The 56310-nt window shown below is 68.5% G+C and carries 53 protein-coding genes and 2 pseudogenes (2 of these 55 cut by a window edge); 29 read left to right on the forward strand and 26 right to left on the reverse strand.

Translation table 11 applies throughout. From position 1 onward, the window contains the following. A protein-coding gene (locus AB0D27_RS01015; protein ID WP_362500812.1) for a DUF3516 domain-containing protein crosses the window boundary here: on the forward strand, positions 1–1523 show its 3' portion. 991 nt of this gene lie to the left of the window's left edge; only the last 1523 of its 2514 coding nucleotides appear in the window; the start codon falls outside the window, past its left edge; the stop codon is at positions 1521–1523. A 19-nt stretch (positions 1524–1542) separates the two neighbouring features. Next, positions 1543–2409, forward strand: a complete 867-nt coding sequence (locus AB0D27_RS01020; protein WP_362500813.1) for an acyl-CoA thioesterase II — start codon at positions 1543–1545, stop codon at positions 2407–2409. 17 nt (positions 2410–2426) lie between these two features. Here AB0D27_RS01020 and AB0D27_RS01025 read toward each other — a convergent pair whose 3' ends face one another. Beyond that, entirely contained in the window at positions 2427–3401 is a 975-nt protein-coding gene (locus tag AB0D27_RS01025) for a DUF6397 family protein (protein ID WP_362500814.1), read from the reverse strand. A 127-nt stretch (positions 3402–3528) separates the two neighbouring features. Beyond that, positions 3529–3942 (reverse strand): roadblock/LC7 domain-containing protein, encoded by a 414-nt coding sequence (locus AB0D27_RS01030; RefSeq protein ID WP_362500815.1) that lies wholly within the window; start codon positions 3940–3942, stop codon positions 3529–3531. Between the two features lie 95 nt (positions 3943–4037). On the opposite strand from AB0D27_RS01030, the gene AB0D27_RS01035 reads away from it, so the two are divergent. Next, a complete protein-coding gene (locus AB0D27_RS01035; protein WP_362500816.1) occupies positions 4038–4466 on the forward strand; it encodes a PPOX class F420-dependent oxidoreductase in 429 nt (142 codons plus the stop codon). A 47-nt stretch (positions 4467–4513) separates the two neighbouring features. On the opposite strand, the gene AB0D27_RS01040 is transcribed toward AB0D27_RS01035, so the two are convergent. The 5 genes from AB0D27_RS01040 to AB0D27_RS01060 form a co-directional block, all read right to left on the reverse strand. Beyond that, a complete protein-coding gene (locus tag AB0D27_RS01040) occupies positions 4514–5119 on the reverse strand; it encodes an ATP/GTP-binding protein (RefSeq protein ID WP_362500817.1) in 606 nt (201 codons plus the stop codon). A 100-nt stretch (positions 5120–5219) separates the two neighbouring features. After that, positions 5220–5633: a DUF742 domain-containing protein gene (locus AB0D27_RS01045; protein ID WP_362500818.1), complete on the reverse strand. Its 414-nt coding sequence runs from the start codon at positions 5631–5633 to the stop codon at positions 5220–5222. 19 nt (positions 5634–5652) lie between these two features. Next, on the reverse strand, positions 5653–6090 hold the full coding sequence (locus AB0D27_RS01050; RefSeq protein ID WP_327426871.1) for a roadblock/LC7 domain-containing protein: 438 nt from the start codon (positions 6088–6090) through the stop codon (positions 5653–5655). Continuing rightward, on the reverse strand, positions 6087–8621 hold the full coding sequence (locus AB0D27_RS01055; protein WP_362500819.1) for a sensor histidine kinase: 2535 nt from the start codon (positions 8619–8621) through the stop codon (positions 6087–6089). The genes AB0D27_RS01050 and AB0D27_RS01055 overlap by 4 nt, the downstream gene beginning before the upstream one ends. Before the next feature lie 63 nt (positions 8622–8684). After that, positions 8685–9458, reverse strand: coding sequence for an MHYT domain-containing protein (locus AB0D27_RS01060; protein ID WP_362500820.1), 774 nt, complete (start codon positions 9456–9458; stop codon positions 8685–8687). Positions 9459–9610: 152 nt separating this feature from the next. Here AB0D27_RS01060 and AB0D27_RS01065 point away from each other — a divergent pair, with 152 nt between their 5' ends. Continuing rightward, on the forward strand, positions 9611–10210 hold the full coding sequence (locus AB0D27_RS01065) for a class I SAM-dependent methyltransferase (protein WP_362500821.1): 600 nt from the start codon (positions 9611–9613) through the stop codon (positions 10208–10210). 4 nt (positions 10211–10214) lie between these two features. On the opposite strand, the gene AB0D27_RS01070 is transcribed toward AB0D27_RS01065, so the two are convergent. Further along, positions 10215–10973, reverse strand: coding sequence for an alpha/beta hydrolase (locus AB0D27_RS01070; RefSeq protein ID WP_362500822.1), 759 nt, complete (start codon positions 10971–10973; stop codon positions 10215–10217). Positions 10974–11081: 108 nt separating this feature from the next. On the opposite strand from AB0D27_RS01070, the gene AB0D27_RS01075 reads away from it, so the two are divergent. After that, positions 11082–11615, forward strand: a complete 534-nt coding sequence (locus AB0D27_RS01075; RefSeq protein WP_362500823.1) for a PadR family transcriptional regulator — start codon at positions 11082–11084, stop codon at positions 11613–11615. Here AB0D27_RS01075 and AB0D27_RS01080 read toward each other — a convergent pair. Continuing rightward, positions 11592–12482: an oxygenase MpaB family protein gene (locus AB0D27_RS01080; protein WP_362500924.1), complete on the reverse strand. Its 891-nt coding sequence runs from the start codon at positions 12480–12482 to the stop codon at positions 11592–11594. The genes AB0D27_RS01075 and AB0D27_RS01080 overlap by 24 nt on opposite strands. A 107-nt stretch (positions 12483–12589) precedes the next feature. Here AB0D27_RS01080 and AB0D27_RS01085 point away from each other — a divergent pair, with 107 nt between their 5' ends. Then, complete coding sequence (locus tag AB0D27_RS01085; protein ID WP_362500925.1) at positions 12590–12895, forward strand: hypothetical protein; 306 nt, start codon at positions 12590–12592, stop codon at positions 12893–12895. Positions 12896–13028: 133 nt separating this feature from the next. Then, entirely contained in the window at positions 13029–13868 is an 840-nt protein-coding gene (locus tag AB0D27_RS01090; protein ID WP_362500824.1) for a hypothetical protein, read from the forward strand. A gap of 51 nt (positions 13869–13919) precedes the next feature. On the opposite strand, the gene AB0D27_RS01095 is transcribed toward AB0D27_RS01090, so the two are convergent. The 3 genes and pseudogenes from AB0D27_RS01095 to AB0D27_RS01105 all read right to left on the reverse strand — a co-directional run. Continuing rightward, positions 13920–14108: a hypothetical protein gene (locus AB0D27_RS01095; RefSeq protein ID WP_362500825.1), complete on the reverse strand. Its 189-nt coding sequence runs from the start codon at positions 14106–14108 to the stop codon at positions 13920–13922. Positions 14109–14173: 65 nt separating this feature from the next. Continuing rightward, a complete protein-coding gene (locus AB0D27_RS01100) occupies positions 14174–14356 on the reverse strand; it encodes a hypothetical protein (RefSeq protein ID WP_362500826.1) in 183 nt (60 codons plus the stop codon). A gap of 103 nt (positions 14357–14459) precedes the next feature. Further along, a pseudogene (locus AB0D27_RS01105) lies at positions 14460–15140 on the reverse strand (acyl-CoA desaturase); the annotation flags it as partial. Between the two features lie 285 nt (positions 15141–15425). Between AB0D27_RS01105 and AB0D27_RS01110 the strand changes: the two are divergent. The 4 genes from AB0D27_RS01110 to AB0D27_RS01125 all read left to right on the forward strand — a co-directional run bounded on the left by AB0D27_RS01110 (position 15426) and on the right by AB0D27_RS01125 (position 19921). After that, positions 15426–16577 (forward strand): ABC-three component system protein, encoded by a 1152-nt coding sequence (locus AB0D27_RS01110; protein ID WP_362500827.1) that lies wholly within the window; start codon positions 15426–15428, stop codon positions 16575–16577. Continuing rightward, positions 16574–17095, forward strand: coding sequence for a three component ABC system middle component (locus AB0D27_RS01115; RefSeq protein WP_362500828.1), 522 nt, complete (start codon positions 16574–16576; stop codon positions 17093–17095). The genes AB0D27_RS01110 and AB0D27_RS01115 overlap by 4 nt, the downstream gene beginning before the upstream one ends. An 82-nt stretch (positions 17096–17177) precedes the next feature. Further along, a complete protein-coding gene (locus AB0D27_RS01120; RefSeq protein WP_362500829.1) occupies positions 17178–19037 on the forward strand; it encodes a DUF3732 domain-containing protein in 1860 nt (619 codons plus the stop codon). A gap of 71 nt (positions 19038–19108) precedes the next feature. After that, positions 19109–19921, forward strand: coding sequence for a restriction endonuclease (locus AB0D27_RS01125; RefSeq protein WP_362500830.1), 813 nt, complete (start codon positions 19109–19111; stop codon positions 19919–19921). Between the two features lie 139 nt (positions 19922–20060). On the opposite strand, the gene AB0D27_RS01130 is transcribed toward AB0D27_RS01125, so the two are convergent. Next, positions 20061–21242 carry a hypothetical protein gene (locus tag AB0D27_RS01130; RefSeq protein ID WP_362500831.1) on the reverse strand — a complete coding sequence of 394 codons (1182 nt, stop codon included), beginning with the start codon at positions 21240–21242 and terminating at the stop codon, positions 20061–20063. Positions 21243–21380: 138 nt separating this feature from the next. Then, entirely contained in the window at positions 21381–22115 is a 735-nt protein-coding gene (locus tag AB0D27_RS01135; protein WP_362500832.1) for a DUF5677 domain-containing protein, read from the reverse strand. Positions 22116–22624: 509 nt separating this feature from the next. Here AB0D27_RS01135 and AB0D27_RS01140 point away from each other — a divergent pair. Next, complete coding sequence (locus tag AB0D27_RS01140) at positions 22625–23539, forward strand: aminoglycoside phosphotransferase family protein (RefSeq protein ID WP_362500833.1); 915 nt, start codon at positions 22625–22627, stop codon at positions 23537–23539. Between the two features lie 3 nt (positions 23540–23542). Here the strand turns inward: AB0D27_RS01140 and AB0D27_RS01145 are convergent, their stop codons facing one another. Continuing rightward, a complete protein-coding gene (locus tag AB0D27_RS01145; RefSeq protein WP_362500834.1) occupies positions 23543–24919 on the reverse strand; it encodes a sporulation protein in 1377 nt (458 codons plus the stop codon). A 208-nt stretch (positions 24920–25127) separates the two neighbouring features. Here AB0D27_RS01145 and AB0D27_RS01150 point away from each other — a divergent pair, with 208 nt between their 5' ends. Beyond that, entirely contained in the window at positions 25128–25667 is a 540-nt protein-coding gene (locus AB0D27_RS01150; RefSeq protein ID WP_362500835.1) for an ATP-binding protein, read from the forward strand. A gap of 325 nt (positions 25668–25992) precedes the next feature. Further along, positions 25993–26292 (forward strand): hypothetical protein, encoded by a 300-nt coding sequence (locus AB0D27_RS01155; RefSeq protein WP_362500836.1) that lies wholly within the window; start codon positions 25993–25995, stop codon positions 26290–26292. A 395-nt stretch (positions 26293–26687) separates the two neighbouring features. On the opposite strand, the gene AB0D27_RS01160 is transcribed toward AB0D27_RS01155, so the two are convergent. Continuing rightward, positions 26688–26915 carry a hypothetical protein gene (locus tag AB0D27_RS01160; RefSeq protein ID WP_144315608.1) on the reverse strand — a complete coding sequence of 76 codons (228 nt, stop codon included), beginning with the start codon at positions 26913–26915 and terminating at the stop codon, positions 26688–26690. A gap of 33 nt (positions 26916–26948) precedes the next feature. After that, the gene (locus tag AB0D27_RS01165) at positions 26949–27728 is read right to left on the reverse strand and encodes a GntR family transcriptional regulator (protein WP_362500837.1); all 780 of its coding nucleotides are present in this window, start codon (positions 27726–27728) and stop codon (positions 26949–26951) included. 163 nt (positions 27729–27891) lie between these two features. Here AB0D27_RS01165 and AB0D27_RS01170 point away from each other — a divergent pair, with 163 nt between their 5' ends. From AB0D27_RS01170 to AB0D27_RS01190, 5 genes are read left to right on the forward strand one after another with little or no spacing between them, the layout of a single operon-like run. Beyond that, entirely contained in the window at positions 27892–28242 is a 351-nt protein-coding gene (locus AB0D27_RS01170) for a hypothetical protein (protein WP_358751976.1), read from the forward strand. Further along, complete coding sequence (locus AB0D27_RS01175) at positions 28242–29543, forward strand: FtsK/SpoIIIE domain-containing protein (RefSeq protein ID WP_362500838.1); 1302 nt, start codon at positions 28242–28244, stop codon at positions 29541–29543. The genes AB0D27_RS01170 and AB0D27_RS01175 overlap by 1 nt, the downstream gene beginning before the upstream one ends. After that, the gene (locus AB0D27_RS01180) at positions 29540–29737 is read left to right on the forward strand and encodes a hypothetical protein (RefSeq protein ID WP_153290618.1); all 198 of its coding nucleotides are present in this window, start codon (positions 29540–29542) and stop codon (positions 29735–29737) included. Before AB0D27_RS01175 ends, AB0D27_RS01180 begins: the two co-directional genes overlap by 4 nt. A gap of 45 nt (positions 29738–29782) precedes the next feature. Beyond that, on the forward strand, positions 29783–31414 hold the full coding sequence (locus AB0D27_RS01185) for a replication initiator (protein ID WP_362500839.1): 1632 nt from the start codon (positions 29783–29785) through the stop codon (positions 31412–31414). 19 nt (positions 31415–31433) lie between these two features. After that, the gene (locus tag AB0D27_RS01190) at positions 31434–31565 is read left to right on the forward strand and encodes a hypothetical protein (RefSeq protein ID WP_362500840.1); all 132 of its coding nucleotides are present in this window, start codon (positions 31434–31436) and stop codon (positions 31563–31565) included. Positions 31566–31590: 25 nt separating this feature from the next. Here AB0D27_RS01190 and AB0D27_RS01195 read toward each other — a convergent pair whose 3' ends face one another. Together AB0D27_RS01195 and AB0D27_RS01200 are read right to left on the reverse strand one after the other, a co-directional pair. Then, positions 31591–33219, reverse strand: a complete 1629-nt coding sequence (locus AB0D27_RS01195) for a recombinase family protein (RefSeq protein ID WP_362500841.1) — start codon at positions 33217–33219, stop codon at positions 31591–31593. A 27-nt stretch (positions 33220–33246) separates the two neighbouring features. Next, positions 33247–33627: pseudogene (locus AB0D27_RS01200) on the reverse strand (fatty acid desaturase); the annotation flags it as partial. Positions 33628–33868: 241 nt separating this feature from the next. Between AB0D27_RS01200 and AB0D27_RS01205 the strand changes: the two are divergent. The 3 genes from AB0D27_RS01205 to AB0D27_RS01215 all read left to right on the forward strand — a co-directional run bounded on the left by AB0D27_RS01205 (position 33869) and on the right by AB0D27_RS01215 (position 39445). Beyond that, a complete protein-coding gene (locus tag AB0D27_RS01205; protein WP_362500842.1) occupies positions 33869–36754 on the forward strand; it encodes a DEAD/DEAH box helicase in 2886 nt (961 codons plus the stop codon). After that, positions 36751–38013 carry an SWF or SNF family helicase gene (locus tag AB0D27_RS01210; protein ID WP_362500843.1) on the forward strand — a complete coding sequence of 421 codons (1263 nt, stop codon included), beginning with the start codon at positions 36751–36753 and terminating at the stop codon, positions 38011–38013. Before AB0D27_RS01205 ends, AB0D27_RS01210 begins: the two co-directional genes overlap by 4 nt. 88 nt (positions 38014–38101) lie before the next feature. Beyond that, positions 38102–39445 (forward strand): esterase-like activity of phytase family protein, encoded by a 1344-nt coding sequence (locus tag AB0D27_RS01215; protein ID WP_362500844.1) that lies wholly within the window; start codon positions 38102–38104, stop codon positions 39443–39445. A gap of 93 nt (positions 39446–39538) precedes the next feature. Here the strand turns inward: AB0D27_RS01215 and AB0D27_RS01220 are convergent, their stop codons facing one another. Further along, entirely contained in the window at positions 39539–40147 is a 609-nt protein-coding gene (locus AB0D27_RS01220) for a hypothetical protein (protein WP_362500845.1), read from the reverse strand. 473 nt (positions 40148–40620) lie between these two features. Beyond that, positions 40621–41787, reverse strand: coding sequence for a xylose isomerase (gene xylA / locus AB0D27_RS01225; protein WP_362500846.1), 1167 nt, complete (start codon positions 41785–41787; stop codon positions 40621–40623). Between the two features lie 163 nt (positions 41788–41950). On the opposite strand from xylA, the gene xylB reads away from it, so the two are divergent. The 7 genes from xylB (at position 41951) to AB0D27_RS01260 (ending at position 51466) form a co-directional block, all read left to right on the forward strand. Continuing rightward, a complete protein-coding gene (gene xylB / locus AB0D27_RS01230) occupies positions 41951–43396 on the forward strand; it encodes a xylulokinase (protein WP_362500847.1) in 1446 nt (481 codons plus the stop codon). Positions 43397–43474: 78 nt separating this feature from the next. Further along, entirely contained in the window at positions 43475–44683 is a 1209-nt protein-coding gene (locus tag AB0D27_RS01235) for an ROK family transcriptional regulator (protein WP_362500848.1), read from the forward strand. 572 nt (positions 44684–45255) lie between these two features. After that, positions 45256–46269, forward strand: coding sequence for an acetamidase/formamidase family protein (locus AB0D27_RS01240; RefSeq protein WP_362500849.1), 1014 nt, complete (start codon positions 45256–45258; stop codon positions 46267–46269). Between the two features lie 240 nt (positions 46270–46509). Further along, positions 46510–47109, forward strand: coding sequence for an N-acetylmuramoyl-L-alanine amidase (locus AB0D27_RS01245; RefSeq protein WP_362500850.1), 600 nt, complete (start codon positions 46510–46512; stop codon positions 47107–47109). Positions 47110–47180: 71 nt separating this feature from the next. Then, complete coding sequence (locus tag AB0D27_RS01250) at positions 47181–48491, forward strand: GAF domain-containing protein (protein ID WP_362500851.1); 1311 nt, start codon at positions 47181–47183, stop codon at positions 48489–48491. A 56-nt stretch (positions 48492–48547) separates the two neighbouring features. After that, on the forward strand, positions 48548–50071 hold the full coding sequence (locus AB0D27_RS01255) for an aldehyde dehydrogenase family protein (RefSeq protein WP_362500852.1): 1524 nt from the start codon (positions 48548–48550) through the stop codon (positions 50069–50071). Between the two features lie 699 nt (positions 50072–50770). After that, positions 50771–51466, forward strand: a complete 696-nt coding sequence (locus AB0D27_RS01260) for a phosphatase PAP2 family protein (RefSeq protein ID WP_362500853.1) — start codon at positions 50771–50773, stop codon at positions 51464–51466. A 17-nt stretch (positions 51467–51483) separates the two neighbouring features. Here the strand turns inward: AB0D27_RS01260 and AB0D27_RS01265 are convergent, their stop codons facing one another. The 5 genes from AB0D27_RS01265 to AB0D27_RS01285 form a co-directional block, all read right to left on the reverse strand. Beyond that, the gene (locus tag AB0D27_RS01265; RefSeq protein WP_362500926.1) at positions 51484–52788 is read right to left on the reverse strand and encodes a glutamate-1-semialdehyde 2,1-aminomutase; all 1305 of its coding nucleotides are present in this window, start codon (positions 52786–52788) and stop codon (positions 51484–51486) included. A 101-nt stretch (positions 52789–52889) separates the two neighbouring features. Further along, on the reverse strand, positions 52890–53441 hold the full coding sequence (gene rfbC / locus AB0D27_RS01270; RefSeq protein WP_362500854.1) for a dTDP-4-dehydrorhamnose 3,5-epimerase: 552 nt from the start codon (positions 53439–53441) through the stop codon (positions 52890–52892). Further along, entirely contained in the window at positions 53438–54676 is a 1239-nt protein-coding gene (locus AB0D27_RS01275; protein ID WP_362500855.1) for a polysaccharide pyruvyl transferase family protein, read from the reverse strand. Before AB0D27_RS01275 ends, rfbC begins: the two co-directional genes overlap by 4 nt. Further along, a complete protein-coding gene (locus AB0D27_RS01280; protein WP_362500856.1) occupies positions 54673–55620 on the reverse strand; it encodes a glycosyltransferase family 2 protein in 948 nt (315 codons plus the stop codon). Before AB0D27_RS01280 ends, AB0D27_RS01275 begins: the two co-directional genes overlap by 4 nt. Further along, positions 55617–56310 carry the 3' portion of a hypothetical protein gene (locus AB0D27_RS01285; protein ID WP_362500927.1) on the reverse strand. Its footprint extends 596 nt past the window's final position, so 694 of the gene's 1290 nt are visible here — the last part of the coding sequence; its start codon lies beyond the right edge, outside the window; it ends in the stop codon at positions 55617–55619. The genes AB0D27_RS01280 and AB0D27_RS01285 overlap by 4 nt, the downstream gene beginning before the upstream one ends.

Raw genomic sequence — 56310 nt, forward strand, 5'->3', positions numbered from 1 at the left:
TGCTGTTCACGGCGCTGGCGAAGTACGACGGCAACCGAGTGCGGACCTTGCGGGCCCGCGAGTTCCACCAGATCGCCGGCCGTGCCGGGCGGGCGGGCTTCGACACGGCGGGCTTCGTCGTGGCGCAGGCGCCCGAGCACGTCATCGAGAACGAGAAGGCACTCGCCAAGGCGGGCGACGATCCGAAGAAGCGCCGCAAGGTGGTGCGCAAGAAGGCTCCCGAGGGTTTCGTCGGCTGGACGGACAACACCTTCGAGAAGCTCATCACCTCCGATCCCGAGCCGCTGACCTCGCGCTTCCGCGTGACGCACACCATGCTGCTGTCGGTGATCGCCCGGCCCGGCAACGCCTTCGAGGCGATGCGGCACCTGCTGGAGGACAATCACGAGCCGCGCAAGCAGCAGCTGCGGCACATCCGGCGGGCGATCGCCATCTACCGCTCCCTCCTCGACGGCGGCATCGTCGAGAAGCTCGACGAGCCGGACCCGACCGGCCGCATCGTGCGCCTCACCGTCGATCTTCAGCAGGACTTCGCGCTGAACCAGCCGCTGTCGACCTTCGCGCTCGCCGCGTTCGAGCTCCTGGACCCCGAATCCCCCTCGTACGCGCTGGACATGGTGTCCGTCGTCGAGTCGACGCTGGACGATCCGCGACAGATCCTCGCGGCCCAGCAGAACAAGGCGCGTGGTGAGGCCGTGGCCGCGATGAAGGCGGACGGCATCGAGTACGAGGAGCGCATGGAGCGGCTCCAGGACGTTTCCTACCCCAAGCCGCTGGAGGAGCTCCTCTTCCACGCGTACAACACCTACCGCAAGAGCCATCCGTGGGTCGGCGACCATCCGCTGTCGCCGAAGTCCGTGATCCGCGACATGTACGAACGCGCGATGTCCTTCACCGAGTTCGTCTCCTTCTACGAGCTCGCGCGCACCGAGGGCATTGTCCTGCGCTACCTGGCGAGCGCCTACAAGGCTCTCGAGCACACCGTCCCGGACGACCGAAAGTCCGAGGATCTGGAGGATCTGATCGCCTGGCTGGGCGAGATGGTGCGCCAGGTCGACTCCAGCCTTCTCGACGAGTGGGAACAGCTCGCCAACCCCGAGGAGATGACGGCCGAGGAGGCGCAGGAGAAGGCCGACCAGGTCAGGCCGGTCACCGGCAACGCCCGCGCCTTCCGCGTCCTCGTCCGCAACGCCATGTTCCGCCGGGTCGAGCTCGCCGCTCTCGACAACGTCGACGAGCTGGGCGAGATGGACGCCGAATCCGGCTGGGACACCGATGCCTGGGGCGAGGCGATGGACAAGTACTGGGACGAGTACGAGGACCTCGGCACGGGTCCCGACGCCCGAGGTCCCAAGCTGTTGTCGATCGAGGAGCAGCCGCAGAACGGGCTGTGGCGCGTCCGTCAGACCTTCGCCGACCCGAACGGCGATCATGACTGGGGCATCAGCGCGGAGGTCGATCTCGTGGCCTCCGACGCGGAGGGCCGCGCCGTCGTCAAGGTCACCGACGTCGGACAGCTGTGAACTCAGGAGAATCCCAGACATGACGAACCCAGCCGAGAGGCTCGTCGACCTGCTCGACCTGGAGCAGATCGAGGTCAACATATTCCGTGGCCGCAGCCCGCAGGAGTCGCTGCAGCGGGTCTTCGGCGGCCAGGTGGCGGGACAGGCGCTGGTCGCCGCGGGACGCACCACCGAAGGCGACCGCCCGGTGCACTCGCTGCACGCGTACTTCCTGCGCCCGGGCCGACCGGGCGTACCGATCGTGTACCAGGTCGAACGGGTGCGGGACGGGCGGTCGTTCACCACGCGCCGCGTCACCGCGGTGCAGCAGGGACGCACGATCTTCAATCTGACCGCCTCCTTTCACAAGCCTGAGGAAGGGAGCTTCGAACACCAGCTGCCGCCGGCCCGCGCGGTTCCGGACCCGGAGTCGCTGCCGACGGTGGCGCAGGAGATCAAGGAACATCTGGGGGCGCTCCCCGATGCGTTGGAGCGCATGGCGCGGCGTCAGCCGTTCGACACCCGCTATGTGGGCGGGCTGCGGTGGACCCCCGAGGAGATCAAGGACGCCGAGCCGCGCAGCGCGGTGTGGATGCGTGCCGTCGGCCCCTTGGGCGACGATCCGCTCGTGCACACCTGCGCTCTCACGTACGCGAGCGACATGACCCTCCTGGACGCCGTCCGTATCCCGGTGGAGCCGCTGTGGGGTCCGCGCGGCTTCGACATGGCCTCGCTGGACCACGCCATGTGGTTCCACCGGCCGTTCCGCGCGGACGAGTGGTTCCTGTACGACCAGGAGTCCCCGATCGCGACGGGCGGACGCGGGTTGGCCCGCGGGCGCATCTACGACGTGGAGGGACGCCTGCTCGTCTCGGTCGTGCAGGAGGGGCTCTTCCGGGCTCTGTAGGACTGCGTCGGACGGTGTCACGGGTTTCTGCGGCGCAGCCAACCGAGCAGCCTCCGTGGCCGCTCGCACTCCTCCGTCGCGGGCCGATCTTCCCGATCGGCAGGACCCGGCCGCGAGAGCGGGGGTGGTACGTGCGGCGCGTCCGGTCCCGGCCGTGAAGCCTCCGGTGGTGCGGCCACGGATGGTGTGACGACGACCGACGAAGAGGCCTTCGGTGTCGGGCGGGGCGCGGAACGCAGCTCTCGTGCTTCGGCGAGCGCATGCCCCAAGTCGGCCCGGAGCCAGCTGATCTCGTCGGGATCCTCGGCCGTCATGATCCGCGCGACGAGGTGCGCGGCGGGCGAGTCCGGCATCCCGTGCGAGGGCCGCTCGGGCCGGAAACGGTTCAGATAGGCGCGCTCGTACGGATCCTTGACGATCTCCGCCACCTGAACGGGGTCCAGCAGGGATGCCACAACCGCGGCACGCGCCCAGGGGTCCGCGGTCTGCCGCAGCAGGAATCCCATGTGCCGACCCCGCCAGTTTCGGGGGCGAAGGTCCAGGCCGGCCTCCAACTGATCGCGAAGTCCCTCGGGGGTACGACCGCTCAGCAGCGGCACGTTCTGCTCGTCGGCGGCGAACTGCCGCAGTTCCTCGGCGAGATAGAGCCAGACCACAGCCCTGTAGCGGTTGAGATAAAATTTCACCGGCACCACCAGCCCCAGTCGCGCGAAGCGCGTGAACCTGGCGGTCGTCACCCCCATGAGGGCTGCGGCTTCCGTAGTACCGACGGACTTGACGCGCTCGCGCAGGGCCTCAGGAAAGCCGTCCTCGGAGCGCACCCGATCGATCTCCGTGCGCGCGACGCGGCGTCCGCCGCCGCCTTCGTCGGGAAGCGTACGGACGCACCCGAGGTGCAGGGCGAGGTCGAACTCGCCGCGCCTGAGCTCCAGTTCTCGCGCGGCGCGGCTGAGTGAGGACGTGGCGGACTGCGTGATCGTGTGGCCGGACATGGCGGTTCTCCCCCGTGGAGTCGTTGCTCGCGCTGGCGTGCGCTCGCTTCGAGAAAAACCGTATCCGGCCCGGCGGACATCGTGGCGAGGCTGTGGATAACTTTGACCGCATGGACGTCTGTGCAGGTCAGAGGTCTACGGTGGGGGTGCCTTCCGGCTGCCTCGCGTCCACGCGGAGGTGTTCGCCGACGCGGTTCACGAGCAGAGTCATCTCATAGGCGACCTGGCCGATGTCGGCCTCCGCGGCGCTGAGGACACACAGACAGCTGCCCGTGCCGGCCGCGGTGACGAAGAGCACCGCGTCGTCGAACTCCACCATGGTCTGGCGCACTTGACCCGCACCGAAATGACGACCGGAACCCTTGGCCAGGCTGTGCAGACCGGACGAGACCGCGGCGAGATGTTCGGCGTCCTCGCGCCGAAGTCCCGTACTCGCGCCCGTCACCAGGCCGTCGTTGGACAGCACCAACGCGTGCCGTATGTGTTCGACGCGCTCGGTGAGGTCGTCCAGCAGCCAGCCGAGTCCCGTGTTCTGCGGCATGATCCGGTCTCCCCGTGATGTCTCTTCCCCCTGGTCGGAGGTCTGACCAGCCAGCCTTCCCCACAGCCGTCGTCCGGGCAAGGAGGATGGACGGCATGGCACAGAAGATGACCGACGAGCAATGGCGGACGTTCGTCTCGCAGGGAACCCGCACGGGGAAGCTGGCCACCGTCCGGGCCGACGGAAGTCCGCATGTGACCCCGATCTGGTTTCTGCTGGACGGCGAGGACGTGGTCTTCAACACCGGAAAGGAGAGTGTCAAGGGAAAGAACCTGGCCCGGGACGGCCGGGTGGCACTGTGCGTGGACGAAGACAGGCCGCCCTTCGACTTCGTCGTGCTGGAGGGGCGGGCCGTCCTTTCGGAGGATCTCGACGAATTGCGGCACTGGGCCGCGCGGATCGGCGCCCGCTACATGGGCGAGGAACGCGCGGAGGAGTTCGGCAAACGCAACGGCGTGCCCGGTGAACTCCTGGTACGCGTAAGGATCGAGAAAGTTCTGGCCTACTCCGCTGTGGCCGACTGAGGGCATCGGTCCGCGCCCGATCGCCCCGGGAGCGTGCGCTCCCGACATCAGCCGACGGAGTCGAGCAGCCGGGCGGTGTGCACCCGCCCGGCGTACTCGACGAGTCGGATCAGCACCTCCTTCCCCGAGTCACGGTCACGGGCGTCGCAGAGCACCACCGGTGTACCCCGGTCGAGGTCGAGGGCGCGGGACACGTCCTGAGCGCCGTAGGTACGGGCGCCCACGAAGCAGTTGACGGCCACCACGAACGGGATGTGCCGGTGCTCGAAGTAGTCGACCGCCGGGAAGCAGTCCTCGAGTCGGCGGGTGTCCGCGAGGACGACGGCGCCGAGGGCGCCCTGCGAGAGCTCGTCCCACAGGAACCAGAAGCGGTCCTGGCCGGGTGTGCCGAACAGGTAGAGCGAGAGGCCGGACCTGATGGTGATGCGTCCGAAGTCCATGGCGACGGTGGTCGTGACCTTTTGGTCCACGCCGTCGGTGTCGTCCACCGACTGTCCCATCTCGCTCAGCAGTTCCTCGGTGCGCAGCGGCCTGATCTCACTGACCGCGCCCACCAAAGTGGTCTTGCCCACGCCGAATCCGCCGGCGACCAGTATCTTCAATGCCAGGGCGGTCATCTCGCCCTCCGAGGCATCGGAGTTCTCGGAGACCATCGATCACTTCTCTCGGGAGTGTCGACAACGGTCGACGTCGGTAGTACATCTGTGCGGAATGCGGTTCGGTATCTCTACAGAAGAGCCCGGGGTGGTTCATCTAGAGCGCCCTCAGTCCTTCGATCACCTCGCGGAGGATCCGCTCGTCGGGCAGTTGCGCGGGCGGCACCGGACGGCTGACCGTGACGCAGCCCAGCTCCAGGAGGTCGCCGAGGAGCACCCTGACCACGCCCACCGGTAGGTCGGCGCCCGCGGCCAGTTCCGCCACCGACTGGGTCTCGCTACGGCACAGTTCGATCAGCGCCCGGTGCTCCGGACCGAGCGAGGTGTCGCCGTCGACACCGGGCGCGGCCGTGTCGAGCGTGACCAGGGCGATCAGGTCGAAGCGCACCCCGGTGGGGCCGGGTTTGGTGCGCCCGCCCGTCATCGCGTAGGGGCGGACGAGGGGTCCGGCCTCGTTGTCGTACCACTGGCTGCCCGGCTGCGGCGGGGCGCCCGGCGTGTCCTCGGTCATCTGTACCGACCGTCCTCGGTCATCCGGCGGCGGGCGGCTGCGCGGCGACGCGCGGTGGCGTGTAGAGGTGCTCGCCGACGCGCTTGACCAGCAGCGCCATCTCGTACGCCACCAGGCCGATGTCGGCCGTGACGGCGGTGAGGACGGCCAGGCACGAACCGTCCCCCGCCGCGGCGACGAACAGGAACCCGTCGTCCATCTCCACCATCGTCTGACGTACCCCGCCGGCGCCGAAGTGGCGGCCCGCGCCCTTGGCCAGGCTGTGGAATCCGGAGGCGACGGCGGCAAGGTGTTCGGCGTCCTCGCGCCGCAGACCGGTGGAGGCGCCCACCGCGAGTCCGTCGTTCGACAGGACCACGGCGTGTCGCACCTCGGCCACGCGCAGCACCAAGTCGTCCAGCAACCAGTCGAGTTCGCCGGACCGCTGGGCGGCCCTCATGCTCGGGTCCTGGATCATGCAGGGTCTCCTTCACTGCTGTCGCTGCCCGCTTCGGGGCCGGGGATGGCACCGCGGCCGGGTGACCTGCCGCCGCCGCGGGCCCAGCCGTCGCGGTAGGCCGCCATGCGGTCCCGTACGAGTTCGGGAGTGCGCTCGTCGTCGCCATGGGGGCCCGGCGTTTCCACCGGCTCCTCGGGGCGTTGTTCGCGCAGTTGGGGGGCGAGGCTCGCTTGACGTACGCGCCGCGGTAGGCCGTCGGATTCTTCGGAGTCGCTCGGAGGATGGTGCAGCCGCAGCGTGGTCACTCCAGGGGGCGGGTCTTCCGGCGAGCCGTTCACGGGGGCTTCGGGGACGCTCCGGACCGGTGGCACCAGGGCGGGCCGCTCGGTGACGGCGTGGACGGAGTCGTGTTCCGGGGCCGCCGACACGCGCGCGTACTCGCGCTCCCCGGGCCTTTCGGTGTCGCTCCTGCGGGGGGAACGTTCCGCCCCGCCGCCATGGAGCAGCGCCGTGGGCAGCAACACGACCGCGGTGGTGCCGCCGTACGGCGAGGTCCGCAGGTGCACCTTGATGCCGTGCCGGGCCGCGAGTCTGCTGACCACGAAGAGGCCGAGCCGGTCACTGTCGAACAGATCGAGCGCCTCCGACTGCTCGATGCGCCGGTTGGCCTCGGCGAGCGTCTCCTTGCCCATGCCGAGCCCTCGGTCCTCGACCTCGATCGCGTAGCCGTTGCCGACAGGCTCACCGGTGATCCGCACCCGGGTGTGCGGCGGCGAGAACTGAGCGGCGTTCTCGACGATTTCCGCCAGCAAGTGCGTGAGGTCGGCCACCGCGGCCCCGACCACGGATGCCTCGGGGAGTTGTCGTACCTCCACGCGCGCGTAGTCCTCGACTTCGGAGACGGCCGCGCGGACGACGCTCGTCAGTGAGACCGGTATGCGCCAGGCACGGCCCGGCGCGGCTCCGGAGAGGATGATCAGGCTCTCCGCGTGACGCCGCATCCGTGTGGTGAGGTGGTCGAGGCGGAACAGGTCGCTCAGCTCGTTGGGATCCTCGGACCTGCGTTCCATGCTGTCCAGCAGGCTCAGTTGACGGTGCACGAGGACCTGGCTGCGACGGGCGAGATTGACGAAGACTCCGGAGATTCCGCTGGCGAGCTCCGCGCGTTCGACGGCGGCGCTCAGGGCGGCTCGGTGCACGGTGCCCAGGGCTTCCGCGACCTGTCCGGTCTCGTCCTCCGAGGGCGGCCCGGGCGGGGCCTCGGCGCGGACGTCGATCTCCTCTCCCGCCCGCAGTCTGCGCATCGCCTGCGGAAGCTTGCGGCGCGCGATCTCCAGGGCGCTGTTGCGCAGACTCACCAGTTCGACGACGAGGCCCCGTCCGATGCGTACGGAGATGACGAGCGACGCGAGGACGGCGACGAGTCCGAAGAGCACGGCGGCACCTGCTGGGGTGAGCAGACCGCGCTTGAACGGGTCGGCCCGGTCGGCGACCCCGCGTCCCGCGTCCGCCTCGATCGTGCGCATTCCGTTCTGCACGCGCGCGTGGGCCGAGTTCCAGTCGGCTTCCGGCGCGGCGTCGATCGCCTTGCCACCGGGTCGGGAGACGAGCACCTTGTCCTCGACGGCGCGTACATCGGCGTATGCGCTGCCCTCCACGAGGCCGTGCCAGGCGGCTCGTTCAGGCCCGCGAAGATCCGCTACGGCGGAGTCCGTCAGCGTACGGCGGGTCTCGACGGCACCCGTGAACAGCCGCAGCCGCTCGCCGTCGAGGCTCCCGGCGAGCCGGGCTCCGGACAGCACCGTGTCCTCCTGGGCGAGCGCTTCGCCGGCCCGGGAGAATTCGAGCAGCACGCGCGCGTCGGAACCGAGGTCCGCGTCCTGGATGCCGGTGAGCGCGCCGCCCACGCCGAAGGCTGACGAGATGGCCTTGGTGTACTGCCCGTAGGCCTCGTCCCATCCGGTGCGGCGGTCCAGCACAGCGGTGCGCAGGGACCGCAGTCCCTCGGCTCCGCTGACGAAGGCGTCGAGGCGCCCGGCCACTCCTTCGGGCAGCTCGGCACCCTCGGCCACGGTGTCGTGGTCGCCCAGGCGCAGCTTCGCCACGGCGCGGTCGGTGTGCCGTGCCAGCTCCTTGAGGTCGCTGGGCTGCTCGGCGGCGGGGTCGGTGGCGTAGCGGACGGCGGCAGCGCGTTCGGCCTGCAGCGCGGCGACGGCATCGTCGACCGGGGCTCGGACCGTGGAGTCCACGCGTTGCAGCTGCCGTAGCCGCGCGACGTCCTGGGCAGTGCTCACCGTGGCGTACGCCCACAGGGCGAGCAGCGAGATGACCGGCACCATCAACAGGCAGACGATCTTGGCGCGTACGGTGCGCGGCCGGATGCGCCACCCTCCCGCGCGCGGGGCCCGCTCCGGCGGCGTCCACGTGACGGTCTCGTCGGGGTCCGCGTCCTCGTCGGCCGGCGGACCGGCGTGCGCGCGGCGACCGCGTGCCAGGGGCTGGGGCGGCGGCTCGGCGCCCGCTGTGGGGGTCCTACGGGGTGTACGCATGGCCTCCTCGCTCGGAAAGGTTCGGGGCGTGCCTTCCGGACCGTCGTGGCTCCGGGGCCGCCGTCAGCGGGCGACGCTCTCGACCGGCCGCTGGGCCGATGCGGATGCTTCCCGTTCATCGGAGGTCGGGGACAGCGCGACGAACGCCGATGTCAGGAAGAGGTAGGACCCGAGGCCGACGGCGAGGGGGAAGATGAACTGCATCGCCGTGGCCCCGGGGAGGGCCTCGCCGGAGGGGCTGACGCGCACGCTCACCGCCATCATTCCGGTGTAGTGCATGCTGCTCACCGCACCTCCCATGACGAGAGAGGCCACGGCGACCGCCACCGGCGACTTGATGTTGAGCGCCGCCCACAGGGCCGCGGTCGCCGCGACCACGGCGATCACGACGGAGAGCCCGACCAGCGCGGGGTCGTAGTGCACCTGGCCGTGCAGCCGCAGCGCGGCCATGCCCAGGTAGTGCATGCTCGCGACGCCGAGCCCGGTGGTCAGTCCGCCGAGGACGAGGGCGCGACCCCGGTCGCGGCCGTAGCCGACGGCGAAGACGCCCGCGCCGACGACGGCCATGGCGACGAGCAGGCTGAGGATGGTCAGCGGCACGTTGTAGCGCATCTCCGTGCCGCTGACGCTGAAGCCCAGCATCGCCACGAAGTGCATCGTCCAGATGCCGGTACCGATCGCGGAGGCGGCGGTGAGCAGCCAGTTGCGGCGCGACCGCCCGGTGGCGCCGAGCGCACGGACCGTGCAGCGCAGCCCCAGGGCGGCGCCGATACAGGCCATCACATACGACAGCGCGGGGGTCAGCCAGCCGAAGGCGGCGTGGTCCAGGTGTCCCATGGCTCAGGCACGCTAGTCCGCACAGGGGCGCACATCGGGGGCGCATTTCGAAAGCTGTTGGAATATGACGAAGAGATGTACCTGAACGATCGCGTCACGCTCGAACGTGTGCGCCGATTCGTCCTTCCTGTCGGTGAGGGATCATGCGCAGCATGAGCGACAACCACACACACGTCCAGGAGTTCTTCACGGCACGCGCGGCCGACTGGGACACCCGGTTCCCCGACGACGGACCGGCGTACGCGGCCGCCGTCGCCGCCATGGGGCTGAGCGAGGGCGACCGCGTCCTCGACGCGGGCTGCGGCACCGGACGCGCCCTGCCGCCGCTGCGAGCGGCCGTCGGCGCCTGCGGAGTAGTCATCGGGGCGGATCTCACCCCGGCCATGCTGGAGGCCGCCGTACGAGCAGGACGGGATCGCGACGGGCAGCTGCTGCTCGCCGACGTCGCCGGGCTGCCTTTGCGCACGACATCACTTGACGCGGTCTTCGGGGCGGGACTCATCGCCCACCTGCCGAACCCCGCTGAAAACCTCCGCGAGTTGGCCCGGGTGGTGCGTCCCGGCGGCATCCTGGCGCTCTTCCACCCGATCGGCCGGGCGGCGCTCGCGGCCCGCCAGGGCAGGCGGATCACCCCGGAGGACCTGCGCGCGGAGGCCAATCTGCGTCCGCTGCTGGCGGGCTCCGGCTGGGACATGACGTCGTACGTCGATGAGGACGCCCGTTTCCTCGCGCTGGCGGTACGCCGCGGCTGAGGCGTCAGACCCCACCGGCGATCTCCGCCGCGAAGACGTCGGGGTTGTCGAACATGACGTTGTGCCCGGCGCCGGGCACGGTCATGACCTGTACTCCGGCGGCCTCCAGGCCATGCCGGCCCGGGAGTTCACCGCTGAGCTCACCCTGGAGGTAGACGCGGTCCGCGGTCAGCTCTTCGAGCATCTGACGCATCGTGGGGTTCGTGCCGCGCCGAAGCGCCGTCGCCGTGCGGTGCAGGGCGCGCGGATCGGCAAGTCGCATGGTGGCCGCCCAGAAGGGGCCGATCTTGTCCAGCACGCGCGCGTGGCCGCCGTTCTCGACGTAGTCGTCCTCCTCGTAGGAGGCGATGCCGCTGCTGCCCGCGGTGACCGGGGGGCACGGGTCGAGGTTGGCCTCCGTCAGGACCAGTCGCGAGGCGAGGTCGGGCCGCCGGTGGGCGAGCACGATGGCGACGGCACCGCCCAAGCTGTGCGCGACGAGTTCCGCCCCGGTGACATGGGCCGCGTCCAGGGCCGCCGCCAAGGCCTCCGCGTGATTCTCCAGGGTGTATCCGAAGTCCGCGGGTCGGTCGCTGATGCCGTGACCGGGCAGGTCGACGAACAGGGTGCGGCGGCCGGCCAGTTCGGGGCGGGCCGCGATGTGGGCGTGGTAGACCGTGGATGACGAGCCCAGGCCGTGCACGTACACGCGCGCCGGTTCGGTGCCCGCCGCCTCCGTCCAGCGGATCTGGCTTCCCTTGCCGTCGAACTCGGCCTGTTTCATGCCGCTCTCCCCTGCGCCGATTCAGCGTTTCCCATGCCTCCAGGAGGATACATCGCTTCCGATGTATAGATGAAACGATGTACAACGAGGATGCGGCAGAATATGGGCATGCTGGAGCTGGCCATCCTCGGTTTTCTGTACGACGCACCGCTGCACGGCTATGAGCTGCGCAAGCGCATCACCGCGCTGACCGGACATGTGAAACCCGTGGCCGAGAGCACGCTGTATCCCGCTATCAAGCGGCTGGAGAAGGCGAGCCTGCTCGAGCGGGCCACCCAGCCCGGCTCGGTGGCCGCCCCACGGCACGTCCTGACACTCACCGAGGAGGGCCGACGCGAACTGCGCCGCCGGCTCGCGGAGCCGGCGCGGCGCGACATCACCGACGAGAACCGCTGGTTCACGGTGCTCGCCTTCCTCAGGCACCTGGACGACCCGATCGCGCAGGCAGCCGTGCTGCGGCGCAGACTCGCCTTCCTGGAGGAGCCCGCGAGCTTCTTCTACGACGGCGACCGGCCGCTGTGCGCCGAGGAGTTGGAGGACCCCTTCCGACGCGGCATCCTCACCATCGCGCGGGCCACGAGCGAGGCCGAACTGGCCTGGCTGCGGGCCACGATCGACTCACTCGACGAAGGCGGCCGGTGAGACGGGGCAACCCCGCACGCCCGGCACCGGGCATGTGCCCAGCTCGGCGACACGGTAGCCGTCCGGGTAACCCTTGATCTCCCAGTTCTGCCTGGCGAAGTGCGGGGAACGGCGCGGGGGCATCAGCCGGACCAGTCGGCCACGCGCGCGTACCGCACCGCGGACCAGCGCACGCGTGACGGCGCCCGGGGGCTCGTATCGGAAGGCGCGCAGCAGCGGTTCGTCGAGCAACGCGAGGGTGGCGGTGCGCAACAGCGGGGCGAGCGGACGCGGATACCAGGACGCCATCAGGTCCAAGGTCGCGTCGGAGACGCGTCGCGCACCCTCGTCCCATCCGAAGTTGGCCTCTTCGTAGGCATCGAGACAGGCCTCGAAATCCTCGTAGGTCTCGGGGATGCCCTTGATGCCCATGTGTCGTCCGAGAGTGCGGTAGTGAACGGTGGACGCGACGATCTCGTGGCGTGACAATCTGCGCCACCCGTAGGTCTCGATCCACCGTTTGGGCATCACCACGAAGGTGCAGAGCACGTACCGCATGTCTTCATTGCTGATGTCGTAACTGCGGTGCATCTGGTTGACGCGGCGGATCGCGGTCCGGCCCTCTTCGCCGTCGAAGCCGTGCTCGACGATGGCGTCGAGCAGCAGCGCGGTGTCGTCGTACCGCTTCTGGGGGCGGTCGGTGAGCTCCGCCGTCTCGGCGAGCAGCCGGCCGATGCTGGGGACGGCGTAGGTGCGGTAGAGCGCCAGTTCCAGGGCGCGGGTGACGTCCCAGGGGAATTCGTACGCGGAGGTGAGCCGGTAGATCTCGGACGCCTCCTTCTCCGGGTCCATCCGCCGGATCCGTTCGAGCCGCTCGAAACGCATCACCTGGCCGTCCCCCTTCTGCCACCGAAGCTCCAACTCTACGTTGAGTAGCAGCAGATGAACGTTCAGCGATGGCACTCGCACAGGGGGAAGGTGGCCCGATGTCACGCATGTTCGGCAGACTCCGCAAGATGTGGCGCAAGAAGACGGCCGAGCGGCCCGAGGAGCGGCGGCCCGTGGCGCCGGAGCCGCAGAAGCGTACGCACAACCTGTTCGAAGCGGCCGCGGAGTATGTGTCGGCCTGCGCGGAGGACGACCAGGACCGGATCGACGAGGCTGCCGGCTGGGTGTCGCCGGAGGCCTTGTCATTCGGGGTGAACGAGCTGGCCTGCCGGGCCGTCATCGCCCTGGCGCGGGAGCGCGACGAGTCGCCGGGGACGGTGGCCCGCACGCTGCTCGGACTGCCCGGGGCCTGACCGGGGAGTCCGAAGGGTCGTTTCGCCCCTGTCCAGTCGGATAACTGCAGCTCCGCGTGTGTTTCGGGATCGTGACAAGCACCTCCCGGTCGCATTAGGGTGCGCCGACGGACGTAGCGATGGGGAGGCTGGGATGGCCGGGACGGACGACGACGCCGTCGCCAGCGGGGACGACGACGCGCTGTATGTGCTGACGGCGGTGTTGCTGACACCCGCGAAGTTCCCCAGCGTGCTGGGGGACGACTACCCGGAGGCCTGTGCGGCGCTCGGCCTCGCGCCACTCGCCGACGGGTACGGCCTCGTGCTCGGCCAGGACGAGGAGGGCGCGCGGTGGACCGTCGTCGTCGACGATGTCTCGCTGGTCGCCGTCGCCATCGCGTCGTGGGACTGCGGGATGGAACACGACCTGTCGCCGGACGAGCGGACGGTCGTCGCCGCCCTGCCCGGCTGGCCCCTTGAAGTGGCCGTCTCCGCCCCCGGGGTGCCGGCCCCGCACGACCCCGCGCCCGAGCTCACGGAGCGGCCCCCGCTCAGCCCACCGGACACCTCTGCCTGGGGGCCGGCTCAGCGGCGTCTCGGCGCCGACGAGATCGCCCTGCAGTGGGCGACCTGGCGGGAGCAGATCGACGACAGCGATTTCGTGACCTCGGACGGTTCGGCGCATGCCGCGGACGTCGCTCAGGAGGAGGGCGACGCCAACGAGCCGCGCAGCGGCGTCCGCCGGGTCCTCGCGGAGGCGCGCTCCTACGTGGACACGCCGCCTCCGCTCGGCCGTGTCCGCTCGTCCTTCGCCACGGGCGATGCCCGGACCCTGCGCGCCGACGGCCCCGGCTGGTCCTTGGTCGCCAGGACCGACGACATCGCGTTCGTTCTCCTCGACGAAGAGCCTGGAGAGGTCCTGCCCGTTGGTCGCGGACCGGAACTGCCCGGCCTCCTTGAGTCCCTCGACAAGATGGCGGTACGCCCCAGCTGAGCGGCCGTGCCACGCGGAACCCGGTGGCGCGGCCCCTCTCGATGGCTCTTGTCAGCTGCTCCCGCCCGGGCCGACGACAAGGGCGCCCATCGCGGTGCCGTGATCGCCGTACGCGCGTAGGGCGTCGAGTTCGGCGCACCATGCGCACCAGGGGGCGGCCCGGCGCGGCCCGGCCTGGTTCAGGGCGCCGGCTCCAGGAGTGGGTTCGGCCGCGCGTCCCCGCTCGCGGGCCGATGGCATGCCCGCGAGCGAGGACGCGTGTGCATCCCGCGCGCCGGCGGGAGCAGCCGCTCGTCGCCGGCTCCTCAGCGGCCGAGCTCCTTGCGCGTGACGCGGCGCAGCCTGCGCCGCTGCGAGGGGTCCAGCGTGAGGTATGCGGCCGCCGGGACTCCCAGCACGATCAGGAAGGCGGCCCACCAGGGCAGCCAGATCAGCAGGATCAGGCCGACCGCCACACCTCCTGCGGCGATCTTCGCGTTCTTCGACATGTGTCGCCTCCTTCGCGGCTGCTGCCGCTCTCTGTCCTGAGAACGGGTCCCTGCGTCCCACGGTTCCGGACGGCGACCCTGATACGTCCCTGAGGCGCGTCCCCTACTCAACCCTGAGGGGCTCCCCGACATCGTGCATGTGGCTCAGGGCCTGCCGGTAGGAGTCGACAAGCCCGGTCTCCGCATAGGGGATACCCAACTCTTGACAGTGTGCGCGCACCAGGGGCTGAGCGAGCCGCAAGTGGGGGCGGGGCATGCTCGGAAACAAATGGTGTTCGATCTGGTAGTTCAGGCCGCCGAGGAACCAGTCCGTCACGGCGGCGCCGCGGACGTTGCGCGAGGTGAGCACCTGACGGCGCAGATGTCCCCAGCGCTCGCCGCCCGGCTCGGGCATCTCCATGCCCTTGTGGTTGGGCGCGAAGGCCATGCCCAGGTGCAGGCCGAACAGAGCCTGGTGGAGGGCGGCGAAGGCCAGGGCCTTGCCGAGGGACATGGAGGTGAGCAGAAGGGTCGCGTACCCGACGACATGGGCCACCAGCAACAGTGCCTCCGCGGCCCGCTCACGCGGCGGCTGCCGACGAAGATCCTGGAAGCCGTGCACCTTCAGGGCGACGCCTTCGAGGAGGGTGAGCGGGAAGAAGAGCCAGGCCTGGTTACGGGTGAGCCACCGTCGAAAGCCGGCTCGGCCCTTGGCCTGCTCACTGGTGAAGACCAGGACGTCGGCGACGACGTCGAGATCCTTGTCGATGTGATTGGGGTGTGCGTGGTGGCGATTGTGCTTGTCGCAACACCTCAATGAAAGTAGCCTCTTGCGTCGCGCCCGAAGCCTTCGCCTTCCCCCCTTGGACTGGCCACGGTTTGCTCACGAAGCACTGACCTGCAGGTGCATCCGTCAACGTCCGCAAGCACCCGACCTCACTGACTACGGTTGCCACAGACTGGAACCGATTCCCTCAATGGTCGATAATGATCGGTCAGCACACTGGCCCATGAGCGAAGCTAGGGTGCATTCCAGGGGTGGGGGGCTTTTATGGTGGCAAACACGTCACACAGCGCTGCCCCAAGCGCGATGGGGTACCAGCATCAGACCTGGTGGGCGTTGCTTGAACTGCTGCGGTCGGGGGCCCAACGACCGGACGCAACGATCAGTCTGGAGCTGTTTGACGATGTCGCATGGGATCAGCATGGTGCGCCGACGGAACTGCTGCAGCTGAAACACCACCGCATAGGCCAGCGAGCCCTGACAGATGCTTCGGCCGATGTATGGGCGACCTTGAAGGTGTGGATGGACACCGCGGTACCAGCCGACCCAGCCGGACCAACTCTTGCCTTGGTCTCAACGCAGATCTCACGCGAGGGGTCAGCAGTCGCTGCACTGCGCGACGAATCACGCGACGACGATTACGCAATCGAAGGCCTTGAGCGGGTGGCATTGGAGGCGGCATCGGGACGGACAGGACAATCCCGCAATCAATTCCTCGCGCTCGGCACGATTGACCGACGTACATTCATCTCACGCATCCGTGTTGTGGATGGCGCTGAGCGCATCGAGGATGTTGCTGGGCTGGTACGCCAACACCTCACATGGGCATTGCCAACGGGTCATGAAGACCAGTTCCTGGCGCTTGTGTGGCACTGGTGGGACGAACAGGCTCTCGCCATGCTGCGGGGGCATCAAAGAGGTGTGGATGTGGGAGCTGCCAAGGCAGCCCTCGCCAGCATTCGCGACCGATTTACGCAAGTTGATTTGCCCACGTACGTTGAGCTAGCGGACGTGGATACCGATGCGGTCTCCGCAGCGCATGCTGATTTCCTGTTCGTGCAGCAGATGCAGTGGGTGGCGTATCCGCCGCGAAATCTCCAGCGAGCAGTAATCGATTTCTACCGTGCATCTACGCAGACTGTCCGCTGGCTCGACGAGGACCTGATCGGTGCTGGGGAACTCCGCCGACTTCAGGCAGAACTTCTCGATGAGTGGGATGGCGCATTCGAGTGGATTTCCGCAGAGATCAGCCCAGATGCGGATGAGGCCATAAAACAAGAGGCAGGCAGGTCTCTGCTGCGCCAACTGACCCAGCAGACAGCTCTCTCGGTGCGCTCCCGATACAACGATGCCTTCTTCACTCGTGGACAGCGCCACGTCCTCGCGGACAGTGGCCATATCGGATGGCATCCAGACTTTGTCAAGCGAATCGACGGTTCAACAGCGGTGCAGTCATGACCACTCCGCCGACCGGTCAGGACCACGCACCCCTCCTCAGCACCGCATGGGGTGAACGCCCGCCCATCGTGAACGGGATGCTCAACCCGGCATTGATCTCGACGCTGTTGGTCAGTGCGGCCGACAGCTACACCCGTCAAACCCAGGAAGGCATGCCCTGGGCACTGTCCTTCATCGCGGCCCCCTTGGCCTTGCATCGTGGGACGAGACAGGCGCTCCCGGCTACCAGCCGAACTCACCTCAGCAATTGGGTCTCCATGCACCCCATTTTGCGCGCTGGGTTCCCCGGTCGAGCGCAGGCTCTAGTCGCCCCTGTGCGCGCCGGCCTTCGGTTCTCGCTCAGGCACCACATTCTGCGCTTGGATGGAGACCGTCTCCGTGTCCAACTGCAACTACGTAAGGTCGAGCCGCAGTACGCAGAGCTGGATGACATCCTCAGCCACGCCCGTCTCCTCGGTCGATGGCTGTCTACCGTCGACACGGCCACTACCTTCGCGCTACTCGGCGTGGGACCCTGATCACGTGCAGCTGCTCGCTATCGTTTTGTACAGCGTCCGTGGGGATCGTCGGGTCCTCTCCTTCAGGCCTGGGACCCTAAACGTGGTCACTGGCGAGTCCGCAACAGGCAAGAGCACCTTGCTCGGGATCTTCGAGTACTGCCTCGGGCGCGACCGCGTGGACCTCCCCGTTGGGCCGGTCACCGAAACAGTCGCCTGGTATGCCGCCCTTTTTCAACTGGACGGTGGTCGCGCCTTCGTCGCCAGACCCGCACCGCGTCCAGGCAAGAAGACCCGCGACCAGGCCATGATGAGGTTGGGACCTGACCAAGAGATTCTGGAAGCAGATGAGCTAAGACCTGAGATCGACGTCCGAACATTGCGCAAGCAGCTGGGATGGCGCATCGGCATCCGAGAGAACGTCTATCAGTACGGGCGCCATACTGAACTGGAAGCTCATCTCGGCCACGCAGTCTTGTTCTGTATCCAAAGCCAGGAGGAAATTGCCTCACGACGCTTGCTGTTTCATCGGCAAGGTGCGCCAGGCATGTCGAACACACTTAAGGCGGTCCTGCCGTACTTCCTCGGTGCCGTACCACCTGATCAGGCGCGTAAATATGCACAACTGGCCGCCGCTCGGCGTGAAAAACTTGAGGCTCAAGCTAGCTACGATAACGCGCAGCGGACCAGCAAAGTTGCCACACCGATTCTGGAAGCTCTGTGGCGCGAGGCGCGTGCTCTCGGCATGGTCGCAGATGGGCAGCCATCAAGCCCCTCGGAAATGCTTGCAGCACTGCACCAGATAGCCGCCGCAGAGTTCGAACCGCTCCTCGAAGATGCGCGATCTCAGCCCAATACTGCAGCCTTGCATCGCGAATGTGAAGAACTGCGTGATCGCCTGCGTGCAGTGTCCGTCGAGAGGCAGATGATCTTCGAGCAGAACAGCGCGGCAATCGACTATGCCACTTCCATGCGTATTCCCCGAGACCGTCTTACCAGCTTGAACCTATTGGGACTGACGGCCGACCACCAAGCCACGTTCACAGCAGACAGCGAATCGATCTGTGTCCTGTGCGGCTCGGCACTGCCGGAAGCCGATCCCAGTGTCATGGCTCTGAGCCACAGCCTGGACCACCTCAACCAGCAACTGGCCAGCGTCGAATCTGTGCCTCCGGCCAGTCGGTCGGCACTCCAGACCCTCGATACTCAGGCCGTCCAGCTTCGTAGCCAACTACTCGCAGCAGAACGGGCGCTGCAGGCAGTGGTTGCCAGTACCACCGCGACGGAATCCCTCACTCAGCAAGGGCGTGCGGCTTTCCTCCGCGGCCGCATCCACGGTGTCCTGAGTACGCTTCCTCCCGATGCGGACGATGAGACAACAAGATTGCGTGACCTTTATGAGTCCGCCGAGGCCTCGGCCAGGGCACGGGCCGCAGAGTTGGACCCCGAGGCATCGCGAGCTGAGCTTTCGGACCGCCTCGTACCCATCGGACAGGACATCAGCGCCTGGGCACGACAACTGCGTTTGGAGCCATACGGAAGCCCTGCGCGCCTTGATCTCGGCCGGTTGGATATCGCGTTTGACACGAAGCCGCCCCTTCGCATGGGTCAGCTCGGCAGCGCCCAGAACTCGATCGGTTACCACGTCATCGCACATCTGGCGCTGCATCGCTACTTTGTGCAACAAGGCCGGCCGGTACCTCGAATACTTATCCTTGATCAACCAACGCAGGCATGGAGCGGCTTTGCCGGCAACGAAGATCAAACAGCGCGAGACCGAGAAGCCATAGCGCGTCTCTTCCAACTGATCTATTCGGTTGTACGTGAGCTAGCCCCTGAGTTTCAGGTTATTGTCTGCGACCACGTGAACCTGCCGGACCCGTGGTTCCAGGATTCCGTCATCTACGACTGGCGTGGAGGAGAAGCGCTGGTACCTCGCGAGTGGATTGACAGCAAAGCGTGAGGAATCGACACGTTTCTGGCAGGCCCACGTGAGTTGAAGACTATGCCGGCTCGTATCCCAAGGAGGCCTCGTTGACTGCTAAGCGGCCTGAATGGCAACAGTATCAGCATGACGTCGCGGAAATGCTATCCGAACTCGGTTTCGTCACCAAGGTCGAGGAAACAATCACTGGAGTTAGAGCCGCGCATGATATTGACGTGACGGCGAGAATTACATCAGCAGGCGTCGCGCAGTTGTGGGTCGTTGAATGCAAGAAATGGAAGCGAGCAGTACCGAAGGAGCGCATCCTTGCATTCTCAGCAATTATCGCCGATGTAGGTGCAGATCGCGGCTTAATGTTTGCCGATAACGGTTTTCAGGCCGGGGCAATCCGCGCGGCGAGGAATACAAATCTCACCCTGACTAGCCTTGTCGACTTTCGCCATAATACGGCAGCTGAGGTAGCGTCCTTGAAGGTGACGGGTCTACAGGAGCGAATCACTCAACTCGAGGATAAGTTCCACTCCATCTGGGACTTGACGCGGGAAGAGCGAGATAAGCGAATTGCCCAATATATTGGACCATCCGGATTCCTAGATCTGCCGCCAGGCCACAGTGCTGTTATGTCTCCTCTCTTGGCGCGGCTGTCACAGATGAAAGAGGCGTTAAATTTCGCGGCGTTCAATCGATGGCCCGTAATGTACTGGGCCTTGGATGATGATGAATCACCAATCACTGTCAATGGCTGGCCCGGTCTAATTTACATCATCGAAGAGACTGTGGGGACTTGCGAGCGTATCTACGGCCACATGGAATCCCCTCAGGGCCAAAGGAAGGACTGGACAGAACTGCAATCTCCAGAAATGACCGAACTCCTCACAAATATCCGCCGGTCTAAAGATTAGTGACGCCCGGTCGGCCGACGCTGAAAGCGATGAGTGGCAGTCAAAGCGTGGCTGAAACCCCCGTCTTGACACCCTCCGTCGCCAGCCTTCACCTGGAGCTGTCCGGTCAAGACAAATAAGACGGCCAAACTTCAGGGCGTCACGTCATCAGTTGAGATAGGCGATCAACCGCGTCGGAAAGTTTGGCTACGACTGGACACTCCACGTCTCTACTTCCCCATGCTCTTTGCAAATAGTTCGTAGCAGTTCGCTCGGCAACAACAACATCGGCGTACGCTGCAGCGCATCCCAGATACAGCATATCTACGAGGTCATTATCCTCCCAATTCGCGCGAATCGCCAGACGGTGACCGATCGCGTCCCCATAAAGGCGCATGAACGGCATGGAATTAAATTCCTCATAAAGCAAAACTGAAACCTGCTCTACAGAACTCACACCAAGCGATCGAGCAACGGCGATTGCTTCGGGCAACACATCGGCAAGCGCCATTGCACGGCCATCAATGATCTTCTGCTTAGCAGACCTAGCGAGAAACTCTGGGTCGCGAGATATGTTTTGAAAGTGCTCATGCCAACCGGGCTTCGGGGATGAGATCCTTTCCGGATTCATAAGCACATCACAAATGACGGAAAAGGACGTCATTCTGTCGAATAGTTTAGCCAGGCCGGGCGGGAGTCCAGATGCGTCCGGAATACGTCTAGTCGTTTCCATAGCCCCTGTCGCCAAACTGAAGACATCTGTTTCGCATATTAGGGGTGAAATGCCAAGCCTGCGCGCTAATACATTTGCCATCTCCTGCGTTCGCACGACGACTGGACTACGCATCTGCCACCCCCTCGACAATCTAAGAATGGTGGAGGCAAGGTTTTGACGTCTCGCGTCAAATAGCGCAGATGTTTCCAATGTATGCGCGGAGGATACGGGGATAATTATCTTGTCGCGCTCTGCCAGTTCAAGCAATTCGGCCGCAGCTTCACGATCCCACTCACTCGTAATCCGTGCGGGCTCATAAATTGAATGAGCTAGAGTGCTCCAGTGACATTGATCCAGGTATACGACCGGCCGGCGATCGGGTCTCGGACCAACAACCTCTGGATCCACCTGAAACCAATCACCCCTAACGGATTCAAATCGGATAACACCACTGGAGAAATTGTACGTGATTTCCCTAAGCGTGCTTTCTTCATCGCCGCCGCTTAGGCGCGCTACGACTGCGATACCGTCGCGGTACCTAATGAGAACCTCTCCAGAGATCGGATACTGCGTCATCTCTTCAAAAGCCAGAGCCAGAGCGCCGATATCCGGGTTTGCATCTGTCATGCATACTTCCTTTCTCGACCAGCGGGCACTTCAGGTAACTCCTAAGGATTTATGAGCCTGAGCTTAAGCGCGAAGAGAGCCCCTACCTAGCCTGCCAGACTTTGGCTCCAAATCACTACTCACATATTAAGAAGGGCCTCAAGGGCCCTGCCATGTGGGCAAATCAGTCATGAATCCGTACTCCTCGGCGACCTGCTCAAGTTCCGAAGCCCATGGCTTTCCAGCCAGCAGTTCATTGAAGCTAAGCATCGCCGCGTGGAAAATCCATAGCGAGAAATGTGGGCAGGAAACGATCTCCTCGTGTATAGGCGTCTGACTGACCCGAAACGCCTCACCGTCATCTTGAAAAAACATCAGAGTTCCGGCGAGAGTGGGGTGAGTAAAGCGAGACTCGACTGTGTAATAGCTCCACTCTTTGGCCAGTCCGTAATTCTTCATCAAATGCTCGATCTTCGCCAACCGCTCATTGGGGTCAGGCGCGATCGATTCCTTGACGGTCTTAACCGTGTCCACCAACACTTGGTATGATCCCCGATATCGGCTGGCCGTGCCATCCGCTTGAAGAGCCTTCGCGAGTTGGATCTGATCCATCCCCAACTTGCGGTTGTAGATATCGCCTATGCGGTCACCTTGATCCGCACACCAACGAAGGGTGACGGTGTGTTCCAGGGCGCTGCGCCGATTCGGGCTGGCTGCCCCACACGCGCCAGCCCGGTGCAATACGAGCACCGCCCGAATCTGATGAACGACGGTGAAGAAGAGCCCCCATCCGATCAACGTTGCACGATTCGAGGGGTCAATACGTTCGTGAAGATCCCCCGAGATCAAGTTCTCAAGGCGAATCAAGGCTTCAGTAGGGTCCGGTTCTGTCACCTCAGCATCATCTCCGGTACTCGTGACGTGGGGCCATGAGATTTCCCTAGGTGTGACCTGCCCACCCGAGCTGGCAGCGGAGGCCAAGTTCTACCTGGCTCCGTCGCTGAGCGCGCGAGCGCACCTCACCGAGACAATCCTGTCAGCGGCTCTCCCCGTGCCAGACACGTGGCAGATCTTGCTGACAACCACGGAGAACTGCTGATATTGAAGCAGCGAAGGATCCGGCAGCTGCACTGCTCAGTTGCAGGTCAGCCGTGCGCCTACAGGTAGCTGACCTGGGCTTCCCGTCCTCAGGACGCGCGCCGGTCTCTTGAACGCAGCGTTCCTAGGAGCGTGAGCCGCCGCTGCAGTGGAAGATCTTGCGGGCATCGGAGGACAAAACTCGCTACCTCGTGAGCACCGCTGAAGTCTGGGTACGGTCGTGTTCGTGTCTGGCGTGCGTCGGGGTTGGTCACCCGTGGGCGTGCGCTGGTTGATCGCGTGCGACTAGGGGAGCTGGTACGGGCATGGCGGTTGACGCTGCTCGATCGGAAGAGGGGTTCACGTCGGCGGTGGCTACGCGGGTGATGGTTGCCGCGTGCCGGGCTGCGAGGCTCGATGACAGAGACGCGGAGTTGATACGCCTCGGGGAGAACGCGTTGTTCCGGCTGGCTTCCGCGCCGGTGATCGTGCGGGTGGCCCGTGGGGAAGAGTGGCTGCCAACAGCACGCAACGAGGTGGCTGTTTCGCGGTGGCTCGCAGATGAGGGGTTCCCTGCCGCGCGCATCGTTGAGGATCTTGAACAGCCGCTCTTGGCCGAGGGGCACCCCGTGACGTTCTGGCACCTGATCGAGGAGGGGGACCGAAAGGCCACGTACGGGGAGCTGGGCGGAATCCTGCGGGATCTGCATTCCCTGACGTTGCCGGCCGGTCTGGAGTTGCCCTCGTTCGATCCCTTCGGCAAGCAGGAGTTGCGGCTCGATCGGGCGGTGATCCCGGAGGATGACCGGGTCTTCCTGCGGAAGCGTTGGCGGGAGCTGCGGGGCAAGTTCGAAGAACTGCGGTTCGAGACTCCCAGGGGGCCGGTGCACGGCGATGCCCACGTGCAGAACCTCATGGTGGACGATCAAGATCAAGTGATCCTGTTCGACTTCGAGGCCTTCTGCTTCGATCATCCTGAGTGGGATCTGATGGTCACGGCGGTGGAGCACCACAGTCTTGGGTGGCAGACCGATGAGCAGTACGCCGAGTTCGTGGGGGCGTACGGGCGGGATCTGTACGACTGGCACGGGTACGGGACGCTGCGTGGACTGCAAGAGTTCGGGATGACGACGTGGCTGATGCAGAACGTGCAGGAGGACGACCGGACGGCGGCCGAGTACCGCCGGCGTATCGCTGGGCTGCGCGATGACGACGGGCCCCGGGACTGGCGTCCTTGGTAGCCCCTACTCGTCGTCGTCCAGGCGAGCGAGGGCGTCGCGTACCTGGTCGTTGAAGGCGGCCACGATGGGGTTCGCCGCGTGGGTGCTCACCTCCGTCTGGAAGTCGGTCACGTAACGCTGGAAGCGGGAGGACTGGAGGGTGTCCCCGCCGTCCACGGCCAGGCTGGCTGTCGTGACGGCGGCTTCCAGTTCACCGTTCAGCAGGTGGCTTTGAGCGAGCACCATGCGGCAGAACCCCAGCGTGCGAGCGTACTTCGGGTCGGTTTCATCGACCGCGCGTTGTGCGGCCTCGACCGACTCGCGGCGCATCTTGAGGTCGCGGAAGCAGTGGCAGAGCTCGCCCATGAGTTCCGCGGAGTCGAAATAGCCGAGCCATGCGGGGTCGTCGGCGGTGTCGGCGTGCTCGAAGTGGCGCTCTGCTTCGTTCATCGCGCGGCCGGCGCCGGTCGGGTCTCCTCCGTTGGCCAGCGCGCGAGCTTCCATGGCTGAGTAGTTCGCCATGGCCCGTGGGGTGGCCCGGCCCTTGGCGCCTTCGACGGCGGCGCGGGCGAGTTGGATGGCTTGGGCGTGGTTTCCGAGGTAGTTGGCCTGGTGGCTGAGGTTGCCGAGGATGCGGGCGCCGAACATGCGGTCATCGACGACCTGCGACAGGCGAAGTGTCGATGTCAGATAGCGGTGGGCGAGCCGCTGGTTCCCGGTGTCGTACGCAGTCCATGCGAGCAGCTGGGAGACCTCGGCGGCTGCCCCAAATAACGCGGTGCCGACCTTCTCGCTGTAGCTGGCGTCCAGGAGGGGGAGGACTTCTTGGCGGAAGTAGTGGCGCAGGGCCCTGTGGCCGTGGCCTCCGCCGTATTTGAAGTCGAGTTGCATGAACATGCTGGCTGCGTCTCGGATGGCGCGTACGTCGCGCATGCCGATGCGTTGGTGAGCGGGCCTGTCGGCCTCGACGCCGTCGGGGCGCGCGATCATCCATGAGAGGACGGCTGAGTTGAGATCGTTGTCCGCGATCACCAGGTCGTCAGGAGTGGCGGCTTCGGCTCGCTCATCGGCGAGTCCGTCCAGCATCGACAGTACGTCGGGCACGCTGCTGGGATACCCGATCGGCTGTGGAGTGGCCGGCTGCGCGGCGTGGTCGAAGAACCCGAGATCGGCGGGCGAGATACGACGGCCCAGCTTGGCGCCGAGTACGTCGGCCATGATCGTCGCTGTCTGGGGCTGGATGCCCGCGCCGTCTCGCCACCGCTGTACGGCGACGTGCGTCGTTCCGAGACTCGTTCCGCGCCGAGCGGCGGCGTCCTGCATCCGCCTGGCGAGTCCCTTGTTCGAGACGTTCGCTTCGTCCATGACCGCGATCAAGTGTGCGTTTGGCTCTCGGCTCATGCTCCCCTGCCAACCCGAGAATGACAGCGAGTGTTCATCGTGACACAGGCCTATGACATTGGGGGGTTCATCAGTGAACCCCCGCTGCCTTTGCAGGTGTTCACGTGAACCCCCCGGTGAACGCTCCCGGCTGAGCGGCTGGCGCCGTTCACTGTTCGGCACGGAGTGATGGGCGGCAAGAGCCCGTCGACAGTCGGCAGGGGACGTGATGGATGCTCGGCAGAGCAAACGCATAGCGAACACTCCGCAGGCGATCTCGCTGCGTGAAGCGGCGCAAGATCCCTCGTCGGGTCACTTCCGGGCGCTGACGCTCTTCGACGAGTCCTCAAGCACCGTGTTCGCCGCGCGCACCATGGTGAGCGGCTGCCTCCAGGACTGGGGGTTCGGCCACATGGTCGACGATGCCCGGCTCGTCGTCTCGGAGCTGGTCGGCAACGTCGTGCACCACGCGGTGCCGGACGACTGCCTGACGCAGCCTGGTGCCGCGCGTCGGATCGACGTGTTGGTCAAGGCGTGGCCCGGATGGCTGTTCATCGGTGTCGCCGATGAGGACTCCACCCCGCCTGATCTGCCGGTGGGCGAGTTCGTCTCTCCAGAGCTGGCCGGTGACTTCGCGGAGGCGCTGTTGCCGGACCGTGGGCGCGGGCTGCTGATCGTTCAGCGGCTGGCCGACGCGGTGTGGTGGTCGCCGAAGGGCCTGGGCGGCAAGACCGTGTGGTGCCGCTTCGACCTCGACGGCACGACCTAGAAATCTCCGGGCTGCCGTCTCCGCGTCTCTCCCACGCGATCGGGAGAGGACGGCGGCCCGGACCCGGCCGGAGTCTGACCACTCCGGCCACAAGGGGCGCGGCTCCTCGGATCCCATCGGGGGCTCCCCTCCCATGCGAGGGGCCGCGCTTCACAACCTCATACCGAGACCGGACCACCCCCGCGCCTGGCAGCAACTGGGGTGGTCCGGGAGGGGACGCGACGGTCCCCGGTGCCTGATGGTACCGGGGCCGTCGCGCTGCGTTCCGCCCTGGGCCAAAGGAAGTTGACGAATCATTACCTAGATCAGGGCAGAGGTGGGCAAGGTGACGGGCGCGGGTGAGGACTGGCTGAGCGACGAACTCGACGTCGCGGGCGTGGACTGTGGTCTGTGGGTGCCCGGCGTCGACTACGTGGCGGGCTGGCGGGATGCGCGGAAGGCTGCTGATCGGTTGAACCGGGCGTTCCTTGCCACGGGGTTCGAGCTGGACCAGGTGCGGGCCGTCGCCTCGACGAACGATGACGGGGGCGGGGTCGTACGGATCACGGGCCACCCCCACGCCGTGGACCGGCTCGCCGTGCTCTTGTCGTCGGTCGCCTCGGATGACAACGGCGGTGCGGAATGACGCGCGTGATTGCTGAAGAGTGGCGCGCGTGGGCACGTCGCCGGCCGCAGAGACTTTGGGCAGTAGCTGCCATGGGGCGAGTGAACAGGGGGCCTTACGCTCACCAGCGGATCGGGCAGTCCTTGGACCTGCCCGCAATAGCCCGATCGGCCCCCTGTTCTTCGAGGCTCGCCCCATGGGAGCTGCCTAAAGTCTCTGCAGCCGGCGACCCCCAGCCCCGCGGGCCTCGGCCCGAGCCGACCGGGCGACGCCTCGACTCCTTGGGCTTGCTGCGGTGCGGGCAGTCGGGTGACCGGACGGGACCGGCGGCCACGCCGCACGCCCGGCCGGGGCGGCCGGGCTGCCCGGCGCGCCGCAGGCGCGCCCTTGAGGAAGTGAAGACGTATTCGACCGATCTACGGTTCTCGGTCCGTCTTCGGCTCGAAGCGGCGGGCGTGGGCCGCGGCGCGCAGCAGCGATTGGGCAACTCGCTCGGCGTCATCGGCCGACAGAAGAATCTCTTGGGTGAACAGCACGGCCAGCCGGACTGTGCCGTTCAGGGCGTTGGTTGCGACGTCGACCTGCACGCCGTTGCCCGTCACGTCGTAGACCTCAAGGTCCAGATCGCTCCTGAATGCGCTCATGACCTGAGCATGCAGCACGGGGCGCGCCCGCGTTCACGCACGAGTGCGCTGCGCGGGCTCCTTGTCGGCGGTGATCCGGTAGGCGATTTCGGCACGGTCCGCCCCGACTCGGAGCTCTTCGAGAATCAGTGGGCGGCCACTCGTGCCGTGCGTGACGCGGGACAGGTGCAGGATCGGTGTCGCGTCCGGGAGCTGGAGCGCGGTCCGCTCGTCCGGGAGTGGCATGTGGGCGCGGACTGTTTCCGACCACCACAGCTTGTGTCCGGCCTGGGTGAGCAGTCCGTAGATGGAGTCTGGGCGGCGGTCGGGTGCCTCGGCGAGCATGGGGATGCCTTCGGTCACCTCGAACGGGATCAGCGTCCGGTGCATCGCGCGGGTGCCGCTGGCAGGATCGGTGAGCAGCCGGTCGCAGCCGAAGAGGGCTTCTTCCTCGCCGAGTTCGAGGAGCTGGCCGGTGGCCTTGGTGGTGTGCGTGCGGTACGGGGTCGGCTCCTCCGCCTCGTCCCAGACGGCTCCGTTGGGCATCACGAAACGCCCGTCCGACGTGCGACTGATCCGGCGTTCAAGCGTGACGGCCGGCTGGCCATCGGAACGCACGAAACTGCCCTTGCCGTGGTGGACCTCGATCAGGCCTTCGGCGCGCAGGGCTGCGACGGCGTTGCGGACCGTGGGGCGGGAGACCTTGTAGCGCTCGATGAGCTGCGCCTCGGAGGGCAGCGGAGCGCCAGGGGCGAACTCGCCCTTCACGATCGCTTCCCGGATCGCGGCGGCGACCTGCTGATAGAGGGCTCCGGGGCGTTGGATCTCCGTCATCTCGGCACCTTCGGGTCGGAGTCGTAGGCACGTCGCACACGCGACATCACTCGTCAGCATAAGTAGTTGACCCCTCGCCGTACAGAGCCACATAGTCGTAACTCGTAAGGACAAGTGACGTCTGAATGTGTCAGGCGTCCCGACTGGCCAAGGAGGCCGCGCAATGCAGTCCATTCCCGTGGACACAGCACGACTGGGCGTACTGCGGTGCGCCATCACACCCGAAGCGAAGATCAGCAACTTCGAGACACAGGAGGTCAAGAAGGACCGCGACGGCAACACCGTCTACACCGTCGCCGTCACGGTGCGCCAGGACGGACGGCGCATCTCCGTCATCGAGATCGCGGTCGCCGGTGAGCCGAAGGGCATCGAGGAAGGGCAGATCCTCAAGGTCACCGGACTGACCGCGTTTGCCTGGGCCATGGGCGACCGGCACGGAATCAGCTTCCGCGCCGACGCCATCACTCCGGTACACGGCACCCCGGCACCGGCCAAGAATGGCGGTGCCGCGTGATGGGGCCGATCGTGCTCGCTTTCGGGCTCGCGGCACTGGCGTGGGTGCTCGTCGTCGGCGACCAGTTGCGCCGACACCGTCCGGCCTGGCACTGGTATCTCGCCGGCTACCCGGCCACGGCCCTGCGGGTGGCGCTCACCTGGCGCAAGGTGGCCCTGCTCAACGACCTCACCGTCACCCGGCGACCGGCCCGCGGGCTCCTGGGGGATTTGATCGTGAAGGGCGATCCGCTGCGGCCGGGTACTCCGCGGCTCTCGTTCCCGCGGGCCAACCGCATGGGACTGACGGCGACCGTGCGCCTGCACGCGGGCCAGACCCCCGCGACCTATATGAAGGCGGCCGATGCGCTCGTGCACGCGTGGAAGGTCCACGCGGTACGGGTCACGTCACCAGAACGCGGCCTTGTTCTGCTGACCGCAACCGCGAGCGATCCGCTGGCGCGGCCCGGCTTAGCCTCCGCGCCCGCCGTTCTCCTGTCCGCGCTCATCGGCGTACTGGAGAACGGCGGAGCGTGGGTCATGGACCTGCGGCTCGTACCGCACTGGCTCATCGCCGGGGCCACCCGATCCGGCAAGTCCACCCTGCTCGCCCGGCTGATCACTCAACTCGCCCCGCAACCCGTCGCCCTGGTCGGCATCGACTGCAAGGGCGGCATGGAACTCGGCCTCTTCGCCGAACGGCTGAGTGCCCTGACGACATGCCGACGCGAGGCGGTCGCGGTCCTCACCGCCCTCGTGGTCGACATGCACGACCGCATGCACGCCTGCCGCGCGGCCGGAGTCCGCTCCGTCTGGGAGCTCCCGGAGAAGCTGCGGCCGGTGCCGGTCGTGGTGATCGTCGACGAGATCGCGGAGCTGTACCTGTCCGACGGCCGACGCGAGAGCAAGGCGGAAGCCGAACAGTGCTCGACGCTCCTGCTCCGCCTGGCCCAACTCGGTGCCGCGCTCGGCATGCACCTGGTCGTCGCCGGCCAACGCGTCGGGTCCGACCTCGGCCCCGGCGTCACCGCTCTACGGGCCCAGCTCGGCGGCCGGATATGCCATCGGGTCAACGACCCCGGCACGGCAGAGATGACCCTCGGGGATCTCAACAAGGACGCCGTCGTCGTCACTCAGTCGATCACCGCCGACGAACAGGGCGTGGCCGTGTGCACCGGCCCGGACGGCGGCTGGAGTCGTGCCCGCTCCCACCTGACAACCACTGAAGAGGCCATGGCAACGGCCCGGAAGCACGGTGCCCTGACCCCCGAACTGCCTGCCATCGATCGTGCCCTCGCAGCGCTCGAAGGAGACGACCAGTGATCAGCACAGGTACCGCCGTGTCCCTCGTGGTGGTCTTCGGGATCATCACCTTCCTCCTCGTCCGGTCCCGGGACGTCCGCGCCTGGGAAGCGGTCTGCATCGCCCTCTTCGGCATGTACCTCGGCCAGACCCCCGTCAGCCTCACCATCAACGGCTTCATGACCTGGGTACTGAGCGGCTTCTCCCACTTCTAGACCGGCAGCAGGAAGGACGTACGCCATGCCCATGCCCCGCGTGAGGTGCCCCCACTGCAAGGGCGACGGAGCCCGCAGAACCTGGACCGGGCGCCTCCACCGCTGCCGCGTCTGCCGTGGCACCGGAACCATCCGCTGACCCACCACACCACCCCCAACCACACAAGGAGCGATCCCCATGGACAACAGCGCGCCACCCACCATCACCCGTGCCGCTTCGGCGGCCCACCCCGGAAGGCCACCACCATCACCCCGGACTTCACCCCGGCTGACAGGCGCGCCGCACTCGACCGCGCGGCGCGCCTGCGTCAGCTCCCCGAAACAGACCGAGACGCCATCCGCATCGCCCAAGATCCCCAGTTCACACGCTGGCTGGAACAGATCACAGCCACAGGCGGCTGCGCCCACCCCGTCCACCTCTCCGGCTCAACCACCACCCTGGACGGCACAACCGGCGAGATCATCCGGACCTACGACACCCGCAACGAGCCCGGCGAACGACTCCTGATCCGCTGCCGCAACAGACGCGCAACCGTCTGCGCGCCCTGCTCCCGACTCCACGCAGGTGACACCTTCCACCTCGTCCGCGCCGGCCTGATCGGCGGGAAAAACGTCCCCGCCACGGTCCGCCATCGCCCCCGCCTCTTCATCACCCTTACCGCGCCGTCCTTCGGGCCTGTGCATCGCGCCGGGGAGCGCTGCCGCCCTCGTCGCGACCGCAGGCGATGCAAGCACGATCGGTCTCTCGGCTGCGGCGCCGTCCATGACATGGACGATGCTCTCGTCGGGCAACCCCTCTGCGCGGACTGCTACGACTACCCCGCGCACGTCCTCTGGCACGCACACGCGGGCAAGCTCTGGGACCGCTTCGTCATCGGCGTCCGGCGCCAACTCGCCTCCTCGGCCGGCCTCGTACAGTCCCGATTCGCCGATCACGCCCGACTGTCCTTCGCCCGCGTCGCCGAGTACCAGAAACGGGCGGCCGTCCACGTACACGCCGTGGTCCGCCTCGACGGGCCGGCCGGACCGACGGAGGGACCCCCGGCCTGGGGCACGGCTGACCGACTCGCTGATGCGGTGCGAACATCCGCGCAACGGGTCATGGTCCGCACTCCCTACAGCGCCGTCACCGGTGAACTCGTTCTGCGGTGGGGCGTCCAGGTCGACGCTCGTCCGCTTCGCGTCGACTCCGACGGGCCGGACGACGACGCCGTAGCCGCGTACGTAGCCAAGTACGTCACCAAGGGAGCACAAGAGACAGGCGCCGGCACCGACTACCGGCTCACCACCTGGGACGACATCGACTCGGCCCGCGTCACCGACCATGTACGCGCACTCATGCGTACCGCCTGGCGCCTCGGCGGCCTACCCGAGTACGCGCCCCTGCACCTGCGCAGCTGGGCGCACACACTCGGCTACCGCGGCCACATCCTCACCAAGTCCCGTGCCTACTCGACGACATACGCTGCCCTGCGCGCTGACCGCGCCGAACACGTCGGCCCCGACACGATGCCCGGCACGGCGTCTGACGCGCACTGGCGCTACGTCGGCTCCGGCCACTCTCCCGGTGCCGCCCTCATCGCTGCCGGAATCGCCGAAGACCTTGCCACCACTCGCGAAATCGCACGGGGAGAGTTGGCTGCCGAAGGGAGACGCTTGAGTGCAGCCTCCTCGTGACAGCGCAGAAGATCAGGACATGGACTGGGCCCGGCATCACGCGCGCAAGGCTCCCCGCTGGTCGGACGCCAAGTGGCGCCGGATCAACGCCGCCCTCGGTCTGGAGGTGTCCATGCGCGACGGAGCCCGCCACCATCGCCGTGCGACGTGACGGGCCTGGGTCGGCTGGTCAACAACTACTCCTCAGCGAAGATCGGAACCAGTCGATCTCTCATCGACACCTTGCGGCCCCTACCCACGGGAAGAACAACGACTGCCGACAGGACACGTTCAACGTAGGCGCGTCGCTCGACCAAGGTGACCCCGTCTCGATGCCACTCCTTGGCCATGTCGACGGGCTTTCCGCGGACAGCGAGAGTCTTCCGCTGCCAAGCGTTGCGCTCCTTGATCAGCCGCCGCTCATCGGCCTCGTACTCGTTCAGATCGGCGTAGTACCTCTCTGCACTGATTTGACGATTCCGGCGGGCCTGCTTCAGATCGGCCATGTCCTCTCGGGCATTGGCCAGGTCCACTTCTTTGGGCCATGCCCGCGGGGTCACCGTCGCTTCTCGCGCGGCGGCCTCCTCCTCGTACTTGGCAATGACGAGTTTGGCGATCAGCTCGTCAGTTTCCGGCCCACCGATCTTGATGCCTCCGCACCCTCGGCCGGTCGTCTTGCCGGGGCACCCGTAGTAGAAGTACCCCTCTGGCTTGCCTTGGCTCCGTGCAGCCTTTAGTGCGCGCAACGGTGCTCCGCAGCCGTCTTTACCGCATCGGAGGGTGCCCGTCCCCAGGTAGGTGCGGGTGTTGTGGCCAGTACCTCGGATCGGGCCCTCTCCGATGATGGCGACGAGCGCTTGCCACTCGGCAACCGTGATGATCGGCTGCCACTGCCCGATGACCGCCTTGCCCTCGTCGTCCTGGGCAACGACGATCTGTCGTGTCTCCCGTCCGGTCTCTGGGTCGATGTCGGAGATCGTGTAGGAGCGGTGGCCACAGAGTCGGGGGTTGCGCATCACTTCCTTGAGCACCGCGCGGGTCCAGCGATTGCCGCGGGTTGTGACGATCTCCTGGCGGTTCCACTCGGCGACGATCGAATGCCAGGTGGCTCCCTCGACCAGGCGGCGGGCCGCATCGCGCAGTAGCTGAGCCTCCTTGGGGTTCAGCGTGCGCTTGTCGTCCTGCCAGCCGAATGGGCGCGTACCGCCAACAGGGATGCCTTTCTCTCGCAACGCTTTGTGCTTGCGTCTGACCCTGCGAGCGGTATCAGCGGACTGCTTGTTGGCCATGGTCACCAGAACGCGGGCCATGGCACGGCCGTTGTCGGTGAGCAGGTCAAGGGTGCCGGTGATGTCGATGATCGGCCGGTGGTGGTGCTCGACCACCTCGATGGCGTCCTCAAGGTGTCGGGGATCACGGGTGAGGCGGTCTATGTCGTAGACGATCAAGCCGTCCACGCGATCACCGTTCGGCGCGGTGCCGCGCTTGAGGTCCTCCAACGCTCCCTCGAAGACAGGCCGGATCACCCGATACGCGGTACGTCCGTCCGGCAAGCGAACTCTCCTACGCTTCCAAGCGGAGGTGTCCGGCTCCATGTACGTGTAGACGTACCGGCCTCCTCGGCTCTCGACGAAGCTACGGCCGTCCTTCTCCTGCTCTTCCGTGCTCTTGATGTCCCGCCCGGTCATCGGCACGAACCGGTGCTTGTCCGATGGCTCGGCGGCTAAGTCGTCTCCCTCTACCTCCTCAGTGGAGAGCCGGGCCAGGCCGGCCCAGTTCTGCCCCTCCAAGTTGCCCCAATGCGCCCGCTGCACGTCATCCGTCATGGTTCAAAAGCTACATCTGGCAAGGTGCTTGTCGTTCCACCACGAGTAGCTCATCCCCAGGAGCAGGTTGCCGTGGATCAGGCCGATCAGGCGGCTGACGGACTTGTTGCCGGTGATCTGGGCGTGGCCCGCGTCGTGGCCTATGAACGCCGTTCGGGCGGCGAGGACGGCGAGCACCGGGGCGAGGAGCAGCGACTGCCAGGAGTTGCCGATCAGGACGACGGCACTCACGACACCGGCCAGGGCCAGCGCGTTCACGGCGATCTCGCGCGCGTACCAGCCATGGCGCCGCTTCAGGAGTCCCCGGCCCTTGACGGTTCGCAGGAGCGGCGCGAACTCGCTGCCGGGGGACGGCCCGGCGCTCGCCCCGGCAGAGTGTTCCGTGAGGACTGCGGCGGTCTGGGACATGGTGGGACTCCGGTCTCTCAGGGCGCGGGATGACCTGATGAAACGTACGAATCAATGGCCTTCGGCGACCATGGCGCCACCACCCGTGTCCATGCGGGGGTCCTCCCCGCGCCAGAGGGGGGTTGGCTACACCCTCCGCCCGAGGTGAGCCAGGTGCGTCAGGGCTCGGCCGTAGGCGCCCCAAGTGCTGTACCCTCGGCGACCCGGCCCAGTAGTCAAATTTGAGGAATGCGTTATCGCCGTGCAGAGGATTCCCGCGTCGACTCCCGCCGAGATCAGCGAACTGGCCCGCTGCTGTGCCGTGTTCGTGCCCGCCGATCCGCCCCGTACCGGCAGCCTCGCCTTCTGGCACCCCGAGGGCGACTCCCCTCCCACCGTGGCGTCCGGCTCCGCCGAGGACCTGACCGTCGTGCGGCCCGCGGGTGAGGGGGTCGAGCTCATGACCGTGCCCTCCGCGCTGCTTCCCGTGCGGGCCGCTCTGCCGGTCCTCACGCGTGCGCGTGCCGCCACGCAGGCACACCGGGCGACCTCCTTCTGGGGTGCGGCCGCCGTGCTCGCCCTCCAGCTCGCGGCGCGTGGGCTGCTGCTGCCGGGGCTGACGGTCGGCGACCGCGACGCGTGGCGCACGGGTCCTCTGCGGGCGGACGATCTGGAGCGGATCCGGGAGCTGGCCGCCGCGATGCCACCCGAGGCGCACGCGGTACCGCTGGGCGACGCCGAACCGCTGCGGCTGCCCGATCCCGAGCGGTTGCTGCGCGCCTTCCTCGACGCCGTCGCCGACGCGCTGCCCCGCTCACCCGCGGCAGCGCTCGCGGCGGACGGTCCGGCCTTCACGGCGCCGGAGCCGCAGCTTGCGCCCGAGCACCGCGCATGGGCCACGGACGTCGCCGCGGTGCACGACACGGACGTACGGATCTCCCTGCGCGTCGAGGTCCCGGGGCTGGCGTCGGCCGTGTCGGACGAGACCCGGCTGCCGTTCCGCGCGGTGCTGCAGCTGCACAGCGTGAGCGATCCGGCCCTCGTCGCGGATGCCACCGCCGTCTGGTCCGGATCCTCGAGCTTCGGCCCGCGCGCGCGGATGGCTGCCCTGCTCGCCTTGCGCCGCGCGTCCCGGACCTGGGCCCCGCTGACTCCCTTGCTCTCGGCCGCCGTACCGGACTGCGTCGAACTCGCCGACGAAGAGGTTGCCGAACTCGTCGGCGAAGGCGCCCGCCTACTGGCGTCCGCCGGTGTCGACGTGCACTGGCCGAAGGAGCTCGCACGGACGTTGACGAGCCGCGCGGTCATCGGCCCGCCGGATGACGGCGACGGCCCGGGCGGGGTCCCGCCTGATGACGGGGACATTCCGAGCAGGCTCGCGTCGGACGCGCCCTCGCTCCTGTCGGCTGACGCGCTCCTCGCCTTCAACTGGTGGTTCGCGCTGGGCGATCAGCAGCTCACGCGGCAGGAGTTGCACCGGCTGGCCGAAGCGAACCGGCCCATGGTGCGGCTGCGCGACCAATGGGTCCTCGTCGATCCGCAGGAGGTGCGCCGCGCCCGCGCGCGGCACGACCGCAAGGTCACACCCATCGAAGCGCTGAGCGCCGCTCTGACGGGCTCCACGGAGGTCGACGGCCACCGGGTCGACGTACGTCCCACGGGTTGGCTGGCGGCGCTGCGGGAGCGCCTGGCGGACCCGGAAGGGCAGGAGCCGGTCGGGCAGCCTGCCGCCCTCGAGGCAACGCTGCGGGACTACCAGGCGCGAGGTCTCAACTGGCTGGCCCGGATGACCTCCCTGGGACTGGGCGGCTGTCTCGCCGACGACATGGGCCTGGGCAAGACGATCACGCTGATCGCCCTGCATCTTCACCGGCAGACCGACGAGTCGGCCGCGGGCCCCACGCTCGTGGTCTGCCCCGCCTCCCTGTTGGGCAACTGGCAGCGCGAGATCGAGAGGTTCGCTCCCGGCACTCCCGTACGCCGATTCCACGGTTCTCGGCGCAGCCTGGAGAACCTGGCCGGCGGCGAGTTCGTCCTCACGACGTACGGCACGATGCGGCTCGACGCGCCGCGACTCGCCGAGGCGCCCTGGGGAATGGTGGTCGCGGACGAGGCCCAGCACGTGAAGAACCCGTACTCGGCGACGGCGCGCGCCCTGCGCACCATCGGCGCACGCGCGCGCGTGGCGCTCACCGGCACTCCGGTGGAGAACAACCTCTCGGAACTGTGGGCGATCCTCGACTGGACGACACCGGGCCTGCTCGGCAGGCTCGGCACGTTCCGCACACGCTACGCACGAGCCGTCGAGGGCGGCGAGGATCCCGCGGCGGCCGAGCGGCTCGCCCAGCTCGTACGCCCCTTCCTGCTGCGCCGCCGCAAGTCGGACCCCGGGATCGCGCCCGAACTGCCGCCCAAGACCGAGACCGACCGTGCCGTGGCGCTCACCAAGGAGCAGGCAGGCCTGTACGAGGCCGTGGTGCGCGAGACCCTCGCGGAGATCTCGGGCGCGGACAGCATGGCTCGGCGCGGCCTGATCGTGAAGCTGCTCACCGGGCTGAAGCAGATCTGCAACCACCCGGCACAGTTCCTCAAGGAGGACCGACCGAGGATCCCGGGCAGGTCCGGGAAGCTGGAGCTGCTGGACGAACTGCTCGACACCATCCTCTCCGAGGGAGCGAGCGTTCTGGTCTTCACGCAGTACGTGCGGATGGCACGCCTCATCGAGCGTCACCTCGCGGCCCGCGGAGTGTCGACGCAGTTCCTGCACGGAGGGACGCCCGTCAACGAGCGCGAGGCGATGGTGCAACGCTTCCAAGAGGGCGAAATCCCCGTTTTCTTGCTGTCGTTGAAGGCCGCCGGTACCGGGCTGAACCTGACACAGGCCGAGCACGTCGTGCACTACGACCGCTGGTGGAATCCGGCCGTCGAGGCACAGGCCACGGACCGCGCGTACCGCATCGGCCAGAGCCGGCCCGTCCAGGTGCACCGGCTCATCGCCGAGGGGACCATCGAGGACCGCATCGCCGACATGCTGCGGCGCAAACAGAGAGTGGCCGACGCGGTTCTGGGCGCCAGTGAGGCGGCTCTCACCGAGCTGACCGACGCGGAACTTGCCGACCTGGTGGAGCTGCGAGGGGGCGCACGATGACCGATCCCGGCGAGGAGCGGACGTTTGCCGCGCTGGCACCCGCTCGCGGGCGGGGTTTCGCGCATACATGGTGGGGTCAAACCTGGTTGAGGGCCCTGGAGGACGCCGCGTTGGACTCGGAGCAGGTGAAGACGGGCCGCAGGCTCGCGCGCGCCGGGGCGGTGGGCGCGGTTTCGGTGCGCCCGGGGCGCGTCACGGCCGTGGTCCAGGACCGTGACCGCACCGCGCACCGTGCGGACGTGCTGCTCCAGAAGCTGACCGAGGAGCAGTGGGACCGCTTCCTGGACATGGCCGTCGAGCGCGCCGGGCACATCGCGGCACTGCTCGACCGCGACATGCCGCCCCACCTGGTCGAGGACGCGTCCGCCGCCGGGGTCGAGCTCCTGCCGGGACTCGGCGATCTGGAAGCGGAGTGCGACTGCGGCGCCTGGGATCACTGTGGGCACACGGCGGCGCTCTGTTACCAGATGGCTCGGTTGCTGGACGAGGATCCGTTCGTCCTGCTGCTGATGCGGGGGCGCGGCGAACGCACGCTGTTGGACGAGCTCCAGGAGCGCGGCCGCACGCCTGCGTCCGAGCCGTCGGACACCGCTGAGGAAGGCGTGGACGCCGCCGAGGCGTACGTGGCCGGGGCCGTACTGCCGCCGCTGCCGGCACTTCCGGAGCTGCCTGTCGAGCCCGGGCAGCCGCCCTCCCTGGACGTCGAGGCCACGCCCGCACCGGGACTCGAGCCGGTCGCCCTGGAGTTCGTCGCGTCCGCGGCGGCGGGCGAGGCGTACCGGCTGCTCGCCGAGGCACTCGGGGCGGAGCACGAACGGCACGCGGTCGAGGCACAGCTGACACCCGCCCAGGACGCCGTTCGGCTGGCCGCGGCCAACCCGGACCGGACGATCGGACAGCGGCTCGCCGACGGCTCGGGGCGCGACCGCGAGGAGCTGCAACTCGCGGTCCGTGCCTGGCGGTACGGAGGTGCGGCCGCGCTGTCGGTCTTCGAGGACGAGTGGGCCGTGGAAGCGGAATCGCTGGCACGCGCGCGTGCCGCCCTGGAGTCGGCCTGGGACGAGGACGAGCGGCCACGGCTACGTGTGGCTCACAACCGTTGGACGGCGGTCGGTACGTCCACCCAACTGCGTCTGGGGCGCGACGGCCGGTGGTGGCCCTATCGCAAGGAGGGGGCCCGCTGGGCCCCGGCGGGGCCGGCGGCACGAGATCCGGCAACGGCCCTCGCCACGGCGGAAGGAGACCCGATGAACGGTTGACGCCTGGCGTTCACCTTCACGCCGCACGACGTTCGGGCCCGGGGCGAACTCTTGCCGCTGTCACCGAACTTGTGCCCCAGGAGGCCAGATGTCCCCGCATGCCGTCGGCCGGCGCCGCGTCCACCGATCCCTCGCGGCGGGCGTGCCCCTCGCCGTGCTGGCCGCCTTCGGGGTGGCCGGTGCGGCGAGCGCGGCCGGCGACCCGTCACAGCCGCGGGTGACGCGCGCCGCGACGCTCGGTGACATCCCACTGGGGGCGTTCAGCAACGCGCTGTTGCCCGGCACGGTGGACGACGACAGAGGCGTGGACCTCGGGGGAATCGGGAGTGACATCTATCCGGCCGGACGCCAGGGGGATTTCTGGACGGTCACCGACCGCGGGCCCAATGGCCAGATCAAGGTGGCCGGCAAGAAGCGCCGGACGTTCCCCGTCCCGGGCTTCGACCCGGCGATCGTGAAGATCCGGGTGTCCGGCGACACGGTGCAGGTGCTCGACGCGATCCCGCTCACCACGTCCTCCGGCAAGCCGGTTACCGGGCTGCCCGACCAGGCGGGACGCGACGAAGCACCGTACTCCTATGACGCGCTGACCCCGCTCGCGTACAACCCGAACGGTGTGGACACCGAGGGCATCGTGCGAGCCGAGGACGGCACGTTCTGGCTGGTCGACGAGTACGGCCCGTCACTGATCCATGTCTCCGCGCGCGGGAAGGTACTTGCGCGCTATGTGCCTCAGGGGCTGAACCTGACCGGCTCGGACTACCCGGTGGTCGAGGCGCTGCCGTCCGTTCTGCTGCACCGGAAGATCAACCGCGGCTTCGAAGGGCTCGCCCAACTCCCCGGTGGGGACCTGGTGATGGCCCTGCAGAGCCCGCTCTCCCTGCCGGACAGCGCCGCGGGAGACGCGTCGCGCACGACGCGGCTGCTGCGATTCTCGCCCAGGAAGCGGGCGGTGACCGCGGAGTACGCGTACCGCTTCGACCCGGTGAACGTGGTCGATCCGAGCGAGGACGACACGTCCGAGCTGAAGATCTCCTCGGTGGTGGCCGTCGGCGGCGATCGGTTGCTCGTCGAGGAGCGCACCGACAAGGCGGCCCGCCTGCAGGTGGTGAAGCTCTCACGCGAGGCTGACATCCTCGGTGGCCCCTGGGACATCGACACGACCTCCCCCTCCCTGGAACAGCTCGACGACCCGGCGGCGTCCGGTGTGCCGGTGCTGCGCAAGCGCCTGGTCGTCGACCTGGGCACCGTCGAAGGGGTGCCGGGCAAGATCGAGGGCGTCGCGCGCGTGGATCACGACACGCTCGCCCTCATCAACGACAACGACTTCGGGATGACTGACGGGGCCGGAGCGTTCGACGCGCAGGGCCGTCTGGTGGACAGCGGCATCGAGACGACGGTCACGTACGTGCGACTGCCGCGCGGGATCTGAATTCGGGGGGCGCCTTCGTAGAGCACGCGCGCGTGGGCGTTTCCTGGAGCACGCGCGCGTGAGCCGTGGACGGCGGCCACGCGCGCGTGCCGCTCATGTCAGCGGCTTGGTGAGTTTGTGGGTGCCACGGCCGATGTCCGCGGCCAGGCTGCAGGCGACGTTGTCGATGCCGATCTTGTAGCCGTTGGAGTCCGGGTACTGCACGAGCGTGCCGCGCACGGTGCCCGCGGCCTGCTTGGCCGCCTTGCGTTCCAGGGGTGCTTGACACAGCGCCGACGCGGCCTTCTTCAGGGCGGCGTCCGTCGTGTAAGTGCCGTTGAGTTGCGCCACCTTCACGACCTCGGCGTCATGCGGCTTGGAGCACGAACGCTTGGCGGCCTGCCCGGGCAGGCTGTCGTCCGTGTCGAAACAATCGCCCTTCTTCAGCATGTAGTACGGCACTTCGTCGTCCGCGAGGGTCGGGACGAGTGACTGCAGGCCACTCGGTACGACTCCGCTGGGCACCTCCGAGGGCCGCGTCGGCACGACACTGGGCACCTCCGAGGCCAAGGACGGCAGTCCGGAGGGGATGTTCAGCGACGGACCGGGCGAGGTGCTCCGGCTGCTCTCTGTGGGGGATTTCTTGTCCTCCTTGCCGTCACCGCCGGTGGCCGCCAAAGCCACGGCGGCGATGGCTCCGCCGGCGACGAGCAGGACAAGCACGAGGAACAGGGTGTTGCGCCGCCGTCCACCACGATGGCCGCCGGGGCCGCCGGGCGATCCGGGAGGCGGTGGCGGCTGCCATCCTCCACCGCCCTGTCCCGGAGGCGGTGGCGGCTGCCACCCTCCGCCGCCCTGCGACGGCGGACCGTAGCCCCCCGAAGGGGGACCGTAGCCGTCAGGAGGCGGAGCATAACCGCCGGGTGGAGGTCCGTAGCCTCCCGGCGGCGGCCCGAAGCCACCGCTTCCAGGGGGCGGCGTCTCTCCAGGCGGCCGTGGAGGCTGGGGCGGTAAGGGCGGCATGGCCATACCGTCAAGAGTCGCCTCGAACCGGTCATGGCGCGAGCCCTGCGCGGAAGTTGATACGGACTCATGCCATGGATCGCATGATTCCGGATCATTCCACGCAGGGATCGGCAGCGCCGAGCCGGACCCGCCCGGGGATGACGGGCCCCCTTCCCCCGCAAGAGGCACGATCAGCCGCGCGCACCGAGCAGATGGTCCATCGCCAGCTGGTCCAGACGCTCGAAGGCCATCCCGCGCGCGGCGGCCGCCTCCACATCGAAGTCCTCGAACGCCGCGCGGTCGGCGAGCAGCCCCCGCAGACCGTCCTCGGCGGTGGGCTGCGCCAGCTCGTCCAGGCGTGAGGCGCGCAGCGCTTCCTGGACCTCGGGATCGGCGCGGAAGGCCGCCGAACGCTCCCGCAGGATCAGGTAGTTACGCATGCAGCCGGCCGCCGACGCCCACACTCCGTCGAAGTCCTCGGTCCGCGGCGGCTTGAAGTCGAAGTGCTTCGGGCCCGCGTAGCCGGCGCTCTCCAGGAGGTCCACCAGCCAGAACGCGGCGCGCAGATCACCCGCACCGAAGCGCAGGTCCTGGTCGTACTTGATGCCGGACTGGCCGTTGAGGTCGATGTGGAAGAGTTTGCCCGCCCACAGGGCCTGCGCGATGCCGTGCGGGAAGTTGAGCCCGGCCATCTGCTCATGACCGACCTCGGGGTTGACGCCGTACAGTTCCGGGCGCTCAAGACGCTCGATGAACGCCAGGGCGTGGCCGACCGTCGGCAGCAGGATGTCGCCGCGCGGCTCGTTCGGCTTCGGTTCGATCGCGAACTTCAGGTCGTACCCCTGGGAGAGCACGTACTCACCGAGGAGGTCGAAGGCCTCCTTCATGCGGTCGAGAGCGACGCGCACGTCCTTGGCGCCGCCCGACTCGGCGCCCTCGCGTCCGCCCCAGGCGACGTACGTCTCGGCGCCCAGTTCGACCGCCAGGTCGATGTTGCGGATCGTCTTGCGCAGCGCGTAGCGCCGTACGTCGCGGTCGTTCGCGGTGAAGGCGCCGTCCTTGAAGACGGGGTGGGTGAACAGGTTGGTGGTGGCCATCGGCACCTTCAGACCCGTCGCGTCGAGGGTCTGCCTGAACCGCTTGATGTGCGACTCGCGCTCGCTGTCCGAGGACCCGAAGGGGATCAGGTCGTCGTCGTGGAAGGTCACTCCGTAGGCGCCGAGCTCGGCCAGGCGCTGCACCGACTCGACCGGGTCCAGGGCGCGCCGGGTGGCGTCGCCGAACGGGTCCCTTCCCTGCCAGCCGACGGTCCACAGGCCGAAGGTGAACCTGTCCTCGGGGGTGGGCTGGTAGTTCATGCCGCGGCTCCTTGCTAGCTTCGACTATTTCGTCATGGCGGTTAACAAATTAGTATGCGGAGACATCTCTGGGAAGAGACGAAGTGCGAAAGCCGGGCCGTGTCGGTCCGTGAGCCCCACAACCAGGACAGAACCCGCGGAGCCGCGGAAGAGGGAGAGCCCGATGTCAGCAGCCGAGGGTCCGCTCGTCGTCGGAGTGGACACATCCACCCAGTCCACCAAGGCCCTGGTAGTCGACGCGTCGACCGGACAGGTGGTGGCGAGCGGGCAGGCGTCGCACACCGTCTCCACGGGGGCGGCCCGCGAGAGCGACCCCCGACAGTGGTGGGACGCGCTCCGCGAAGCCTTGCACCAGTGCGGCGACGCGGCGCGCGAGGCCGCGGCCGTGTCGATCGGCGGCCAGCAGCACGGGCTCGTCACGCTCGACGCCCAGGGCGATCCCGTACGCCCGGCCCTGCTGTGGAACGACGTGCGCTCGGCGCCACAAGCGCGTCGGCTGATCGAGGAGCTGGGCGGCCCGAAGGCCTGGGCCGAGCGCACCGGCAGTGTGCCGGGCCCTTCTTTCACGGTCACGAAGTGGGCCTGGCTGGCCGAGAACGAGCCCGACGCCGTCCGCGCCACCGCGGCCGTACGCCTGCCCCACGACTACCTCACCGAACGCCTCACCGGCCAGGGCACGACCGACCGCGGCGATGTCTCCGGTACGGGCTGGTGGGCGTCCGGGACCGAGGCGTACGACGAGGAGATCCTCGCGCACATCGGCCTCGACCCGGCCCTCCTCCCCCGTGTCGTCCGGCCCGGCGAGGTGGCCGGAACCGTGCACGCCAGTGGTGAGCTGCCGTTCTCCCGTGGCACGCTGGTCGCCGCCGGCACCGGCGACAACGCGGCCGCCGCGCTCGGCCTCGGGCTGCGCCCCGGCACCGCGGTGCTCAGCCTCGGCACCTCTGGCACGGTGTACGCCGTCTCGACGCGGCGTCCCGCCGACTCGACCGGCACCGTGGCGGGTTTCGCCGACGCGCGCGGCGACTGGCTGCCGCTGGCCTGCACGCTGAACTGCACCCTGGCCGTCGACCGCGTCGCCACGTTGCTGGGCCTCGACCGCGAGGCCGTCGAACCCGGTGCGGGCGTGACACTGCTCCCCTACCTGGACGGAGAGCGGACGCCGGACCTGCCGCACGCCTCCGGGCTGCTGCACGGGCTCCGGCACGACACGACGGGCGGGCAGCTGCTGCAAGCGGCGTACGACGGCGCGGTGCACTCGTTGCTGGGCGCCCTCGATCTGGTCCTTGACGCGGACGCCGACCGCTCCGCCGCGCTGCTGCTGATCGGTGGCGGCGCCCGGGGGACGGCCTGGCAGCAGACGGTGCGCCGGCTGTCGGGGCGGCCCGTTCAGGTACCCGAGGCCAGGGAACTGGTCGCGCTCGGAGCTGCCGCGCAGGCCGCGGGCCTGCTGACCGGCGAGGACCCGGCCGCGGTCGCCCGGCGCTGGGACACCGCCCGCGGGCCCGTGCTGGACGCGATGGAGCGGGACGAGGAGACGCTCACCAGGATCGCCGAGGTACTCTCCGACGCGGCCCCGCTGCTCGAGCGGGAGCCTGGCAGGCACTGACGAGGACCACCCTGACAGGACCGGCACCGACAAGGGCCGCGGCCCGTGGGGACCGGCCGGACGAGGACTGACGGAGGCATGACCGCACCGCTGCACGAGGCCCACCCGACCGGTTCGGGCCGTCGGCTGCCCGACACCCAGCAGGGCATGCGCCGCCGCAACCTCTCCAGGGTCATGCACACGGTCAGCGCCGAAGGCCCGCTGTCGCGTGCCGCCGTCGCCTCGCGCATCGGCCTGACCCGGGCGGCCGTGTCGACGCTGGTGGACGAGCTGATCCGCTCGGGGCTCCTCGAAGAGCTGGGCCCCGAGCGGCCGAGCCGGGTGGGGCGGCCGGGCTCGGCGCTCGCCGTCAGCGGGCACGGTCCCGCGGGGATCGGCGCGGAGGTGGGCGTCGACCATCTCGCGGTGTGCGCGGTCGACCTGCGCGGTGCCGTGCGGGCCCGTGCGGTGCGGCACGGCACCAACCGTGGCCGGCCGGCCAAGCCGGTGATCGAGGAGCTGACGACGCTGATACGTCAGGTGATCGCCGAAGCCGAGCGGGAGGGGCTGTGGGCCGCGGGCCTCGCGGTCGCCGTGCCCGGGCTCGTGGCGCGCGACGGGCGGACCGTGGTCCGCGCCCCCAACCTCGACTGGCACGACACGGATCTCGGGGCGCTGCTGCCCGTGGAGCTGCCGCTGACCGTGGACAACGAGGCCAACTTCGGCGCTCTCGCGGAGCTCTGGCTCGGCGATGCGACACCGCGCGACTTTCTGCATGTGTCGGCGGAGATCGGAATCGGTGCGGCGGTGCTCGTGGACGGACGGCTGCTGCGCGGAACCCGCGGCTTCGCGGGCGAGTTGGGGCATGTGCCGGTCCGTCCGGAGGGGCCGCGGTGCCCGTGCGGTGGAAGCGGCTGCCTCGAACAGTACGCGGGCGAGGAGGCCGTGCTGCGCGCGGCAGGTCTGGAGCCGGGCGAGGACCGGGTCGGGCTGTTGGCCGAGCGCGCCGCCCAGGGAGACGTGGATGTACGGCGTGCCCTGCGCGACGCCGGGACCGCGCTCGGCATCGCGCTGACGGGGGCGGTCAATCTGCTCGACCCGGAGACTGTCGTGCTGGGCGGAGCGCTGTCCGGTCTCGCGCCCTGGCTGCTGCCCTCGCTGGAAGGCGAGTTGGCGCGGCGCACGGCCGGTCCCCCCTGTGCCGTTTCCGTCTCGCGGCTGGGCCCCGAGGGACCGCTGCTGGGCGCGGCGCACTCGGTGGTGCGGGGAGTGCTCGACGATCCGGCCGGGGTGGCGGAGCGGGCTTAGCGGGCTCGGCGTCGTCGGGGCAGGGGTCGGGGGGAGAAGTCGAGAGCACGGATCGGGGCACGGGTCGGGAGCACGGGTCGGGAGCCCGGAGCGGGGGCACGGATCGGGGCTGCCGTCTGCTCACGACCCGACGCGGAACTCCGCCTCCGGTCCCTCGCTGTTCACCACGCGGTTGTGCCTACGGCTGGGCCCCGCTGTTCCCCCTTTCGGGTGGCCGAGTTGTCCACAGTCCCGGACTTGTCCACGGCTCACGCCTCGCTCTTCCTGCCCAACCGGCAAGCGCCGTACCGTAATTCACGCGAGGGGCAGCCGTCCGATCGATGGCTGCGTGTCGGGGCGAATCGGGGGGTTCACATGCAGTCGGAGTTGAGTGCGCCCGTGTCGTGCGCGGGGCCGGTCGTGGGTGCCCGGTTGCCGGCGGGGGGCGTGATATTGATCATCGTGCTGACCGGCGGAGGTCGTGGTGTTGGTCGTCCTGCCGCACCGCCGCTCCGGGTTCATGGCCGATACCGCTCGTGTCCACCCCGACAAGTACTCCATCCCCGACCCTCAGCAGAGAGGAGCTGTGCACCATGACGGACCCCCGGATTCTGACCGTACGGCCCGCACCGGGCGAGTACGCATGGACGTTCGGCGGCGCGCCGCCCGTGGCGCGTATCGCGCCGGGCACGGTCCTCGATCTCTACACCGAGGACTGCTTCGCCGGACGGGTGCGCTCCGAGAAGGACCTGGTGTCCGAGGTGTGCGAGTTCCCGTTCCTCAACCCGCAGACGGGACCCTTCTACGTGGAGGGAGCGGAGCCCGGAGACACGGTCGCGGTCCACTTCGTGTCGATCGAACCGGCCCGTGACTGGGCGGCGTCGACGACGGTCCCCCTGTTCGGTGCGCTCACTTCCACGCACGCCACGGCCACGCTGCAACCCCCGCTGCCGGAGACCGTATGGATCTGGCAGCTCGACCGGGAGCGCCGCACCGCGCTGTTCAGCGCACGCGAGAGTGACATCCAGGTCGAGCTGCCGATGGATCCGATGCATGGCACGGTCGGCGTGGCGCCCGCGAACCTGGAGGTGCGCTCCGCGCTGGTGCCCGACGCGCACGGCGGGAACATGGACACTCCGGAGATGCGGGCCGGGGTGACCTGCTACCTCGGAGTGAACGTCGAGGGCGCTTTGTTGAGCCTCGGCGACGGACACGCACGACAGGGCGAGGGCGAGACCTGTGGAGTCGCCGTGGAGTGCGCGATGAACACGGTCGTGATCGTCGAGCTGCTCAAGGAAGTGGCCACGCCCTGGCCGCGCATCGAGTCCGACACTCACATCGTCTCGACCGGCTCGGCTCGCCCCTTGGAGGACGCGTTCCGCATATCCCAGCTCGACCTGGTGCGGTGGCTGGTGCGCGACTACGGGTTCAGCGAGCTGGACGCGTACCAGTTCGCGAGCCAGGCGGTCGAGTCGCCGCTCGCCAATGTCTGCGACACCAACTACACGTGCGTCGCCAAGCTCCGCAAGGAATGGCTGCCCGCGCGGGAGACACATCGCGGGCTGCACGCACGGCTTCGTGAGACTGCCGCGGCACTGCGGCGCTGAGCAGACTGCCGCGACACTCCGAGGCTGAGCGGAATTCCGCGACACTCCGAGGCTGAGCGGGATTCCGCGACACTCCGAGGCTGAGCGGAATTCCGCGACCTTACGGCGCTGAGAGTAGACGACCGCGCTCCTCCGACGCTCAGCGGACTCCCGCGCGCCCGGCGCCGAGGAGAGACCGTGCGTTGTCGGTTGACGCCCACGCAGCGATCCTCATCCCGACCATCGAAAGGCAGACACTTCATGGAGCGAGCCAGATCGTTCCCGAGCCGGCGGCGGCTGCTGAAGGGCGCAGCCCTCGCCGCCCTGCCCTACTCGTTACTTCCCGGCACTCGGGCCACGGCACAGGCCGCGGCCGTCGACCACCCGGGCGTCGAGTGGGTACCGGCGAGCACGTCCAACTACACGGCGAGCAACCGCCCGACCAGCTGTCCTCTCGACTACGTGATCATCCACGTCACGCAGGAGACGTATCCCACCACCCTGTCCATCTTCCAGAATCCGCAGAAGAAGGTGTCCGCCCACTATCTCGTGCGTTCGGCCGACGGGCATGTCGCACAGTGTGTACGGGAGCATGACATCGCCTGGCACGCGGGGAATTGGGACTACAACACCCGGAGCATCGGCATCGAGCACGAGGGCTGGGTGGACCGGCCCGCCTACTTCACCAACGCCCTCTACGAGGAGTCGGCCAAGCTCACCGCAGCGATCTGCACCCAGTACGGCATCCCGAAGGACCGCGCGCACATCCTCGGCCACTACCAGGTGCCGGGCACCGACCACACCGATCCCGGGCCGAACTGGGACTGGACGCGGTACATAAGGCTCGTCAACTTCGGCTGACCGAGCGGCTTGTCGGGGCTCGCACCGGGAGTGACGATGGTCCCAGCCGCATCGCCTTCTGGGAGGCCGAGTTGACCGATCCTTGGGTTGCCCTGGAACCGGGGGCCGATCCCGCCGAGCGGGTGCGGATCCTGCGCCGCGCCCACGAGGCGTTCACCGAGGCGGGCAGGGTGGCGCGGCCGGTGCGTTCCGTGGTGGCGGACTCGTGGCGGCGTTCGGCCCGGGCCGGGGTCGTGCCGGAGGGCACCGCGAGTGTGGAGCTCATGGACGGGGATCTCGGCTCCTACCGGGCGCAGCATCCGCTGGCCAGGGTGATGCCGCTGTTCCGGGAACTGATGGGGACGTTCGCGGCGGACGGGAAGCACCTGCTGGCGGTGTGCGACGCGCAGGGCAGGCTGCTGTGGGTCGAGGGGCATCCGGCGACGCGGCGGCAAGCGGGCCGCATGAACTTCGTGCCGGGCGCGCGGTGGTCGGAGACGGCGGTCGGCACGAACGCGCCGGGCACGGCGGTTGCCGTCGACCGGCCCGTGCAGGTGTTCGCGGCCGAGCACTTCATCCGACGCGTCCAGCCCTGGACGTGCGCGGCGGCGCCCGTGCACGATCCACGGACCGGGCGAATGCTCGGCGCGGTGGACATCACCGGTGGGGACGGGCTCGCGCATCCGCACAGCCTCGGTTTCGTGCAGGCGGTGGCGCGCGCCGCCGAGTCCCACTTGGCGTTGCTGGAACCGCCGAAGGCGATGACCGACGCGCTTGAGCTGACCGCGCTGGGCCGCGACGAGGCCCAACTGCTCGTGGCCGGCCGGAAGATCAGGCTCAGTCGCAGGCACAGCGAGCTCCTGGTGCTGTTGGCCCGGCACCCGGAAGGTCTCACGGGCGACGAGTTGCTCTGCGCGCTGTACGAGGACGAGTCGGTGACGCCGGTGACGCTGCGAGCCGAACTGGCCCGGCTGCGCCGGCTCCTCGGCCCGGGCCTGCTGGGTTCGCGGCCGTACCGGCTCACGGCGCCGGTCGAATCCGATGTCGCGGTCGTGGAGCGGCGGCTCGCTGCCGGCGCGATCACGGCGGCAGCGGCGGCGTACGCCGGTCCGTTGTTGCCGGCTTCGGCGGCACCGGCGGTGGTACGGCTGCGGCGCAGGCTCGCCGACGGTCTGCGTATGGCGCTCATCGCCCGGGGCGACCCGGACCTGCTGGCCGACTGGGCCCGCGCGCCCTGGGGCGAGGACGACCTGGACGTCTGGCGGGCACTGGCCACCGTACGCCCGACGGCGGTGGTGCGGGCGCGTCGGGACGAGCTGGAGTCCGAGCTGTCGGCACCTCCGGCGTGGCCGGGCGGGCGGGGGCCGAGAGGTGCAACGTCCTCGCAACGTGCGCGCTCCTAGCCTCGCGGCGAGAGCTGCCCAACGGCGGGCAGCGCTGCTCCGGGAGGCAGACCAGAATGACCCGTTACGCGGCGCCCGGCACCGAGGGCGCGATCGTCTCCTACCAGGCGCGTTACGACCACTTCATCGGCGGGGAGTATGTTGCGCCGGCCCGCGGACAGTACTTCGAGAACCCGAGTCCGGTGAACGGGCAGCCGTTCACGGAGGTCGCGCGGGGCACCGCCGAGGACGTGGAACGCGCGCTGGACGCGGCGCACGCTGCCGCGCCCGGCTGGGGCCGCACCTCGGTGGGCGCGCGCTCCGACATCCTGCTCAAGATCGCCGACCGGATGGAGGCGAACCTGGAGAAGCTGGCGGTCGCCGAGAGCTGGGAGAACGGCAAGCCGGTGCGCGAGACACTCGCGGCCGACATCCCCCTCGCGATCGACCACTTCCGCTATTTCGCCGGGGCGATCCGTGCCCAGGAGGGTTCGCTCGGCGAGGTCGACGACGACACCGTCGCGTACCACTTCCACGAGCCGCTGGGCGTGGTCGCGCAGATCATTCCGTGGAACTTCCCCATTCTGATGGCGGTCTGGAAGCTGGCACCGGCGCTGGCGGCGGGCAACGCGGTCGTCATCAAGCCGGCCGAGCAGACGCCGGCGTCCATCCACTACTGGATGAGCCTGATCGCGGATCTGCTGCCGCCGGGAGTCGTGAACATCGTCAATGGCTTCGGCGTGGAGGCGGGCAAGCCGCTCGCGTCGAGCCCCCGGGTGGCGAAGGTCGCCTTCACCGGCGAGACCACGACGGGGCGCCTGATCATGCAGTACGCCGCGGAGAACATCAAGCCGGTCACGCTGGAGCTGGGCGGCAAGTCGCCGAACATCTTCTTCGACGACGTCTGGGCGCACGACGACGACTTCCGCGACAAGGCGCTCGAGGGTTTCACGATGTTCGCGCTCAACCAGGGCGAGGTGTGCACGTGTCCCTCGCGGGCGCTCGTTCAGCGCGGCCACTACCGGGAGTTCCTGGAGGCGGCCGTCGCCCGCACGGAGCTCATCAAGCCCGGCCATCCGCTGGACACCGACACGATGATCGGCGCCCAGGCCTCCAACGACCAGTTGGAGAAGATCCTGTCCTACCTGGACATCGGTCGGCAGGAGGGCGCCAAGGTCCTCACCGGTGGCGAACGCGTCGAGCACGACGGGGAGTTGAAGGGCGGTTACTACGTACAGCCGACGATCTTCGAGGGTGACAACCGGATGCGGATCTTCCAGGAGGAGATCTTCGGCCCGGTCGTCTCGGTGACGTCGTTCGACGACTTCGACGACGCGATCAAGATCGCGAACGACACACTGTACGGGCTCGGGGCCGGTGTGTGGACGCGGGACATCAACACCGCCTATCGCGCGGGCCGTGCGATCCAGGCGGGCCGCGTCTGGACGAACTGCTACCACGCGTACCCGGCGCACGCCGCCTTCGGCGGCTACAAGCAGTCCGGCATCGGCCGCGAGAACCACAAGATGATGCTGGACCACTACCAGCAGACCAAGAATCTTCTTTGTTCATACAGCCCGAAGAAGCTCGGGTTCTTCTAGGGGGCCCAAATCGGTTGCCTGGAGGGAACTTTGACCCTCCAGGCATCCTCAGAGCGCAATCACCATCCTCGACAAGAAACACCGAAGCGGCCTTCAAGATCTTGTCGGCCCGCTTTAACTCCGCTATTTCCTTGCGGAGTTGTTTTGGCACTGCTCGTGCGAGCGGATTGTTGGTTAGGGTGACAAGCAGAGGCTGATCCCGGTGCCCTTGGCAGGGCGATGGCCAGGCCGGCGAGTGGGGGGCTGCACAGGCTGGAGGCTCCCGCGGAGTCGTGCCGGCCAGGAGCGGTGCTTCGCGGGGGGCATGGTCGCTGGAGGGTGGGTCGGACACGACGGGGGGCTCGCGTTGGATCGCCTGGCCGGAGCGGAGCTGGAAGTCGGCCAAGACCAGTTCGTGCCTCACGGGTTTGTCATCCTGCTCGGTCCAGCCGCGCAGCCCGTACAGGCTGACGATCCCGGCCATGTCGGCGGGCGGCAGCGGGCAGTGAGCCGTGGCGTTCCCGGACTTCCGGGCACCGGAGTCGTCCGGAAACAACGCCCCGCCGTCGTGGGGCGTGGTCATCGGCTCCGCCAACGCGGTCAGCGTCTTGTCGCGGTCCCACGGCGCCGGCCGGGCGACGACGTAATCCCGCAACGCCCGACGCTGCGCACGGCAGACAAGAAGGTCACTGCCGCAGGTCGACCGGCCGCGGTGGGCGTGTGACCGGCCGGCCGGCGCCGGCGGTGCTGCCCCCGTCGCTGCGCGCGTGGCTCGGGCTGATCGCGGTCCTCGCCGCGCTGGTGGTCGTCGTGCTCGGGGGCGTGTATGCCGGCCACGACGAGCCCGGCACGGTGGACAGATGGATCATCCAGCCGACGGCGGACAGTGTGCGGCCGCCGTGGCGGAACGTCGCTCTGGCGACGGACTTCTTGGGGGAGCCCGCCGGATCGGCGATGTTGGTCGTGGCCGCCGTGGCAGGCTGCCTGCTGCTCCGGCGTCCTCGCGCGGCGGTGCTCATCATTGCCGGCGTCGGCATGACCGTGGCGACGACGACGCTGCTCAAGCCCCTGGTGGGACGCACCATCCACGGCGACAACCTGTCCTATCCGAGCGGGCACACCGCCTTCGTCACCGCGCTCGCCCTCATGGTGGCGCTGCTCGCGACCGGCCGGCTCGGCCTCGGCAGGAGGGCCGGCACGTTGCTCGTGCTGGCCGCGGCGCTGGTCGCCGGCGCCGCGATGGGATGGGCGCAGGTCGCCCTGGGCGCGCACTATCCGACCGACGTCCTCGGCGGCTGGTGTACCGCGCTCGCGGTGATTCCGGCGACCGCGTGGCTGGTCGACAGCATCGCAGACCGGATCGCCGACCGGATGGCCGACCGGATGGCCGACGTCGGCCGACGGGAGCGCCGCTGACGTCACGTCACGTCTCGTCACGCCAAGCGGCGGAATACGGGCTTCACCGGCCGCCCGGCCAGCCAGGGAGTGGGGTCAGCGGCGTCCAGTGCCTTCCGGTACACCACACATGCCTGGGCCACCACGTCGACGGTGCGGTCGATGTCCGCGTCGTCGAGCGCGCTGCTCACCACGAACGACGGGGCCAGTACCCCGCCCGCGAGGAGCCGGCGCAGGAACAGGGTGCGGTACAGCTGCGACGGCTGCCGGTTCTCGTCGAGGGTGGCGAAGGCCAGGTTGCTGGCCCGGCCCCGGACGACGATGTGGTCGCCGACGCCCATGCCGGCCGCGGCGTCGCGGACACCGGCGGCCAACCGCTCGCCGAGGGCGTGCAGCCGCGCGGTGATGCCCTCCTCGACGTAAGTGGTCTGCACGGCCATCGCGGCTGCCAGGGAGTGCGTTTCCGCACCGTGCGTGGTGGAGAGCAGGAACACCCGCTCGCCGGAGTGACGCAGCCCGCCCCGCTCCATCAGCTCGCGGCGCCCGGCCAGCGCGGAGACGGCGAACCCGTTGCCCAGCGCCTTGCCGAACGTGGAGAGGTCGGGCACGACGCCGTACAGGCCCTGAGCGCCCGCCTCGGACCAGCGCAAGCCTGTGATCATCTCATCGAAGATCAGTACGCAGCCGTGCCGGTCGGCCAGCTCGCGCAGGCCGGCGAGGTACCCGGGCGGCGGCTCGGTGTGGGCGGCGGGTTCGAGGATCAGGCAGGCGACCTCGTCCTGGTACCGGGTGAGCAACTCCTCCGTGACGGCCAGGTCCCCGTAGGGGAACGCCACGGTGAGGTCGGTGGTCGCCGCCGGAATACCGGCGGACATCGGCGTGGTGCCGATGAACCAGTCGTCGACGGAGAAGAACGGATGGTCGCCGCAGATGGCCACCCGCGGGCGTCCGGTGACGGCGCGGGCGAGGCGCACCGCGGCGGTGGTGACGTCGGATCCGTTCTTCGCGAACTTCACCATCTCCGCGGTCGGCACCGTGGCCAGGAAGCGTTCCGCGGCCTCGACCTCCACGATCGACGGCCGGACGAAGTTGCTGCCGCGGTCGAGTTCCCGCCGCACCGCCTCGATCACGCGTGGGTGGGCGTGGCCGAGGCTGACCGACCGCAGGCCGGAGCCGTACTCGATGTAGCGGTTGCCGTCGATGTCCCACACATGGGCACCGCGGCCGTGGCTGATGACCGGGGCCAGGTTCTCGGGGTACTGGTCGTCGCCCTTGGCGTAGGTGTGCGCGCCGCCGGGGATCATGGCGTGCAGCCGCTCGTTCGCCATCTGAGACCGGGGCAGGACGAACTCCTCGGTCTCTTCGGTCTCTTCGGTCTCTTCGGTCTCTTTGGTCTCTTTGGTCTCTTTGGTCTCTTTGGTGTGTTCGGTGTCCACGCCGACCCTCACTTCTCTCTGTTCTTCAGGACCTCGGCGAGGCTCGGCGCCTCGCGGTCGCGCTGGGACATCGATGTGACCGGCAGCGGCCAGGGAATGGCGAGGTCCGGGTCGTCGAAGGCGATCGTCACGTCCTCGGCCGGATCGTGCGGGCGGTCGATCCGGTACGAGGTGTCAGCGGTCTCGGTCAGCGCCTGGAAGCCGTGCGCGCACCCCGCCGGGATGTACAGGGTCACCTGCGTCTCGTCGGACAGCTCGAAGAAGGCCCGGTTGCGGTAGGTCGGCGAGTCCGTCCGCAGGTCCACGACGACGTCGAAGATCCTCCCGTACGAGCAACGCACCAACTTGGCCTCGCCGGCGCCGGAGCGCAGGTGCAGGCCGCGCAGCACGCCCCGGACCGAGCGGGACAGGCTGTCCTGGACGAAGGCGTCCGGGTCGAGGCCCACCGAGCGGACCACGTCGGCGTCGAAGGTGCGGCAGAAGAAGCCGCGCTCGTCGGCGTACGGTGTCGACTCGAACAGGTACGCGCCGGCGATCTCCGGGACTTCGGTCGCTTTCATGGAGCCTCCTGCCGAGCGTGGGAGTGGGTGTGGTCGGACGCCGGGAACAGGGCCGCGGTCAAGTCGGTGAACTGGTCCTCGAGTTGCCGGGCGGCGGCCTGGTTCCGCTCGATGAGCGTCTGCCGCAGCTCGGCCGATCGCTTCTCCAGCGCCCGGAACTGCTCCAGCAGCCGGTCGGCGTCGACCTCGCGCGCCGGGTGACAGTACGCGCCAAGCCCCATCTGTGCCATGAGCGCGTCGCTCTTCGCCGCATAGCTGAGGGCGAGCACCGGCGTGCCGGTCTTCAGCGCGCAGATCAGGTTGTGGTAGCGGATCGCCACCACGGTGTCGGCAGCCGCCATCTCCTTCATCAGGTCGGCCAGTGAGGTCGGCTCGGCAGCGGTGACCAGCGGCGAGTCCACCGCGTCGAGGATCGCGGCGACCACCGACGCATCGCACGCGTCGCCGGTGAGCAGTCGGACCGGCCTGCCCTCCTCGACCAGCGCGCGGACGAACCGGGTCGTCCCATCGAGGTAACGCCGGTATATCTCATCGGCCTGGGCGCGGTCGTCGTTGCCGCCGTGGAAGTCCATGACACCGACGCAGACCGGGCCCGGCGAGCCCAAGGGCGCGCTCGCCCGCGGTGCCGGCAGGGAGAACGCGAGGTCCGGGTAGACCTCGTCGCGCGCGGTGTCCACGCCCATGGCCCGCATCGCGTCACGGGACTGGGCGTCCCGGTAGGACCGGTACGTGGCCAGCCGCGCCGACCAGCGCACCAGGGCCCGGGTAGGCCGGTTGCCGATCGTCGCGGCGCCGACGCTGACCAGCGCGACCCGGGTGCGAAGCAGTCGGCCGCTCGCGCAGAGCAGGAACAGCGAGTACGGGAAGCCCCACGCCCGCAGCGGCAGCGTGGCTTCCAGGACGCCCATGCCCGGCACGATCACCACCTCGTGCCGGCGCACCCAGGCGGCGGTGCGGAAGACGTCGACGAGTTTTCCCAGGCCCTTCGCCGCGATCGCGCCCGCCCGCGACGCGGTCCGGTACTCCTCGCGGTTCCAGTGCAGCCGCGTCGCGGGGATCCCGTACCGGGCCGTGACGACCTCGGGTCCGCCGCACAGCGCGTCCACGACCGCGTCCGGGTGCTCGGCGCGGAGGTACCCGAGTACGGCCTCGAGCGATCCGTCGTTGCCGAGGTTGCCGGAGCCGAGCAGGCCGAACACGCCGACGCGCACCGGAGTTTCGTCCGCGGACGTCATACCTGCCTCCCCTCACGGCCGGCGACGAGGGCGTCGACGGAGACGGTGAGCAGGCCCGGATCGACCGGGGCGCGGTCCTCGACCCGCTCGCCGGCGCCCGGCCGGACCCGGCTGGTCATCCATGCGGCCAGGTGGCGGTAGCACGCGCGCCGATCGGCCGGGGACAACGGCGCCCGCCGGATCGCCGAGGCGAAGCCCCAGACGTACTCGGCGAGCAGCCGGGGCGTCGGGTGCAGCGGGCCCGCCCGGCGCGGGTCCAGGTTGACGCACCGGGAGCGCTTGCTCGGGTTCGCCCGCTCGGCGCGGGTGGGGTGGTCGCGGCGGAAGTACAGGATTTCCGGCACCTGGTGGAAGCGCCCGTGCAGGGCGATCTCGGCGACGAACGTGCGGTCCGCGTGGTGGTAGCTGTCCATCGGCTTCACCCGGCGCAGCGCGTCGGCCCGGATCACCCCGTAGAAGTCGTCACCGCCGGGCTCGAACAGCATGCTGCGGAAGCGCTCCGGCGGGTGCGGTGAGTCGGTGGCGAGCGTGTACTCGTACGGGACCTTGACCTGGCCGTCGCCGTCGATGACCGCCTGGTCGGCGTGCGCGAGGATCACGTCCGGCCGCTCGTCCAGCGCCTGGACGCAGCGCCGCAGCAGATCGCGGGCGTAAAGGTCGTCATGCGAGGCCCACTTGAACAGTTCGCCGCGGCATTCGTCGAACACACGGTTGTGGTTCGGCGTGGCGCCGATGTTCCGGGGCAGCCGGAGGTACCGGATGCGCGAGTCCAGCGCGGCGTACTTGCGGCAGAGCTCCTGGGTCCCGTCGGTGGAGGCGTTGTCGGAGATGACGAGTTCGAAGTCCTCGTAGGTCTGGCCGAGCAGGGCGTCGAGCGACTCGGCGAGGTACTCCTCGCCGTTGTACACGGGCAGGCCGATGCTCAACCTGGGTCGGGCGGTCATGAGGTCCTCAATTCGGGGATGGGATTGCGGTGCCGCTCGCGCAGGGCGGACCGCAGGTGCAACCACCACACGGCCGAGCCGCTGACGGTCGCGGCGGCGACGCCCCAGGCCGAGCCGATAGTGCCGGCGACGGCCGCCCCGCCGAGCCCGCCGCTGACATAGCAGGCGGAGGCGAACAGTTGGGAGCGAAGGCTGCGCCGGGCCGCGCCGAGCGCGCGCAGCCCGGCCGCCGCGCCGGTGCCGAGGCCCGCGCCCGCGACGCCGAGAGTGATCGGCACGATGAGCTCCGAGGCGGAGTGCCAGACGTCGCCGAGCACCAGCTCACCGAGCCGCCCGGGCATCAGCAGCAGCGCCGTGCCCCAGAGCAGCGCGCCGGCGGCCTGTCCCCCGCCAAGGAGGAGGCAGAATCTACCCAGTTGATGCGGTGCCTGCCGCAGTACCCGTGCCGCTTCCGGAACGGTGACCAGCGAGAGCCCCATCAGCACGGCGAGGAACGGGCCGAGCAGGAGCTCGGCGCCCCGCACCGCACCCACCGCGCTGACTCCGACGATCACGCCGAGCCCGTACGCCCGCAGCTGGTTCGCGCCACTGAGGCTGACGTTCTCGACCAGATACCGGTAGCCGAGATCGCGCTGCTCACGAAGCCACCCGCGCGCCTCGGTCATCCGGGGCCGGATGCCGGACTGGATG

The sequence above is a fragment of the Streptomyces sp. NPDC048415 genome (genome assembly GCF_040651675.1).
Taxonomy (GTDB): domain Bacteria; phylum Actinomycetota; class Actinomycetes; order Streptomycetales; family Streptomycetaceae; genus Streptomyces.

What these genes read in the sequence shown, in the direction of transcription:
- AB0D27_RS01170 (WP_358751976.1), top strand. Translation starts at nt 27,892, where the DNA reads ATGCAGTCCATTCCCGTGGACACAGCACGACTGGGCGTACTGCGGTGC.
- AB0D27_RS01190 (WP_362500840.1), top strand. Translation starts at nt 31,434, where the DNA reads ATGGACTGGGCCCGGCATCACGCGCGCAAGGCTCCCCGCTGGTCGGAC.
- AB0D27_RS01055 (WP_362500819.1), bottom strand. Translation starts at nt 8,621, where the DNA reads ATGCGTACACCCCGTAGGACCCCCACAGCGGGCGCCGAGCCGCCGCCC.
- AB0D27_RS01035 (WP_362500816.1), top strand. Translation starts at nt 4,038, where the DNA reads ATGGCACAGAAGATGACCGACGAGCAATGGCGGACGTTCGTCTCGCAG.
- AB0D27_RS01085 (WP_362500925.1), top strand. Translation starts at nt 12,590, where the DNA reads ATGTTCGGCAGACTCCGCAAGATGTGGCGCAAGAAGACGGCCGAGCGG.
- AB0D27_RS01280 (WP_362500856.1), bottom strand. Translation starts at nt 55,620, where the DNA reads ATGACCGCCCGACCCAGGTTGAGCATCGGCCTGCCCGTGTACAACGGC.
- AB0D27_RS01175 (WP_362500838.1), top strand. Translation starts at nt 28,242, where the DNA reads ATGGGGCCGATCGTGCTCGCTTTCGGGCTCGCGGCACTGGCGTGGGTG.
- AB0D27_RS01040 (WP_362500817.1), bottom strand. Translation starts at nt 5,119, where the DNA reads ATGGTCTCCGAGAACTCCGATGCCTCGGAGGGCGAGATGACCGCCCTG.
- AB0D27_RS01115 (WP_362500828.1), top strand. Translation starts at nt 16,574, where the DNA reads ATGACCACTCCGCCGACCGGTCAGGACCACGCACCCCTCCTCAGCACC.
- AB0D27_RS01075 (WP_362500823.1), top strand. Translation starts at nt 11,082, where the DNA reads ATGCTGGAGCTGGCCATCCTCGGTTTTCTGTACGACGCACCGCTGCAC.
- AB0D27_RS01240 (WP_362500849.1), top strand. Translation starts at nt 45,256, where the DNA reads ATGACGGACCCCCGGATTCTGACCGTACGGCCCGCACCGGGCGAGTAC.
- AB0D27_RS01065 (WP_362500821.1), top strand. Translation starts at nt 9,611, where the DNA reads ATGAGCGACAACCACACACACGTCCAGGAGTTCTTCACGGCACGCGCG.
- AB0D27_RS01165 (WP_362500837.1), bottom strand. Translation starts at nt 27,728, where the DNA reads ATGACGGAGATCCAACGCCCCGGAGCCCTCTATCAGCAGGTCGCCGCC.
- AB0D27_RS01140 (WP_362500833.1), top strand. Translation starts at nt 22,625, where the DNA reads ATGGCGGTTGACGCTGCTCGATCGGAAGAGGGGTTCACGTCGGCGGTG.
- AB0D27_RS01195 (WP_362500841.1), bottom strand. Translation starts at nt 33,219, where the DNA reads ATGACGGATGACGTGCAGCGGGCGCATTGGGGCAACTTGGAGGGGCAG.
- AB0D27_RS01130 (WP_362500831.1), bottom strand. Translation starts at nt 21,242, where the DNA reads ATGACAGATGCAAACCCGGATATCGGCGCTCTGGCTCTGGCTTTTGAA.
- AB0D27_RS01025 (WP_362500814.1), bottom strand. Translation starts at nt 3,401, where the DNA reads ATGTCCGGCCACACGATCACGCAGTCCGCCACGTCCTCACTCAGCCGC.
- AB0D27_RS01110 (WP_362500827.1), top strand. Translation starts at nt 15,426, where the DNA reads ATGGGGTACCAGCATCAGACCTGGTGGGCGTTGCTTGAACTGCTGCGG.
- rfbC (WP_362500854.1), bottom strand. Translation starts at nt 53,441, where the DNA reads ATGAAAGCGACCGAAGTCCCGGAGATCGCCGGCGCGTACCTGTTCGAG.
- AB0D27_RS01210 (WP_362500843.1), top strand. Translation starts at nt 36,751, where the DNA reads ATGACCGATCCCGGCGAGGAGCGGACGTTTGCCGCGCTGGCACCCGCT.
- AB0D27_RS01255 (WP_362500852.1), top strand. Translation starts at nt 48,548, where the DNA reads ATGACCCGTTACGCGGCGCCCGGCACCGAGGGCGCGATCGTCTCCTAC.
- AB0D27_RS01020 (WP_362500813.1), top strand. Translation starts at nt 1,543, where the DNA reads ATGACGAACCCAGCCGAGAGGCTCGTCGACCTGCTCGACCTGGAGCAG.
- xylB (WP_362500847.1), top strand. Translation starts at nt 41,951, where the DNA reads ATGTCAGCAGCCGAGGGTCCGCTCGTCGTCGGAGTGGACACATCCACC.
- AB0D27_RS01275 (WP_362500855.1), bottom strand. Translation starts at nt 54,676, where the DNA reads ATGACGTCCGCGGACGAAACTCCGGTGCGCGTCGGCGTGTTCGGCCTG.
- AB0D27_RS01215 (WP_362500844.1), top strand. Translation starts at nt 38,102, where the DNA reads ATGTCCCCGCATGCCGTCGGCCGGCGCCGCGTCCACCGATCCCTCGCG.
- AB0D27_RS01235 (WP_362500848.1), top strand. Translation starts at nt 43,475, where the DNA reads ATGACCGCACCGCTGCACGAGGCCCACCCGACCGGTTCGGGCCGTCGG.
- AB0D27_RS01060 (WP_362500820.1), bottom strand. Translation starts at nt 9,458, where the DNA reads ATGGGACACCTGGACCACGCCGCCTTCGGCTGGCTGACCCCCGCGCTG.
- AB0D27_RS01245 (WP_362500850.1), top strand. Translation starts at nt 46,510, where the DNA reads ATGGAGCGAGCCAGATCGTTCCCGAGCCGGCGGCGGCTGCTGAAGGGC.
- AB0D27_RS01095 (WP_362500825.1), bottom strand. Translation starts at nt 14,108, where the DNA reads ATGCCATCGGCCCGCGAGCGGGGACGCGCGGCCGAACCCACTCCTGGA.
- AB0D27_RS01160 (WP_144315608.1), bottom strand. Translation starts at nt 26,915, where the DNA reads ATGAGCGCATTCAGGAGCGATCTGGACCTTGAGGTCTACGACGTGACG.
- AB0D27_RS01045 (WP_362500818.1), bottom strand. Translation starts at nt 5,633, where the DNA reads ATGACCGAGGACACGCCGGGCGCCCCGCCGCAGCCGGGCAGCCAGTGG.
- AB0D27_RS01030 (WP_362500815.1), bottom strand. Translation starts at nt 3,942, where the DNA reads ATGCCGCAGAACACGGGACTCGGCTGGCTGCTGGACGACCTCACCGAG.
- AB0D27_RS01050 (WP_327426871.1), bottom strand. Translation starts at nt 6,090, where the DNA reads ATGATCCAGGACCCGAGCATGAGGGCCGCCCAGCGGTCCGGCGAACTC.
- xylA (WP_362500846.1), bottom strand. Translation starts at nt 41,787, where the DNA reads ATGAACTACCAGCCCACCCCCGAGGACAGGTTCACCTTCGGCCTGTGG.
- AB0D27_RS01090 (WP_362500824.1), top strand. Translation starts at nt 13,029, where the DNA reads ATGGCCGGGACGGACGACGACGCCGTCGCCAGCGGGGACGACGACGCG.
- AB0D27_RS01070 (WP_362500822.1), bottom strand. Translation starts at nt 10,973, where the DNA reads ATGAAACAGGCCGAGTTCGACGGCAAGGGAAGCCAGATCCGCTGGACG.
- AB0D27_RS01100 (WP_362500826.1), bottom strand. Translation starts at nt 14,356, where the DNA reads ATGTCGAAGAACGCGAAGATCGCCGCAGGAGGTGTGGCGGTCGGCCTG.
- AB0D27_RS01150 (WP_362500835.1), top strand. Translation starts at nt 25,128, where the DNA reads ATGGATGCTCGGCAGAGCAAACGCATAGCGAACACTCCGCAGGCGATC.
- AB0D27_RS01145 (WP_362500834.1), bottom strand. Translation starts at nt 24,919, where the DNA reads ATGAGCCGAGAGCCAAACGCACACTTGATCGCGGTCATGGACGAAGCG.